The organism is Ruegeria sp. BG5 (assembly GCF_056538425.1).
This window is the reverse complement of sequence record NZ_JBQFTC010000009.1, coordinates 1-57671: the sequence shown is the minus strand read 5'-3', so window position 1 is coordinate 57671 and position 57671 is coordinate 1. Positions and strand designations below refer to the sequence as shown.

The following is a 57671-nucleotide window of genomic DNA, read 5'->3' as shown; positions in this document are numbered from 1 at the left end:
CTGTTCGCGGGCACGTTATTCAACGTTTTTGCCGCGACCGTTGGCGCATCTGCCATCTTCCTGGCTGCGCGGTGGGGATTGGGCGAGTCGCTGACGGCGCGGCTGGAATCCTCGGAAGGTACGGTCAAAAAGCTGAAAGACGGGCTACGTGAGAATGAGATCTCGGTCCTGTTCCTGTTGCGGCTGGTTCCGGTCGTTCCCTTCTTTGTCGCCAATCTGGTGCCCGCGCTGGTCGGCGTGAAGTTCCGCAACTTCCTGATCACAACCGCGCTGGGCATCATTCCGGGCGGCATTGTCTACACTTGGATCGGCGTCGGGCTGGGCGGGGTGTTCGACCGGGGTGAAACCCCAGACGTGTCCCTGTTGTGGGAGCCATTTGTGATCGGGCCTATCATTGGTCTGTGTGTGCTGGCTGCTCTGCCGATTGTAATCAAAGCCCTGCGTGGCAAAAAGGACGCCTGACTCATGACAGAACTGAAGACCGATATCCTGGTGATCGGTGCCGGGTCAGGTGGCCTGTCCGTGGCTGCGGGGGCTGCCCAGATGGGGGCCGATGTGATTCTGCTGGAAGGTCACAAGATGGGTGGCGATTGCCTGAATTTCGGCTGCGTCCCGTCCAAAGCGCTGATTGCCAGTGGCAAGGCCGCCTATGCGCAAGCCCACGCATCACCCTTTGGGGTGTCGGATGTCGTCCCACAGGTGGACTATGGTGCCGCCAAGGACCACGTGCACGACGTAATCGCACAGATCGAACCGATGGACAGTCAGGACCGGTTCGAAGGTTTCGGCGTGAAGGTCTTTCGCGAGTTTGGGACCTTCCTGTCGCCAACGCAGGTGCAGGCGGGGGACAATGTGATCACCGCCCGCCGCGTGGTGATCGCGACGGGCTCATCGCCGCTTGTGCCTTCGATACCGGGTCTGGAGACGGTACCGTTCTACACCAACGAGACCATCTTTGATCTGCGTGAAAAGCCCGATCACCTGCTTATCATCGGCGGCGGCCCCATCGGTATGGAAATGGCGCAGGCGCATATCCGGCTGGGCTGCAAAGTTACGGTGATCGAGGGCCTGAAGGCGCTGGGCAAGGATGATCCCGAAACCGCCGCAATCGTGCTGGATACCCTGAAGGCGGAAGGCGTCGATATCCGCGAACAGGCGATGGTCGCCGAGATCAGGGGCGCAGACGGCGCGGTCGAGGTTGTCACAGAAACCGGAGAGGTCTTTGCCGGTACCCACCTTCTTATGGCCGCCGGACGCAAGGCCAACGTTGAACGCCTGAACCTCGAGGCGGCGGGGATCGACCGCACCCGGACGGGTATCAGGGTCGATGACGCTCTGCGCACCAGCAACCGCAAGGTCTATGCCATCGGCGACGTCGCTGGCGGGCTGCAATTCACCCATGTCGCCGGGTATCATGCCGGTATCATCATCCGATCCGCTCTGTTTGGCCTGCCATCCAAGGCCAAGACCGCGCATATCCCATGGGCAACCTATACCGACCCGGAACTGGCCCAGGTTGGCCTGACCGAAGCGCAGGCGCGCGAACAGCATGGGGACAAGGTGGAAATCGCCCGGTTCGATTATCACCACAACGACCGCGCCATTTCCGAGCGCAAGACGAAAGGGTTTATCAAGGTTATGGTCGTAAAAGGCCGACCTGTCGGTGCAACGATCGTGGGGCATCAAGCCGGGGAACTGATCAACTTGTGGTCTCTTGCGCTTGCCAATAACCTTAAGATGGGTCAGATCGCCGCGATGGTTTCCCCCTATCCGACGATAGGAGAGCTTAACAAACGTGTGGCGGGTGCTTATTTCTCGCCGAGGCTGTTTGAGAATCAGACAGTTAAACGAGTGGTCAGGTTCGTCCAGCGCTGGATCCCCTGACCTAAAGAAGGAGCGCCAATTGAACTCGCTTTCGGGCCGTTTCCTGATCCTGACGACGGTCTTCGTGATGTTGGCCGAAATCCTGATCTTTGTCCCCTCGATTGCGCGCTTTCGCGAAGACTTTCTGCTGAACAGGCTTGAGCGTGCGCAGATCGCCTCGCTTGCGTTGCTGGCCGACGACATGCTGGCCGATGAGCTTGAGGCCGAACTGCTGGCCAATGCCGGTGTCTATAACGTGGTTTTGCGGCGTGACGAGGTGCGGCAGTTGATGCTGTCCTCGCCCATCCCCGAGCAGATCACCAATACCTATGATCTGCGCGATGCGGGCCCCTGGATTCTGATCCGCGACGCGGTGAACCGTATCTTCACGGTCGAAAACGAAGTCGTTCGCGTGATCGGAGAGCCGGTCAAAGGGGCCGGGCTGTTGATCGAGGTGACCATCGACAGCGCGCCTTTGCGCATGGCGATGGTGGATTACGGCCTTCGGATTCTCGGCCTGTCCTTTGTAATCTCGATCATCACGGCGTCGCTTTTGTTTCTGGCGGTTCGCGTCGTCCTTGTGCGTCCGATCAAAAGCGTTGTCGGCTACATGCAGCGCTACGCCAGCGCGCCTGAGGACGCGCGGGGTATCATTGCACCTGCCTCCAAAGTCACGGAACTGCGCGAGGCGGAAGAGGCACTGAAAACCTTGCAGACCGATCTGACCCAGGCCCTGAAGCAGCGCGAGCGTCTGGCGCAACTTGGCGGAGCCGTCGCCAAGGTCAGCCATGATCTGCGCAACATCCTGACCTCGGCGCAGCTGTTCACCGACAGGATCGAATCCAGCGATGACCCGCTGGTTGGTCGTCTGGCGCCGAAACTGGTCAACTCGATCACCCGGGCCGTCTCACTGTGCGAAAGCACCCTGGCCTTCGGCCGCGCTGAAGAGCCCGCGCCGACCCTGACAATGGTCCGGGTTCGAGACGTGGCGGCGGATGTGGCGGCCAGCGAACAACTGGCCGTTGCGGATGCCCACGTCGAAATCGTCAACGAAGTCCCCGAGGACCTGGTCGTACGCGCCGACCCCGAGCAGTTGTTCCGCGTCATCATGAACCTTGTGCGCAATGCCAGACAGGCCCTGGTCGCATCAGGCCAACCCGGCCGCGTGACCATCGCCGGATGCGAGTTCGAGACCAGCTGGTGCATCGAAGTCAGCGACACGGGCCCCGGTCTGCCGCCAAAGGCGCGCGAGAATCTGTTCACACCCTTTCAGGGCGGCGTCCGCAAAGGAGGCTCGGGTCTGGGCCTTGCGATTTCACAGGAACTGGTGCGCGGCCATGGCGGAGATCTGCTTCTGAAAGACACCAGCGCAAGCGGAACAACCTTTGAAATAAGGCTTCCCCGCGGCGACGTGACTTTTTGAAAGTTTTTTGAAGAATCGACTTGCACGTCCACCGCCCCGGGTCTAAATACCGCCTCACCAACGCGGACCGATAGCTCAGCTGGATAGAGTACTTGACTACGAATCAAGGGGTCGGGGGTTCGAATCCTCCTCGGTCCGCCACTTGGTGCTTGTCGAACGTCACACGAACCTGACCCAACCGTCACAGTTGGACCAAAATCAGGATGAACGTTCGACATCGGAAGGCACCCCCAACGTTGGACATCAGTTGATTTTGACCTTTGCGTCATCTGCTAACTCGCCGCCCCCATTTCATACTGCCGCAGACAGTTTGGTTTGATCTGACTTCCCTTTCGGAAATTCAGAGCTGATTTGCAGGTCAGACAGCGAAGCTGCCTGTTCCTGCTAATCTGCCACGTGGCGAACGCGGGAGGGGGCGAGGCAACGCTATTCGACAGGGGTGGTGCGGCCCGCAGGCACAGCCGAGGACACGGCCCTGCCTAAAAGGGTTGCCCGAGGGGGAGGGCCGTGTCCTCACCCTGACGGCCAGGGGCGTTTGGCTTGTCCAAATCCCGCTGGCCCACGAAAGGAAAGTGATGAGGTAGAGGGTCTGCCGCCATTTGCGATTGATCCCTTCTGTCAAACTTCAAAAAGTAGTAGTGCATGCGTCAGCCAGTGAGATTTGCCTGACCAGAATTGCTTACGTTTAAAATGACGTCGCAAGTTGAATTGAGCAAATTGACACCGTCTTCACCCGAAAGTAGCAAGCGCTGTGCGTAGACCGTTTTCATAACGATAAAAATTCGAGCAAATATGAAGAAGCTTACAACCTCCTACAAAAAGTGGCTATTAAACCGCGCCAGGCTTGAATCTAGGAAGCCAAAGAGAAAAAGAGAGCGTGAACGTCGCGCGCATGTCGTTAGTGCTTGGTTTGGCGAAGAAATCGAAGAAGTTATCTCCGAAAACTTACCTGAGGTACCACCTGCCACACTTTGCTTGAGTAGCAACACGGAGCAGACATTAGAGTTCATTGACAACTGGCGATCCAGGTTTCGAAGTCTGCTCCCGACAGAGGCAAATGTAGAATACAACTGGTTTAAAGAAGCTAAGTCCCGCGGTCATCGGCGTCGCATCGTCGGTTACACAGATTTGTCAAAGGTAGCTCATTACTCAACCGCGCCAGCATTAGTTTTAACCGCTGAATACGACAGGCTGCGAACCCTAATGAACGATGTTCCTCCGACGATCAATCTCGAGGAATGGGAGGAACCTGTTTTCCGGCGGCTGTACGAGATGGGCTTTTTCGAAGTTCTTGGCCTTACTGAGAATGTGGCTGACAGATATTTCACGTCGGGCGACTTGCGCACGATGAGAATAGTGACAGGGACGAATTCGTCAGAGCTAGCTGAGGCAAGTAAGAGTATTCTTGAGCTTTGTAGGTTTGTTGATGAGAAGGCATCCATCGCCGAAGATGTAGAGTTAGCGCTTAATAATGCACTATCGGAGGCTATGATAAACGTATCCAAGCATGCTTATCCAGAAGATCATACCTTCAAGATTAGGCATGTTAGTAAATGGTGGGTTACCGCATCGGTTGACAGAAGCAGTAGAGAATTAACTGTTGTGATTTATGACCAAGGTGCTTCGATACCAGTGACGTTCGCTAAAAAGGACTGGTCTCAGTCAGTTCGTGATTTCTTCGGTTCATTTATTGAACGCAGACCGCGCTTTGAGTTTGAGAATGACGGAACCTACATCGAGGGGGCAATGAAGCCGGGAAGTAGTCAAACCGGAAAAATCTATAGAGGTCTTGGACTTCCGGAGATGAAAGACTTAGTTGATGTTTGTGGGCAAGGATCATTGCGCATTTTCAGTAGAGGCGGAGAATGTTACTACGAATGTGGCAAACCATTGCAGCGAAGGTCACGGAGTCACTCCATAGGTGGCACACTTATTGAGTGGACCCTATATCTTCCCGGAGGGTGAAGGCTTGAGGAACGAACATATGCTTTCAATTGCTAAAGAATTTTGGGCTTTTCCGTCCGGTCGTGTTGATGATGATGGTCCATACAACGGCGAAAAATTCCGAAAAGAGAAACTCATACCCGCTTTGGAAAGTGCAGCGGCTGCCGGTGCTACTCTCGTGGTATCTCTCGACGGCCTGAAAAGTTGTGGGTCGTCTTTTTTGGAGTCAGCTTTTGGTGGTTTGATCCGGTATGACGGATACACAAAGAAAAGACTTAAGTCATTGATGCGTATTGATTTTACAAATGCATCTTTGGAACGATACAAGCTTTCGATTGAGCGCCATATAGACCGTGCAGTTGTAGAGTAAGAATATTGGAATTCGGAGTTGCAATATTTGCAGCATTGGCTGGTGCGCTGCTGACATATTTTGCTCAAATTTATTTTGCCCTTCAATCCGAAGATTCTTCGCACTTAAACGACCATATTTCAGAGATGAAACTTATTGAGTCTTATGCGGTTGAGTACTGGTTGGCGGATCCTGTGGCAGCCGAAAGCAAGCATCAGTTTTATCAAGCAAAATTAGAAGGTGCCATTTCTGCATCCGGCTGCTTCAATGAAGAAGCGAAGCGTATTCTTGGGTACAAATACAGCGAATATGTCGAATTGGATCAAGCCATTTTCGAAGCGGCCACTGGTGGAGATTTCGGCACGCATCTGCGACAAATTGAGTATAATCGAGTCGTTGAAATAATGACTTTGTGCAATCAGATGCGTTCATTGTTGCGGCAGGCGAGACGAAATTTGTATCGAGCAAGGTAGACTTTATAAATCATTCATACTCGCGCCTTCAGTTGCCTTTCGGGTTTGCGCAGAATGGCCGTGGCTCGCGGCATCTGAAGGGATATTCCGCAATGGGCTGCACCCAGTCACTGATGTCGCAAGCAGCCGAACGCAAGACTCAAGTGTTCAGCGTCACCAGGATTGAATAGGGCCGCGCAGCTTGTAGGATACTCAATTTGCGAAGCTGGTTTCACAATCGAAGTCGAGCATCATCTGGCGAGCATTTTTTGAAGCTTGGTAGTGCCATATTGAAGCATCGAATTGGCGACGAGATATGCTCAAGAGATCTGCGGCAAAGTTAAAGACGTCGCGTAGATAATCGTAACCTTCGTCCGTTACTCCGGCCAACTCAGCAAACCCTCGTATGTGTCGGTCAACGGCAATGCAATCGACGCCGACTAGACATGCCATATAGTCCACGGTCTTAGGGCCGATGCCCCTAATCTCAAGAATATCCGTACGAAAGGCGTCATCCAGTAGTGCTTCACACAAGTCCAAGGTGTCTTCGACGTGAGTGTTAGCTAAGAACTGCACCAACTCATCAAATCGCGATACCTTCTCTTCATGTTGCCATTGAAGAAATCTACTGCTTCCTTGCACTTCAATAATCTTGGTTAACGCATCCAGCGTTGTCGCATGGGGGAAAATTTCGAGTATCGCCTGCACGCGCGGTCGCACAATCGTAGAATAGTTTAGACCTGCTTGGAGGACAGAGTCCGCAAGAACAGCTCCCATATGGTGATATACTGGGCGAGTTGGGACACGGGCTTTCAGGATACCCTCGCCGACAGCGTGATCCGCAATGCACCTTGCGGCATGCAAGGCTCCGTAGTGCTCACTCCGTTCTTGCATGTGTGTCCCCTATTCACATTACGCCCGCCTCGTTGAGAGCTTTAAGCCTCTCTACGCAGTTCGGGCAAGCCCCACAAGGAAATGAGCTTGATGCCTGGCAAGAGAATGTACGCCCAATCGGCACGCCTAGCTCCACGGCTTTGCGCACGACGTCACTCTTGGAACTGGTTCCGAAAGGTGCGTGAAATCTGACTGCGCCAACGCCAGCGGACAGTTCGTCGAGGCCATTCATAAACTCTGTGCTGCAATCGATTTCTTTGGCGTGATTGCTGTTTATGAAACCAGAATAGACATCAAGTATTCCAAGGGTTTGTGCGCGAGCTGCAGCGGAAGCAAAAAACAACATCGTTCGGTATGGGATATATAGATCATCATCCGCTACCTCTTCGACCCAAAGGTCCGCCTCAACAATCATCCGCGACGTTGAACCCTTGAAAACATCCGAGAGATCGATTCTCTCGGGTTCCATTACTTCTGGCGGCAGAACTTCATTGACTTTTCCCCACTCCGTCTCTGCGCAATGCTGACCGTAGTCGAAGAAAATTGGATGAACTTCAGTGCCTTGTTTGACGAGCAGGTGGCAAACAGTGGTCGAGTCCAGCCCGCCTGACACCATAGCGATTGCGCGCTTCATTGGTCGGACGCTCTAAGGTTAGACATGGCATCGAAAAGCCCATTGAGGCAGATGTCGAGGTTGTCCGAGTACGCGATACTACCCGCTACCACCATCGTGTTCGTGTTCTCCTTCAACGGATCGTATGTAATGACGGGGATGCCTGCGGCCATCGCCCATCCCATTTCAACTAAGGTGCCTGGGTCACGCTTCTCTGGCAGCGCAAATACGAGACTACACTCCTTGAGCATCGTGACGTCAGAAGTGAACATTTGGTGCATTTGCTCAAAAGTGCTGCTCTTTTTGAGTTCGCCATTCTCAAATACGGGGCGCCTGACTTTAAAGTTATGATAGGCAAGCGCCTCAAGAGCCTGATCTATGAAAGTTCGATCAACGTAAGTGAAGTCGGGAGCTGCAAAATAGATTTGGAACTTTGGGCGATCATGCCAAGGCACAACAGTCCCACTGAGTCCACGCATTTGATCGACAGAAAGCCCGAGGCTACGCCCCGCATCCCGTCTCAGGTCATCTGGGTAAGTGGTTTGGGCATAGCATGTTGCAACGCGCGCAGCTTTCCATGCCGCATCTCGAATATCGGGACCGATTAGCGACACGAAAACTGCGGAGTATACGTCCCCAACGCCAACTGAGTTGACTGTCTCCCCGAGCAATGCAGGAATCTCATCTAAAGTATTGCTCTCAAGATCGAACAAACGGCTGCCACCTCGGTTTTCTTTCAACAAAATACAATTGGGAGAAAGTGGCCGGAGGTCATCAATTAGCCGTGTAACGTCGTTTGCGGCATTCTCCAAAAAAAGATCGGACGACGTGGAGGTTATTAGCGCAAGGATACGGCCTTTGAATGCAGTCAACGCTTTCGGGTTCGACAGGTCGTATGCGATATCAAAACTGATCTCCGCTTCGTCGGCGAGTAGCTCGGCCAAAAAAGGTAAGTCAAACTTTCCGGGAAAAACTAAGCACTTGTTGAATCTCGCCAAGCTTCCGTTTTGCGCCTGAAACTCAACAGATTTTTCGTCTCTAAGAATATCTTCATAGCCCTGATGCGCAATCTCAGTCGGATCACCGATTGCCATGACATTGGGCGAGCCTTTTACATCAGCCAACCAAATGAACTCAGCGCATCCTATATGTTCTAGATACTTTTTAGCGCTTTCCAGTAAGTACGCGGGACATACTGCCGCCACGGAGAAACTCTGCTCCGCCGCCCATAAGCCACGTGCAGCGTGAACTATACCTCCCAGCCGTAATTTGCTATCTGTGTTCGCCTTGGGGAGAGTGAAGTCGACGAAAATCTCCCCTATGAGGAGCAGATGATCCTGGCCAGTCATGGTTGACGCGGTAGGAAGTCCACGTTCACCGAAGCTACGGCACCTGTAGTTGAGGCAACGACCCGTCCGTCGTAGGCAAAACCAGAATTCATGCAATCAGCAAGAAAATTGAAACGTGTTGGAAGCGCACCAACGCTTAGACCATTTGCATCCACAGCCATTAACCGACCGCGAAGTTCCAATGCTAGTGGTGTATCGGCTGGCGGCACATCTTGGTTTGCACCAAAATATTCGCACTGCTCGACCTCTTCCAAAATGCAGGTGAACGCTCTGTTGCAGCGATCTTCGCCGCTTGATCCACCGCCGCCAGCCCCACCTTTTCTGCCGGTTCCCGAGTAGTCTGAAAAACTTCCTGATCCTGTGCTGCCCATGTTAAACCTCAAATCAATATCTTGTACCTAGGTACAATCAATTCACTAGGCGATCTCCTAATGCAAGGCGCAATTTAAGGTAGTACCAATCGAAGTGCCCGTTATGGTCGAGCGTAGTTTGTTCGAGCTGCGACCTGCGCAATGCATCCGCAGCACCTACATAGTATGGCAATGGCGGCTCAGGGCTCTCATCGCAGGTTCGCAATCGTTCTGTGGGGCTAAAGATCTAACGGCCAGTCTTGTGCACATCGCAATTCTCGAGCAATAAGCATCAAACGGATGCCTATCCTTCACAAGATTTCATCTGTTTTTTCGCTTTGTTCCAAGGAACCCCTAACCTTCTGCTCAATTCGTTGACTGAAGGACAGCCTTGAAGCGCTTTTTGAACTTCAACGCTATCGAGTTGAATGGGAGGCCGTCCTGAGCGAATTGGAACTTCGCGATGCTTCAGGCCGTTGGAAAGTGTCGTTTGTTTCAACCCATGACGCTTTGCTACCTGCGCCAAGGACATATGCGCTTCATAGTCTTCGATGACGCGCTCCCATGGATCCAAGCCCAGCTGATCAAGCAGCCTCCAAAGAGACTTGCGAGAACAATAGTACCTTGCACGTAAATCTTTGAGCATTTCTATGGCATGAAAGTCTGCAACGAGATGCTTCGACGAGAATTGAAAAGGCAGCCCTGGTTTGGCTTTCAACCAGAGCGTCGCGCAGAGATCACCATTTTTTTCCAAACGAACATGACAACGTGCAACTGCCGTCGGGTCCATGTTTCGGAAAGTATCGTAGTCGTTCTTAACCATCCACATATCGCGGGTAAACTGAATGCGGCTTTGTTTTCAATTCGCTATTGCTATGTTTTTGCTGTCAAGAAGGTGCTTTTGCAATTTGGGGCAGCGTTTAAAAGATTTGACTGCCGTGCGCGCGATCAAATCTATTTGGGATAGTTGAAAAATCGACTCCATTCGCGAGGTCAATTCATGAGACACAACGATATCCCTATCGACCGAGCAAGGCACGCGCGGATCAAGTGTGAACTAGAAATCAGAGGGTTGAAGCTCACGGACCTAGCTCAACGGATCGGTGTCGGAGCCAGCGCCGTCAGCTCTGTGTCGCTTGGGAAAAGCCGTTCAGAGAAAATCGAAAAACACCTGGCTTCTGTGTTAAATCAGCCTGTTGAGGAGCTGTTTCCTGAGCGCTACGCCCAATCGGAGGTGGCTGAGGGGCAAAGCCCGGGAAGGTCGTAAATCCGAGATTCTGGAAAGGTTGTGGCGTCGCGATGGGACCCATTTGTGAGCCAGAAAGGACCGAAATCCTGTGTTTCAGGCAGAGGCCAGACAACGGTCTGCTGGGTGTGGGCTCGCCAGTTTACGCAAACTACTGAATTCGCGCATCGAGCAATCCTTAGTTGATGTCATCAATGCACTTGTCTCAGTGCTGTTCTAGCCACTTCAAAGAAAGGAGGATGACAGATGAGCCCCTAGAAAAAGCAAAGCCCCCGAGAGCTGGCACTCTCAAAGGGCTTGGTGCAAATGAATAGAACCCGTTTGCACCTCATTCATGACCCAAAATTTGTGACCCGTCAACCGCGCTGATCGTTTCAGCAGGCGGGTCGCCTTTTGTCTCCACAAATGAAGAGGAGCCGAATGGCGCGGACAAGACCCGCTGCCACGGCAAGAGATATGTCTAAAGATGACGACGACGATTTCTATCGTCCCCCCGAGCCTACCACGGCTGGGCTGATGTTTCCTGCACGTTCAAAATTCACTGTGCGCGGTTTTACCTTGGCCATGACCCCTGCCGAAATGTACTGGCGGCAGATTATTTTTGCCAGCCAACATGAGCGGGCAACCTGCCTTCTTGCGCTGGCAGATCCCAATCTTTGGAACCTGCATGATCAGCCTCGTCCCGTCAGCTACATTGACGCTGTTGGTCGACAGCGTTCGCACCGTTTTGACTACCTGGCCGAGTATCGGGACGGATCCAAGATTGCGATGGCCGTCAAACCTGCGGAACGGGTCGAAAAGCTAAACTTCCGAAGCACGCTGGCAGCTATCCGTCGTGATCTGCCGAAGGGATTTGCCGACAAAGTCTGCCTCATCACCGAGCGCAACCATCACCCAAAAGAAGTCCAAAACGCAGAGCTTTTGAACTTCTTTCGGCGCTGCCCGGACGATGAAGCCGATCTTCTAGTTGCCGAGTTTGTTTCGGGTCTCACTGACGAACTCTCGATCAGTGATCTCATAAATCCTCTGGGCCTTGGTGCGCGCGGGTTCCGCGCGGCTTTCCGAGCCATCTACGCGGGGCTTCTTAAGGCCAACACGCGTGAACTCATCTCCATCAACACAATCGTTGCCCCCGGAAAGGACATGCCATGAAAGATATCCAGTTTCAGCTTAACATTAGCCATGAAGACGCGGTGCTCGGAAAGGGTGAGCTTCACTTTGTTCAAAAGGTAGCGGACAACACCGTGACACTGCTTGCAAAGCAAGCGGGTGCTGTACCTCTGACGTTTACCCATGCGGAGCTCGCGAGTTTGCTCGAAGATGGGCATTTCTCAGTCCAATATGGCTACTTCTCCGATCGTCAGGCTGCACGCCGTGCGCGGGCTGGGCGTGCGCTGCTGTCGCGGTTGTCTCTCAAAACCCAGTTCAAGGCGTTTCTTGGCGAAGCCTGGTGTGAATCGATGAGTGAGGGTGAAGCCGAAGAGTGGTTCAACAGATCATCAAAGCGGTGGTCTGAATTTCTGCCGAAGCTGCAGGAGCGCGTACAGCAGAAGCTCCGCGATGGGCTGCTCAAAGGCATGAATGGCGAGGGGGTCGATCCCGCATTGCTCTCCTATGTGCCCGGTCGCAGCAGCATCATGAAAAAATACCGTGAGTGGGAAAAGACCAGAGATCCGATGATCTTTGTCAAAAAGTCGATCTTTAACGGTCAAAACGGAAAGCGCGTCCAGCCGCAGGTTGAAGCGATCATTCAGCTTGAGCTGTCAAACTACCTTCACCCCAACGAGATCTACCCTTCGCAAGTGTTGGAAGCCGTAAATGCTGAAGTGCGGCGAAAGAACACCGCCCTTGGCTTTGCTGGCGAAGATCTTCTTCTGGAAGCCTCCCAGAGCACGATTGAACGGCGCATCAACGAGTTGGATCGGTTTGAAGTCGAGGCCGCGCGCAATGGCGTCGCGTATGCCAAGAACAAGCTGGGCGCCCATGCGGGGGGCATCAAACTTCACGCACCATTGCTGCGTGTCGAAATGGATGAGTGGGAAATTGATCTCATGTCGATCTTGCAAGCTGCAGGGGCCGATATCACCCATCCGAGCCTGCGCGATCTCGAACTTGGCCGCTACTGGGTATGCGCCGCCATTGATGTCGCCAGCCGCTCGATACTCGGTCTCAAACTTTCGACCAAGCCAAGTGCCGAAGATGCGAAAGCAGTTGTCTGGATGGCCATGCGAGACAAGACCATGCTCGCGTCCCAGTTGGGGTGCGAAACATCCTGGTCGCAGCATGGACATGTCTGTCACGTTGTCGTCGACAACGGACCGGCCTTTGTAAACGCAGACTTCAAGGCTGCGCTTTCCGATTTGGCGATCGACTATTCCGTTCTACCTGCTGGGGTTCCCAAATTGAGGGGAGTTATCGAGCGCTTGTTCCGCTCGATGGCGACTTTGTTGATGCCTTATCTGACCGGGCGCACCTTTTCCAATCCACGAGAAAGAGGGGATTATCCATCGGAGAAATATGCGGTGCATACCGCCGAGAGTATCTTGGAGTTGCTGGTGCGGTTCACGGTCGATGTCTACCACAATCGCAATCACCGGGGATTGGAGTACGCAACACCAAACAACATGTGGGGCAAGCTGGTCACCGAGTTCGGCTGGTCTCCACCGATGAGCAAGCACAAGCTTCGTCATATCCTGGGGCTGAAATTCAATCGTGAGACTGGCCCACATGGCGTTTTGATGAACGGCGTGAACTATCATTCCAAACGTCTGGCGGAACACTTTCAAAAATACGGCCAGCAGAGTGTCGAAGTCAGTATCGATCCCGAAGATATGGGGCACATTTCTGTCTGGTTGGAGCGCGGCAAAGACAGTGGGTGGTCCACGCTGGGTGCAAGGATTGAGGGGCTCGAAGGGGTATCTTTCGCCTCCTGGGAGCGGTCAGTCTTTGAATTGCGTCAGAACAATCGCGCAGCGGCAAGCTTGACGCAGGGTGTGGTGGACCGCGCTATTCGGCGGATCAAGGAGATCGACGCTGAGCAATGCGCAGCGCGGCAGCTTGGCCCGATCAAGCTCACCAGCGATCAGATCAGACGTGCGCAGAAAGAGACGTTCTGGGGTCTGTCTTTAGGATCTGCACCGGACATTGCGTCTGACAAAAAGGCAGCAATCTCTGATCCGGACGTTGGTTTCCTTTCAGATGAAATTCCCTACCTTCCCGGTCCGCTGCCCGAGGAGGAACCTGTGCTGCCGGAGGTGAATGAAGACGAGTGGTTCTTCAGCGATGAACTGGAGGATGAAGACGGCGACCACGGCATGGCCAGAGACGCAGATCAAGGCGAGGAGGAGGACGATGAGTAAGGACCCTCAAAACTTCCGGTCTGACAAAGACATCCGCAAAACCGTGCAAAACTTGAGAACTCTCCACATCCCGCGTCCGGAATTCAACAAGCTAGACGCGCGCTTTGGCAGTCTCCTTGAGCAGCGGCGTGCTGACGATGCCGACGGTGTCGTCTTCAAAGCCAGGAGCATTATGCTGGTGGGACAGTCGGGCAGTGGCAAGACCACAGCGGTAAGACATCTTGTTCACAAATATAGGCGTTTGATGGCCACAGACCCAGGTGAGGAAATCTGTGAGTATATCGGGCTTCAGGTGCCAAGCCCGGCTACGATGAAGTTCGTTGGTGCAGCTACGCTACGGGCGCTGGGATATCCCTATGCCGGCAACAAACAAGGACCGGCGATCTGGGATCAGGTCAAGGAACAACTCAAACGTCGCCATACGCTCTTTCTGGGCTTTGACGAAGCGCAGGATTTGGCTCGATACCAAACCGAGAAAGAGCGTCAGTCCGTCGTGAACACACTTAAGTCGATGATGGAAAACTCTGTCTGGCCTGTAAGTCTGCTGCTGTCTGGGATGCCGGGTCTCAAAGATATTGTAAACCAGGATGCTCAGTTGGCACGGCGGGTTGACCCGGTGGAAATCGGTCGATCGCATTCACTGCGCGATGTCGGTCCCGTCATCAAGATCGTTCAAAAATACGCTGATCGGGCGCAGATCAATGTAGCGGCCTCGGTTAAAAACGAAGCCTTTGCCATGCGGTTGATTCACGCAGCGGACTATCAGTTTGGGCTTTTGGCCGAGATTGTTGTCCTCGCGGTTTCACATGCGCTGTTTACAGAGGGGTTCGAAGCAAATCTGGGCATTCGGCATTTTGCAGCGATCTACAGCGAAAGGAATGGAGCAGAGACCTGGATGAATGTCTTCATCGCTGAGGACTACGGTCGCATCAATCCAAGAAAGCTCCTGGACGACGGAGACGGGCCTGAAGACGGAGAAGACGCATGAAGCCCCTGCTGAACCCAATTCTCCCCTTCACAGAAGGGGAGACCCCGTCAAGCTATGTTGCTCGTTTGGCCCGGCTGTACACGAGCACGCCACGTGATTTCTGCTCGGATCTTGGAATGCGATGGCCTCATATCTGCTCAGCGCATCTGGACCAGTTGGAGACGTTGTCACTGCTAACAAGAGTGCCTCTGACTAAGCTGGAACAAGGAGCGGCCAGATTGATTGGCCCTTGCCGGTATCTCGTCGGGCTGTCATCGGCCACCAATGGTACGCTACGGCGTGCAACAATCCGCATTTGTCCGAGATGTATTCTGGAGGGCATGGAGGCTTCTGGCCTCGAGAACGCGTTTCAACTTCTCGAGTGGTTGGTGCTGCCGATCGGGACCTGTGCCAAACATGGCGTACCGTTGCTTCAGCTTCCCAACGCGTCGCATGCGCATCTCACCTATGACGTGGTTGAGCAAGTGGCGCGTCACCAGGATCTGATCTTTGAAGCCGCTCAAGACGCAACAACGCTTGGGCGATCCTCGTTTGAAACCTACCTGAGCAGTCGAATTGAGTTCGGGGTCGCTGGTGACTGGTTAGACCCGCTGGACCTGACGCATCTTTATCAGGCCGCTCTGACATTAGGCATGATACTTGCCATGGATCGCGGCGTGAGCCGCTCGGACCTGGACTTCGACCAGGAGCGTGCCGCCATGTCGGCTGGGTTTGAGGTTTTGAAGAGTGGGCCGGAAACCCTGAAATCTGAGTTGGACCGTGCCAGGCGTCGGTCTTCCTCCAAGCGGTCTTATTTCACCACAGATATGGGCGAATTCTACACCTGGCTGAAAGACACTGAAGAGGACCCGGCGACAGCAGTGCTAAGGGCTTGCGTGCAGGATTTTGTACGGGAGAACTATCCGCTGCAGACCGGCGCGAAAGTTCTGGGTACGGAAATCTCAGCACCCAAACTCATCACGCTTGAACGCGTACGTGAGCTACATGGGGTTGGCGAGGTTCGGGTGCGAGGCATTCTTGCCCATCTTCGCGGTAAAAACGCGAGCGACCTGTCAGATATGAAGGATGTCAGCCATGAGGATCTGGCTGCCGTGCTCGATTTCTGGTCTGGGTTGCAGAATATCAAATCCACCGCGACGCAGCTCAACATCCATCCGGTTCAGGTGAAGTCGCTGATCCGGCAGAATGTTCTGGAAGCCCATCGTTTTGGAACGTCTCTGCGCTACGTGACATCGAACTCTGTGCAAGCCTTAATGACCCGTTTTGAGAATCTGCGGTTAGCACCATCGACACGTCGTAGGTTGCCACTCAAGGAATTCAGCCGAAAGAGCCGGGTTCCTTTGGCACGCGTTGTCGCCGATTGGATGGCAGGTCGATTGACCGGCGTGTCGCGTGATCCAGAAGTCGAAGGTTTGGCTGGGATGCTGATCGATCAAGCTGAAGGCTTAGAAAGGCAGGAGCGTGCATTTTCTGGCGACCTGCCGCTCTTGGATGCGGCGGCACGCTTGAAAATAAATGTGATATCGATCCGGCGGTTGCGGGATGGCGGCTTTCTTAACCAAGTCACGGTGCGAAACCCGGACACGCAGCACAACCGGTGCTATATCACTGCCCAAAGCCTGCAAGCGTTTGAGGCGTGTTATGTAACACTGGGTCAAATGGCAGAGCAGTTTGAATTTGCCGCGATCCATCTGGCTCGGGCGTTGGACCGAAGAGAAATCGAGACTATCCGCTGTGAGGCCGGGTTTGTTCGCGCGTATCCGAAAGAGATACGAAATATTGTTCGGGAATTGACGATGAGGGGTTACACGTCAGACCAACCCGAAAATACCAACGACTGTTTGAACCAAGAAAAGCAAGTGGCGGAGCCAAGCTGATGCTCCGCCGTGCATACTCACCAGTAGTAGTGATGGGGTTTGCGGCTATCCGGCCAAGCAATGTCATCAGGATCAGCGCCTTTCAGGATGCCAAGCGCAAGGGCCTTGGATTTGCGTCTTGTTGGACGTGTGTGAAAGATGATGTCGTGGCCGCGCGGCCAATTGCCGAGCCACCGGACATCATCCAGGTCTTTTCCGAGACGACGGCTCAGACCCAGGCGCGAGTACCCATTCCCAGACACGGTGCGGGGACGTTTGCGTTTGTAGTGGGCCATGTTTGTGGCCTTTCATGCAGTTTCAGAACTACATGGCACCCTCCATCGGTTGCTTCTTTGGTTTTGAGCTGGGCTCGGCTTTGACATTGAACACGCAGCCGGACTGGATATCGGATTGGGTCTTCAAAATCAATGGAAGGGAATAAGACGGCTTTACATAGGAATTTGTGCATCGGGTCAGGTTACCAGAGAGGCCCTTTAGCCAGGGCGGTCTACAGGCAACGGATCGTTACAAGTATTTTATGAGCGTAGGCCGCTGTCAGTTTTTCCTAAAGGCCAACTACAAGCAATTGTTAAACTGCGAGGTGAAGAGACATGACTGATGATCGAAATGATCTTTTTGAACGGCTCAAACCAATTTGGGAGGCCGTGGTTAAGTTGGGCGAGAACGCACCCGAACTCAGTAAGAGGGCCTATCTCAATGAGTTGAGGGGCGAAGTGGACAATGCACGGACCGCTTCGTTGGGGGTCGAAAATGGTCCGGATCGGCGTGACGAAAAAGTAGCGGAGGATCCTGAGGCTCAGTTCAAGATGATTGCAGTCGCCTATGCCACCGGAGACATGGATGAGGTCGACCAGATGATAAACTACCTTGCTTTTATACGTCGTATGAAAAAACAGGGTATTTATGAATTGGGGCACTGGAGTGATGAGGACTCAGATGGGCGATGACACAATCAGAGATCGCTTCACATAGCACCCGTTCAACGATGTTCGCGGTTTGTTTTGGAGTTGCCAATCATCCGGTGGTTGCAGAAAACTGCAATTCGAGACGCGGGTCGAAGACGACCGCAGTGCGGGACAAAGTGAGCTTTCGCTGCGGCTGCGCCAGTGACCGCTATGGAGACAATGCCCGCATATCCGCGAGCCTTGCCCTCATATCGCCATGACTGTCTCTACCTCTTTCTTCGCATTTTCACTGGCGGAGTTTAGGTTTTATCCGGTGACCAGTCCGACCATCGACAACAGTGTGTCCGGCGAGCGCGACTAAGGTTTTACTATATTTGAAGCCGTGGTTCGTTAGGCGTTGCTCAATGTTGTAAGGAACCGGACGCATCGTGCGCGCAATGCCAAGCGTCCTATGACACTCCAAAAGCCCGATGTCGAACACTCCATATCTCCATAACCCAAAACGTCAGGGCCGTGCGCACGCATGGGACAATCCTTAGTGACAATTTATTGGGCTACCGGGTCAATTCCCATGGGCAATCAACCGACCAGACTATCATATTGCGCCAAAATACCATCTGAACGTGCCAATTATCTTTAGGCCTATGGTCCACTTGAAGTGACGCGTACACTAAGGGGCGACCCAAAACCTTGTTATAGGAGGCTAAAACGCCAAACCGCCTTTACCCCATGGCCAAATACATCGCGCAGGTGGCCAAATTACTAAATATTTCACCCGAGCGGATCGCGCGCCGAGCCCGGCTCACAGCAGATTTCACACGCGCCGAGCGTGTCGAGTTGACGCCTTCGCAAGTGTTCGATCTTTGGCGAGCTGTTGAAGCTGAAGCCGGTCGCCCCGATTTATCGCTCGCTTTGGGCAAACTCTTTGCACACGCGCATTTTACACCTGCGATGTTTGCGTTTTCTTGTTCGCCTGATGTTCGGACCGGCCTTCACCGCTTGTCAGTGTTCAAACCACTGATGGCACCAGTAACCCTGCAAGTCTCCGAGGAAGGTGATTACCTGCATGTCGCAATCGGATCAATAGACCCAAAAATTCAAATCCCGCCGCAAATGGTCTGGTTTGAAGCAATCTTTCTGCTGGAATGCATTCGTTGCCACACCATCAAGCATATCGTTCCGGCGCGCATAGAATTACCACTCATTGAACATCCAGGGGATGAAGTGATTTCATACTTAGGATGCGAACCTGAGAGAGGCGCACAGATTTCACTGCATCGGCAAGATGCTGATTTACTCTTGGTCACCGAGAACGAGGAAACCTGGCCAGAATTCGAGAAGCAACTTCGAGACCGAATGGCAGCACAGGAGCCGGAAGTGGTCTTCGTATCTAGGGTTAAGAACGCCTTACGCGAAATGCTGCCATCAGGAGAAGCAAGTATTGAAGCGATCTGCGAAAAGATGGCCATATCCAAACGCACCCTGCAGCGCCAATTGAGTGAAGAAGGCGAAACTTTCAAAAAGGTTCTCGCATCGACGCGCTTGGAACTGTCAATGCACTATCTGAACGAAGAAGATCTAAGCATCGAAGAAATCTCGTTTTTGTTGGCATACCGAGAGCCAAACTCATTCTATCGCGCTTTCCAACGCTGGACGGGCAAGACCCCAGCGGAAGCGAGAGGTGTGTCAAAGGTTGAACTGAATTTTCTAAATAAATGAAGTGGCGGGGTTACAACGAGGACAGCACTGTCATCAGGCTGCGCGCGACACATATCAACCTTTTCTGGGAGTTTGAGTTTGTCGGCTGATTTCATGCTCATCACATTTTCATTGTTCTTTGCCGGTGCGATCGCGGTCCCGCTGGCGACGCGGTTTGGCCTGGGGTCCGTCCTTGGTTATTTGATCGCGGGCATTGCGCTCAGCCCCATACTTGGCGCGATCGGAGCAGACCTCATCGCTCTCCAGCATTTCGCCGAGTTCGGCGTTGTAATGATGCTGTTTTTGATTGGCCTGGAAATGAACCCACGCGAGCTTTGGGCGCTTCGCAATCGAATTTTTGTACTTGGAGGCCTGCAGATCGGTCTGACGACCATGGCCTTTGCCTTGATCGCTCTCGTGCTCGGCCAGCCCTGGACCGTCTCGCTCGCTATTGGCTTGGTGCTCGCTCTCTCTTCAACGGCGATTGTCAATCAAACCCTGAAGGAGAAAGGCCTGTCACGCTCCGATGGCGGGCAGTCCAGTTTCTCTGTGCTACTCGCGCAAGACATCGCTGTGATCCCAATGCTGGCATTGGTCCCGCTTCTCGCCCTGCCGGAACTTACCGAAGCGCTTAGCCACGGTTCGGGCCACGCAGACGATCACGGCGGCTCCGGGTTCAAGATCTCTCTGGTTGAACATCTCAGCGGTTGGCAGACCGCCATCGTTACGGTCATGGCCATTGGCGGGGTGATTGTGATCGGACAATATCTCGTCACTCCCCTCTTCCGCTTTGTTGCCAGAGCGCGGCTGCGCGAGCTCTTTGTGAGCACAGCCCTCATGGTGGTGCTTGGTATCGCGCTTCTGATGACAATGGTCGGCCTCTCGCCAGCGCTTGGCACGTTCCTCGCCGGTGTTGTCCTCGCAAGCAGCGAATATCGCCACGAGATTGAAAGCGATATTGATCCGTTTCGCGGGCTGTTCCTGGGTGTGTTCTTCATGACCGTTGGCGCCGGTATGGATTTCGACCTGCTCTTTGGCAGTTTCGGATCCATTATGGGGATGACCTTTGGCCTCATCGCAGTCAAAGCCATTATCTTGCTTGTTCTGGCGCAGGTTTTCAAAATCAAGGGGAGCGACCAATGGCTCTTTGGATTGGGTCTCGCGCAAGCAGGTGAGTTTGGATTTGTTTTGCTGTCCTTCACTGTCGCAAACGCCGTCATTCCCGCCGGTGTCGCTGACACTTTGTTGTTGGTGGTTGCGCTCTCGATGCTCACGACGCCCCTCATGTTTATCGTCCATGAGCGTTTGATCGTACCGCGCTACATTTCCGGTGAGGACACCGCCTCTGATGAGATCGAAGACCACTCTGGCATTATCATTGCCGGGCATGGGCGCGTCGGTGGGATCGTCAATACGGCATTGCGTGCATCCGGCTATGAAACGACTGTTGTTGATTACAGCAGCCAGCAGTTGGAGATGCTGCGCCTTATCGACCTCAAGGTGTACTATGGAGACGCCACGCGCCACGATCTCTTGAAAGCAGCGGGAATTGACGAGGCCAAGCTTTTGATTGTTGCCATTGATGGCAAGGATCAAACCACTGAGCTCGTCCGTTATGTCTGCGAAACGCATCCGAATGTGCATGTGATTGCCCGGGCCTATGACCGCATTCATGTCTTCGATCTGTGGGACGCAGGGTGCCGCGACATCATCCGTGAAACATATGACGGCTCGATACGTACAGCGCGCTCCGCTTTGGAGGCTCTGGGGCATACCAAAGAGGCGGCAGAGCGAATGATGGCCGAGTATGACGCGTTCGAGAGAACGCGCATGTTGGAGACGGCCGAGCTCCACAAGCCAGGCGTCGCCATACATGAAAACGAGGAGATGGTCGCCAAGTATCAAGAGACGCAAAGTGAGTGGGAGGCAGAGCTTCGGGACCGCGTCCACAAGGCGAAGACAAATCAAGCGGAGTGATCCGTCCTAGTGGGCGAATCTGATGGCACCAAATGATATTGTTGGCTTTTTGGGCGCCTGCTAAAAATCGTTACGAATTCAAGCAAGTACCGAAGGAATTACCCGTGAAAGCGCTGGAAGCATTCGATAGTCTTAGTCCCACATCATGGGCCGAAACCTCAGTCGTAGATCGGCTCGCTCTTATTGTAGAGATTCAGGAGAACATTCTGAAACACTGCGACGAGCTGGGGGCTGCCGATGCAGCGATGAAGAATGAGCAAGTTGGCGCAGAAGGCACATCGCTGGCTGAGGGAATAGTCACAACCGTCAACGCGATGGGCAATACGCTCATGGGTATCCGGCATCTCTACGAGGCGCTTGTGCATGGCGAATTGCCAACGCCAATCGCGATCAAGCAATTGCCTGATGATCGCTCTGAGATTGAGGTGTTTCCGCTATACAAAAAAGACAAATTGATTGCGGGCAAAGTGAGAGGCTTCCTTCACGTGGCCGGAGAGCCAAGGCAGGTCAATCCGCTCGACAAACCCGCCGGTATCATCGCTGTATCAGGGGCAGGCAACTATAGCTCCTCTATCGAGATGGCGATGGCGCTGTTTCTGGAAAACAAAGCGGTGATCCACAAACCGCACCAGCTCAATGAAGAGTCAGACAAGGTGTGGGCGAAGATTTTTACCCCGCTCATCGAACGTGGAGCTCTTGCCTTCATCGACGGCGACCAAGGACGTGAAATGTCGGCGCTCGAGGGGCTCCACTCGATTTACTTTACCGGATCGACAGGGGTTGCTCATGCGATCCAGAACGCAGCGAGCGCTCCGCTCGTCTCAGAGTGTGGTGGCAACAACCCGTGCCTCATCGTGCCAGGGAAGTGGACCGACAAGGAAATCGAGCATTGGGCGATCCAATTGGCATCGGTCGGCAAGCTCAATGGCGGTGCGGTTTGTGGGCGACCGCAAACAATCATCACATCGAAGAACTGGCCGCAGCGCGATCAGTTCATCACGGCGCTGCGCAACGCGATCTCTGAGACAACTTTCGGAACCTCTACCTATTATCCGGGCGTTGCAAAGACCAAGGAAGCGTTCCTCGAAAACCAGCCAACCGCAGAGGTGTTAAAACCCGAAGGCGGCAATCACCCGAACAGTGACTTCGTGTTCATTCCGGGCATCGGTGAAGATGATTTTGCGGTCAGCAATGAAGCCTTCTGCCAAATCTTCAGCGAACTTCCATTGGATACGGCGAACGACGCGGGCGATTTCCTCACCAAAGCCGTGGACTTTTGCAACAATCGTCTGCTCGGCACGCTTGGCTGCATGATGCTGGTGGACAACGACACGTTCAAAGCGAACGAAGCCGCCGTTCACTCGGCCGTTCACGAACTCGACTATGGCGGTATCGCAGTCAACAATGTGCCACCCAATATCTGGCTCAATGCCTATCTGACTTGGGGCGGTTGCGGCGAGACGACAGAGGACTTCGTTTCCGGGGTTGGCAATTTCGGCAACGGTCTGAACTTTGAGAACGTCGTGAAATCAGTGATTATCGATGATTTTGGGGCGTCTGCCTTCGCATTCACGAACCGAAGGCAAGTGGACCACATGTTGGTGAACGCGTCCAAATACTCGGTCGATCAAAGCTGGGGCCGGTTCGCCAAGCTCGCAGGACAAATGGCCTTGGACAGCCTGCACGGCAAAGACTTTTGATGACAGCCCATTGATTTAGTCCGGTGGGTATTGCGCCCACCGGGATGACTAAAAATGGCGCGGTCTTTTGTTTGGCACCGCGCCCCATTTCGCCAATCCGGCGAGGCACACATAGACCATGACAGGAGATGAATATGACACAAACAATTCTAATCACAGGGTGCTCCAGCGGCATCGGGCGCATAACCGCCAAGTTCTTTCAGGAGAAGGGCTGGAACGTTGTCGCAACCGTGCGCTCCAACCCAGAAGATGATGACGAGCTGAACGCGTTAGACAATGTGTTGGTGACCGCTCTCGATGTGACCAACGAAGAGACCATCAAAAGCGCGATGGCTGAAGCGGTTGAGCGCTTCGGTAAGATCGATGTGCTTTTGAACAATGCTGGCTATGGCGCGTATGGCATATTGGAATCCACGCCCGAAAAAGCGATCCGTATGCAATTCGACGTGAACGTCATCGGTGCGCTGCTGGTCACGAAAAACGTGCTTCCCTACATGCGGGCAGCAGGTGAAGGAACCATCATCACCATCTCTTCCATGGGCGGCAAAATCACCTTCCCGCTTGGCACGCTCTATCACGGTTCAAAATTTGCCGTAGAGGGCATGATGGAATCGCTCTCCTACGAGCTTGAGTCTATAGGAATCAAAGTGAAGCTGATCGAGCCAGGAATGATCAATACCAACTTTGCTGAAACAACTGGATCAATGATTAACTATGACCGGGAGCAGGCTGAGTATGGTCCCTTCATGGACAAGGCGCTCGCCGCTATGCAAGCCGCTGGCTCACAAGGATCTGACCCCATTCTGGTGGCAGAAACGATCATGCAGGCCGCCACAGATGGCAGCGATCAATTGCGCTACATCGCAGGCCCGGATGCCGAGCAGGTAATCGCAGCCCGTAAGGCAATGGATGACGCTGAATACCTTGCTATGATGAAAGGACAACTGGGGCTTTAACTTAATCGTGAGCGGCCGCCCCAAACCGCTTTTCCCACCTACTTACAGCGCGCGCCCACAGAGTCCACTATCGATGCTGGACACTTAGATCATTCCCCCAGACGACTTTAGCGGACGTTTGGTGACTTTGCAGCATCGGTTAAAGTGGGCTCGCAGCAGTCATTCGCTGCGTCCTAAACGAACAACGGATTACGGGGTCCAAGTGTCTGGTTCAATGGAAACTTCGACAGCTAAACGGAAATTGCGCTGCAAACAAAATCAGCAGCGAGGTTCGCTTTTTCCAATTAACCGAACTTGCCAGTTAGACTTCCCATCCAGGAGCGCAGACAACAGCCGCTGTAAATTTCCAGTTGTCACCGGAACGTCTTGCAACGTAATGCGCATCTATCATCTCGATTAACGATCCGTCTTTTCTAAGACGAGCCAATGATTTAACATCGACTATCGCCATTTTTTCAGCGCACGTTCTGGCAGTTACTTCATCTACTTCCGTGTGGCTAAATCCATCCGCCTCCAGACCAGCAAAAACCTTTTGAAGCAGAGCCACAAAGGCATCATGGTCTGAAATGGCTATATCCAGATCCGGTAGCGCATAGAACGCAGGTTCGGAGAAGCACTGAGCGACACCTTGGAAATCACGCCCATTCCAAGCGATCAGATATTTGCCAAAAAGCTCTTCAATTTCTTTTTGAGGCTGGTGCAATTGCGACATGTCTCAGCGCTCCTTACCTGAAGCGGACGATAAAGAGGAACGCAGCATCCGTCAAAATGGGCTCTCCTGACATCTTCGCCGCAGCTTCAATGAATGGCGGCTACCGGTATTGGGTCAGAAATGCTTGATGTTTGGGTCAGATTTGAATGACGCGATTCACTGATTTGTTTAGGTTTTGGCCGTCGATTGAGTCAGGAATCAGTGACGTTCCACAGTGCTTGTTGAACGTCACACGAACCTGACCCAACCGTCACAGTTGGACCAGAAATTCAGTTAACGTTCGACATCGGAAGGCGCCCCCATCGTTGGATATCAGTTGAATTTGATCTTTGAGTCATCAACTAACACGCCGCCCCGATTTCATACTCCCGCAGACATTATGGTTTGATCTGACATCCATATCGGAAAATCAGAGCTGATTTGTAGGTCAGACAGCGAAGCTGCCTGTTCCTGCTAATCTGCCACGTGGCGAACGCGGGAGGGGGCGAGGCAACGCTATTCGATAGGGGTGGTGCGGCCCGCAGGCACAGCCGAGGACACGGCCTGTCTAATAGGGTTACCCTAGGGGGAGGGCAGCGCCCTCACCCTGACGGCCAGGGGCGTTTGGCTTGTCCAAATCCCGCTGGCCCACGAAAGGAATGAGGCGTGAAGGATGATAGCCACCATTGACGATCATTAAATTCCCTTAATAGCGAAAAGTGACATTCGGCCCATTGCGGCCGTTCGCCCGTGTCTCAGTTCGTTGCGGCGCGGCCCCTCAAACCGGCCATTCGCTGCGCTCGCAAAATCAGATGATGGAAGAAATCACAGCGCGGAAAAAGCTCCCGTTCCAATTTATTTTCAGCTGCTTTCTAGGCCCCAAAACACAAACGCCTGAACGATCAAAGTTTCTTTCATCCGATAGGTTGCTGCCATTTTTATCTTGGCTATCTGCCCGGCTTCGAGAGGACCAGTAACTAAATTTGGGATGTCTTGCGTTGCCTCAGCCGTAAAATCCAACTCCGTCGCCGTGACACCGGGTTTGACCCATATCTCGGTAGGGGAAAGTGTCAGCTTTGCAAACTCTCCAGCACCTTGAAAGTAATTTATTAACTCATCGCGTCCACGAAACTGCTTTCGGGGGTTAGCAAATGACGCGTTCGTATCGTAAAAGGTGTCCACCAATTCGACAAATCGCGCTTGGTTAGGAATGTCGTAGTATCTGTGCCAAAAAGATTCATCGACTGCCATCATTGTCTCATTCCGTTTCCAATCACTATGAGAAACTATGTCATTCAGAGTGTGGGACGTCGAGAACGTCCCGCAGTGCGTCAATAAAGCCCTGTGAAACACGGGCTTCCTGCTGCCATCGGAGCAACCGCGGCATTTTGGAGATCAGACCAGCTTGCACGGATTAGGGCGGCCCAGAGCTGACTTATTATACGGCGTTTGAATGCTGCGGCCGCATCCCACTTGCCCGCAGCTATCAGTTGCCACGACCTCGGTTTATTGCCGCATTTGGTGATGCACATGAGGCCTTCGTAGCGTTTTGGGGCTTTATGTTTTTTGCGGAGATCCCAAGCGACTTCACGATCTGCGGCATAGCTCTGATTTTGGGGTAGGACTGCTTGTTTTGAATTAGGGCAGTTGAAGTGTGCGTTCCGTCTGAGAATAATTTCATACCATATGCGAATGCAGGTGATCTTACAGCGTGTCATTGTATTCCATCAACAACAGGTGGAAATCCTTGAACGCGTGGATGATCCGGGTCAGCGCGGAACCAACAGGTCCTTTGTTTGTCAGACTCTGCGGTCGCCCCTTAAGCTGAAGTTCCACAAAACAAATTTCTTCTTGTGACTGGCTGACGAAAATCGCACCGTCGTAACGCGTTTGGATTCTAAAACAATAAGGTGGCTTACATGGCAGGAAAATTTGAAATTTACGAAGACAAAGCCGGAGAATACCGTTTCCGGCTAAAGGCGGGAAATGGAGAGATCATTCTGGCCAGTGAAGGGTATGTCCAAAAGGCCAGCGCCGAAAACGGCGTCGCATCGGTAAAAACAAACGCTCCGAACGACGATAGGTATGAGCGGAAGGAAACCAAATCCGGTGGCCATATGTTCAACCTGAAAGCCAGCAATGGCCAGGTTATCGGGACCAGCGAAAGCTATACAAGTGCATCCGGACGCGACAACGGCATCGAATCCGTCAAGCGCAACGCCCCTGATGCGCGGATCGAAGACCTGACCTGACTTAGACTCGTCCTTGATCGCGCTAACGACCGAGGCTAGCCAAGTTTCACGGTGGCGCGAAGTCGCGACGCCGATGCCTTATTAACAGGTTTTCCAACCGACATTGCATCAATGCGTTTTCTGAAATTCCTCTCGCACGTTCATTTTCTGTTCATTTTTTGAATATGCGCGCTTCATTTGCACGCGCCATATTGCCCTACTGGAGTTAAGAAAACACTGGTTCCCGCGAAGGGCCGATGGGCAAAGGAACATTTGTGTCGGGGAATGGATGTAGGACCAAGCGCTGGCCGGGGGCAATCTGTCACGCGGTCTGCGTCATACTTCTGACTTGTATTCTATGCGTCGGGTTGGGGCACGTCGGCACGGCCGAGGCGCAAACTGCAAGCTTTCGCTCGGTGGATACGAACGCGGATGGTGTTCTGAGTTTTGATGAGCTTGTCGCCGCCTTTGGGACGGCGGGGGCAAGAAAATTGCTTCAGGATATAGATCGCAACGCAGACAATCGCATCACGATCATGGAACTGCGTGGTGGACGGGACAACGGGAAGGACAGTCAAGACAACCGAGGCACGCGTGAGACCGACGCGGGTAATCGGGGCGAGCGGGAAAACGAAGACGGAGACAACGGTGAGCGCGATAGAGATGACGGTGGCCATGATGACCGCGATGACGGCGACGATGATGATAAGGATGACGATTGATCTAGGCCCGTCGCGTTCATCTGTCATTCATCTGATCACACGCCGTAGTTTCATCCGGTTTTGCGATTTTTCTCACATGGCGCTGGCAAAACGAAAGCATCGAACAGCCAGTCACGGAGTTAAGCATGACACAGTTTCCCCAAACCTCTCCTTTTGCCTGCGACATTGCAAAATGGGCCTTTACCACCCGCAGGGTCGATCGATCCGACGTGCGCGGACTTTCCACGCGGATGGACGCCGCAAAGGCGGGTGATCTGATCCTGTGCGAGATTGCTGAGATCGGGCACCACAAGAAAATCCAATTGGCCGAGCGCCGCGCTTCGGCCAGTTATCCGGGCGATTTCGTCGTCCTTTGCCTGGGGGATCGCTATGCGCCAGATCAGTTTCTGGCCACTGCAATCATTGATGACGATCTGATTGATCTGGTGGCAGGCGGCGGCGTCGCCGGGCGGGTGGACGCGGCCCATGTCCGTATGGAAGACCCCACCCGGCTGAAACCTCTCGGCCTTCTGACGACTGCGGAGGGGCGGGTGATCAACGTGGCAGATTATGCTCTGCCCAGCCTGCCATCCAATGAAAAGGTCACTGTCATCGGTGTTTTTGGCGCATCAATGAACTCTGGCAAAACAACCGCCGCGTCGAGCCTTGGGCACGGCCTGATGCGGTCGGGCTTTACCGTGGCCGGGATCAAAGCCACCGGAACCGGCGCCTTTGGCGACTTCAACAGTTTTGAGGACGGCGGCGCTCCGGCTCTGGATTTCACGGATGTTGGGATGGCCACTACTTACCGTATGCCCCTGGCGCAGATCGAAGCCGGCTTTGACACGCTGGTTGCCACCGCCGCCGCGCGCGGGGCCGAGGTTGTGGTGGTTGAAATTGCCGATGGTGTGTTCCAACAGGAAACCCGGGCCATCCTGCAATCCTCGCGCATTCGCGACCGTCTGGATGGCATCTTATTCGCTGCCCCAGATGCGCTGAGCGCTCTTGGCGGTGTGACCGTTTTGGATCAGGCGGGTCTCAGCCCCTTTGCGATTTCGGGGATGGTCAGTTGCTCGCCTCTGGCCGCTGCCGAAGCCATCGAGGTCACGGGCCGCCCGATCCTGTCGCGCGAAGACCTGTGGTCGCCCGAGATCATCACCCGGCATGTCGTGCCGCTGATGCGCCGTGCACCTGAAGATGTGGCCGCATGAAACTCCTCCCCGGATTGGCCACAAGGGACCGCATCATCGATGCGGTCCTGGTGGTGTCCAGCAGCATCCTGCAGGCGGGCGCATTGGCCGTTGCCGCCTTTGCCACCCGGGATGCGTTCGCAACACTGCACGGTGGCAATGTCCTGGCCGTGGAAACCGTCGCGCAACTGGCAATGGCAGGCGTCGTCGCGGCGCTGTGTCTGCTAATATCGCAATACCGCGCCGAGGCGTTGGGCCAGAGCTACGCGATCTCGCTGCGTCAGGTTCTGTATCGGAAGATCGCCCGCCTACCGAAATCCCGCCACGAAGAACGTCGGCTGGGGGCTTTGTCTCTGCGTTTCGTTGGAGATCTTTCGGCCGCCCGCCTCTGGTTTGGTCGCGGTCTGCCTGATGTGTGGTCTGCTACCATAGTGATCCCAGGCGCTGCCGCCATTCTTTATGTGCTGAGCCCGGCGCTTGCGATCAGCGGCGTATCTGCGCTGGGGTTCTCTGTTGCGGTGATGGCGGCCTTGGCGTGGCATCTGGGACGTCGGCATCGAAATCTGCGCAGTCGCCGGGCAAATATCGCAATTTCAATGATCGAACGGATCGCGATTGCGCCGGAACTGGACCTAATGGGCCGCACCGGTCGAGAGCTGCGCAGGTTGAACGCTCAAGGCGCATCGCTTCGCAGCGATGCTCTGGCGCGCAGGGGGCGAACCGCCAGTCTTCAGGCAACGCTGCAGATGGGTGTAGCCTTTGCCGGTCTTCTGATGCTCTGGCAAGCCAGCCAAACCGGCATAGCGCCAGCCACGGTTGCTGCCTGTCTTTCGGTCATTGCGCTGGTCGCCCATCCGCTGCAGAGGCTCGCCGGGGCATGGGACCAGTATTGCGCGTGGCGTGTGGCGCGCGAAAAGGCCGAGAGGCTGCTGTCGGAACCCGAGGTGCTGCGGAAAGCGACGCCCTGCACCGGCCCCATTGCAATCGAAATCACCGGAGAAGTTGATCAGACGCCCATCGCGTTCATGGCTGGACATAGCGCCGTCTCGACTCTGACAGGTAAACACGCGTTGACCATCGCGCGGTGTATCGCGGGGCTCGACCGGCGCGCGGGGATCAACGTGCGCTTCAGCAGGCAGGACAAGGCCCCCAAAGTGGCCTTTGTCGGAAATGATCATATCGGCCTTCAGGGCAGTTTGCGCCGGTCGGCAAGCCTAATGTGCCGGAAGCGGCCTGGCGACAGGAGGATATCAGAGGTCATGCGGCGCTTTGGCTTGTCTGATCTGCTGTCTGCGCCGCGCGGTCTTGATCAGCGCCTGGCAGAAAACGGCAATGGGTTGTTGCCGCATCAGACATTGCGGCTGGACTTGACCCGCGCCGTTCTTGGCAAGGCAGATGTCATTGTCATCGCCTCGGTGCGGTGGGAATTGTGCAAATCCCATCAGGCTGACTTGCTTGCGACGCTGCGGGCTCTGTCCGGTGCTACGATCATATTGGTCGAAGAAACCATCCCTCTTAATCTGGAAGAGAACTCAAAGGTCGTCTGACATGCGCTCATCTACCCTGTTTGGTATCTATGCAATGGTTCTTGTCGGTTTTCTTGGGGGGCTGGCGGGCCTGACCTTATACAGCCTCGAAAAAACCCGGTGGTGGGATGCGCGGATACAGTTGGCGCAGGAATCCTATGGGCTGCATCTGCGGCTGGAAGCGGACCTCTACCGCCTGTTCAAGCAGCACGGCGATGCGCTGCTTATCGGGGATCGGGACGACGGGGTGAGTGAAGTCGAACTGCGGGCAAAGATCGCCCAGACTCTGGAAGCGATCCGTAAGACCATCGCGCGTGAGATTCAGATGGTGGGCGACGAAGAGATTGAGGAACTGGAACTGCTTGATGAGATTGAGGATGATATCGAATCCGTCAACGCGGCCATCGCAAGCCTCTCAGCCGAAGGCAACCCGATTGAGACCTTTGTTCAGATAGAACGCCTGGCGGGTCTGCTTGATGGAGATATCGATGACGCGCTTGATCAGAAGATTCAGGCCGCGCTGGATGAAGAGATTGAGGAGGTCGAGGATGTTCTGGCCGAGGCAATCGCCTTTCGGCAATGGAACGAGCGGTTGGTCTACATGATTGTTCTGGCCGCAATCGCGGTCCTGCTGGTGGGGCTTGTATCGTTCAACCGGCAGATCAGAAAGCCGCTGACACGGTTGGCAGATGGCATCGGTCGCCTGCGCAAGGCCGACTATTCCGAGCCGGTCCATCTTGGTGGCAGTCTGGAGTTTCGCGAACTGGGCACCGTGCTGAACGGCATGGCCGAGGGCCTCGCCGCGCGTGAGGCCAGCCGCGCCGAGCAGAAGCGGCGGCTTGAAGATACCGTTGCCACCAGAACGGCCGAGCTGCAGCAGCTTATCGATAAGCTGGAAACCGGCGAGGAAAACCGCAAGCGGTTGATGGCGGACATAAGCCATGAGCTGCGCACCCCCCTGGCCATTATTCTGGGCGAGGCCGATGTTACCCTGCGGACGTCGAATTCCCTGCCCGACGAGGCCTCGGATTCGCTGGCGCGTATTCGGGATTCAGCAAAGCATACCAATCAGATCGTAGATGACATGCTGACCGTTGCACGATTTGAGGCCGGCCAGTTGAGGCTGGATCGCAGGCAAACCGACCTGCGCAAGATCGTTCATGATGCTGTCGCAATGTTCCCCGACCCGGTTCGGTTCGATAGCCTCGACATCAAAGTGATGGCATCGGTCGATGAGGTGCGTCTCCGCCAATCCGTGCTGGCCCTGCTACAGAATGCGCGGCGCTATGGAGGGCCGACGATCGGGGTCAAGCTGGACGAGGGGCTTGCTTCGTGCACGATAGCCATCGAGGATGACGGGCCGGGGCTAAGCGCGGCAGAGAAATCCCAGGCCTTTGATCGGTTCTTTCGGGGCTCGAACGCGTCGGGGCAAGGTATCGAAGGCAGCGGCCTGGGGCTGCCGGTGGTAAAATCCATCGTCGAAGCGCATGGTGGAGCTGTCGATCTTCAGGATCGGCCAGAGGGCGGGCTGCGGGTCGTCATAAGCCTGCCAAAGGCTGCGCGGATGTAAGTTGTTCAAACCGGCACGATGCAAAAAAGGGGTTGATGCGCGGACATCAGGGCTAACCTGATTTTGTCGGCGCAGTTTCGAACAGCGAAAGAGTTGAGGCACGTCATGAATATCTTGCTTGTCGAAGATGAGGCCCGCGTTGCCGATTTCATACGGCGCGGTTTGTCCGCCGAGGGCTGGGCGGTGGATCACGCTCCGGATGGTGAAGATGCCTTGGAGCTTGCCGCGACAAATACCTATGACGTTATTCTTCTGGACCTGATGCTGCCGGGCATTCAAGGTCAAGATGTGTGCCGCAAGCTTCGCGCCCGCAAATCGAAGACACCGATCCTGATGTTGACTGCTCTGGATAGCCCGGAAGAAAGGGTCGAAGGGCTGAAGATCGGCGCTGACGATTACCTGCCCAAGCCGTTCGACTTCGACGAGCTGATCGCGCGGGTCGAGGCACTACATCGCCGCGCCAACGGCTATGCTCGCGATCTCAGCGAGACCGAGATCATCTGCGGAGATCTGAAGTTTGATCGGACTTCGCTTCAGGTTTCGGTAGCAGGGCAAGAAATCAAGCTGTCAAAGAAAGAGCGTGATCTGCTGCTGCTCTTTCTTACCAACACAGGCCGTGTGCTGTCGCGTGAACGCATCCTGAATTCTGTCTGGGGGGTGCACGAGGACCCGTTGACAAATGTAGTCGACGTCTATGTTGGCCGGTTGCGTCGCAAGATCGGGGCCGAAGGCCAGCGGATCGTCACGCTCAGAAACGTTGGATACCGGATGGGCTGAGTGCGGTATTGGCGCAGCGCAAGAAGTAGACGCGTAGAACCAGAACCTGCAAATCTGTCATGATTTTGATCTTGGTGAAAAGTAACTGCAAGAAAGCACACGCATGATGCCTGGGTGGATTGATTAGCAGAACTTCGAGGGTTGGTGGGTTCACAGCCCGCCCAAACCGGGGCACACCGGCATCTGACGATGCCACTCACTCCAAGAACCCGGCCAATCCTCGTGGCGGCCTTCTCCGGGTGTTTCGGCGCAGTGGAGGAGGTCGCCTATTTTGTGACCTGGCGGGCTGCTGAAGGCAGTGCATGCTAGCCTTGGGGTTGTCAAATCTTATATTTTGCAGAACCAAATGTATTGCGGGAAAGTGCGCTGCATTCTGTAGGATACAGTTCTGGACATCATTACGTTGCGTCAGGGATTCGCGCTGAAAGATGTAGAGAGAATCTCTTTAATAATTGATACTAAATGATAATTTAGGAACCTTGAAAGCTACCTGACTGATAAGCGGACCTGCACAGGCCAATCTTACATATTTTTAAAGATTCTGAATAATTCAGTTAAACTGAATATCGCCTCTACACTCATCTGTCGGTTTGTATGAGTCGTAGGCAAGCATGTTAAGCATCATCATCTGTGCGATCGCATATGTCAGCTTTGAGTGCACCAACCTGTGGTGCGTCCTTGCAGGTGGCAAAGGCGATGCGATCTCTCTGCTACTCGCGTGTCAGACACCGTTTGGGTATTGGCCGGTGCTGAGCGCTGCACGGCTGTTATGGCAGACTGCGGATATTGTGCCGATACAACCTGCGCCGACGTTTCGGTTGCAGGCCACCACGCTCGCTTTGCCGCGTCGGCGTGCCGCCGCGCAAAGAGCGCTTCCGCAGATCGACGAGCAACTCATAGACACGTTGCTGCACCATACAAACAGCGTGATGACTCCGGGCGCAAGGCCGCGGACCACGTCAGAGATGTTCTAAACGATGCTGCTTTCATACCCCGGAAACAACTTTCCACCCAGAACCGGTGAGTGAAGACGATGGAAAAAAACAAGCAAAGCTCTCTGTCGGTCGCCACGCGGTTTGGCGAACGGTTTGGGCTGGTCCGGACATACAAGATCAAGATCCCAGGCACCGGCCCTGCGAATGAAGAATCTGAGCCGCTAAATGGCACCTCTGACAGAAAAAGAGTTGCTGGTATTAACTTAACGAAGGAGAAGATGATGTCTTTGGACATATCAAAACTCAGTGAAATCAAAGGTTTGATCGGCGCCTGTTTGGTCGACAGTGACACCGGTCTAACACTTGCTACCGAAGGTGGCGCCAAGTTCGACCTTGAAACCGCTGGGGCGGCGAATGTGGAAGTCGTGCGCGCCAAACTGCAGGCAATCGATGCGCTGAAGCTGAATGACGTGATCGAGGATATCCTCATCACGCTGGGCAAGCAGTTCCATCTGATCAGGCCCCTGGAAAAGAACCCGAATATCTTCGTCTATGTGGCGCTGGACAAGAAGACCGCCAATCTGGGTTTGGCCCGTCTTCAGGTAAAAGCCGTCGAAGAGACGTTGAGTTTATAAATGACCCCCTCGCGCCGACGGTTCAGGCGCAGTAATGTGCCTGAACCACCCGTACGAGGGCTTGTTGCGTCAGCGTTGCTTTCTGCAATGTGATTGAAAGCCGGAACCATGAAAATTCTAGTCGCCGAAGACGATGTCAAAACCGCAGAGTTCGTGATCTCGGGGCTCCGCTCCAGCGGGTTTACGGTTGAGTGGTTCGAGGATGGACGCGATGCTCTGTCATACTGCCTGTACAACCAATGCGATGCGGTGATCCTTGACCGGGTGCTGCCCGGCATGGACGGCATGTCGATATTGAAAGCGCTGCGCGCGGCGCAAAATCAAACGCCGGTGTTGTTTCTGACCTCAATTAGCGACGTGAGTGATCGCGTCGAAGGTCTGACCGAAGGTGCGGATGATTATCTGGTCAAGCCCTTTCACTTCTCAGAGCTTCTGGCCCGTCTGCAGAGCGTGCTGAAACGGCGCACCGACAAGGTCGAGGCGACGGAATTGCGCGTTCTGGATTTGTCGATGGATCTGCTGAAACGTCTGGTTCGCCGACAGGATCAAACCATCGATCTGAAACCACGAGAGTTCGCGCTGTTGGAACTTCTCATGCGCAACTCGGGCAGGATCGTGACCAGAAACATGATCCTCGAACAAGTTTGGGATTACAACTTCGATCCGAACTCGACGGTGATCGAGACCTATATCAGCCGTCTCAGAACCAAAATCGACAAACCGTTCGAGGTCGCGCTTTTGCATACCATTCGAAATGTCGGGTACAGCCTCCATGGACCGCGCTAGTATTTTCTCGGGGGCGCCGTTTAGAACCGCGTGCTATGCGGCGCTTGTTGTCTGGGTCATCACGGCGGTGTTTGGATACGCTGCCTATGTTGCGCTGAAAGACACGCTGCGGGCCAATCTCGAGCAGCAAATTCTGGAAGAGGAACTGCTGCTGCATGAAATCCTGCTGGATGGCGGCACAGACGCGCTCCAGCGCGCGGTCGACCACCTGAACAGCCCGAACCGAACCACGCTGCATATAATTGCGCTGTTCGACAAGCATAACTCTGCTCTTGCAGGCACTGTGGCCAAGATACCCGAAACAAATGGCTGGCACGAAGTTGACCCTGATTTTGTTGAGATCGGGGGCGGTAGCCCTGTTTATCTGCTCAGAGCATCCGACTACCTCGGGTATCGCACTGTCGTCGCACGCAGCATGGCATCGATGAACCAGGCATTAACCACTCTATGGGAAAGCCTGGTGCTCCTCACCATTGCAACCACCATCGTCGTTCTCGGGCTTGGCTATTGGGTAAGTTATTACAGCTACGGCAAGCTCAGGCGCATTGAAAAAACACTCGACATGGTTTCCAAAGGGAATACTGAGGCCCGCCTTCCGGTTTCAAGCCTTAACGATCAGATTGATCGGGTGTCACGTCTTATGAACCGCCATCTGGACCGGTTGTCCAGTTTGATGATCAGCACGCAGACCACTGCCGTCACCATCGCCCACGATCTAAAGACTCCTCTATCCCACGGATTTCTGGCACTGCAGCAGGTTTTTGCGGAGCTGGACTATGGCGGCGACCCACGGCCAAAATTATTTGAACTGGAACAAGAGCTCAAACGGCTCAGCGCCGTGTTCGACACCATTCTCAGGATATCGCGGATCGAGGCCGGTACTTATAGACGGCCGTTCTCGACCGTTAATTTGAGTGCCCTGGTCGCTGATGCGGTTGAGACCTTCCTGCCCGTGGCCGAAGACCAGCAGATGAACATCACAGCGGATTTTAACGCCGATACCATACTGGTCCGGGGTGATGAGCAGATGCTGAAGCAACTTCTGGTCAACCTGATCAACAATGCGATTAAATACTGCCCACCCGAGGCCTGGATACGTGTCTCGCTTGTGGCCAGCAACGACTCGGTGGTGCTGGAGGTCTCAGACAATGGCTTTGGCGTACCCGGCCCGCTTCTTGATAAGATATTTGACGCGTTTTACCGCGTCGATGGGATTCGTAAGGAAAGCGGAAACGGCCTGGGTCTGGCGCTTGTCAAAGCCGTCGCCCTACGGCATGGCGCTAAGATTTCAGCCAATAACAACGATCCCGGGCTGAGGATTAGCGTCAGCTTCGGCAAACCCGACGTGAACACTATAGAAAACGACGTGTTCGATGGTCGTAAGAAGAAAACGTGAAACGAGGTGTATTATGCTGGGAAAACTGGTTCTGATGAGCGGCGTAGCCTGTGCTTCGAGTGCCGTTGCAAGCGGAATGGAGTTTCACTGCTTATCAGATGTAACAAGCGACGAGATCAGAATTTCACAACCCGAAGAAGGCGCAGACGCGCAACTAGTGTTTCACGACATCAAAGGGTCTGCGACGATCGCGCATGGCCTTGATGGTGTAACCTTTATCCATATCAAAGAAAACGAAGTCTGGACGCTCGCTCTACATTTCCCCACGATGAAGTATGAACTGTCCGCACATGGATCAGAAAACCTCGAAGATCATGGTCAGTGTACGCAAAACAGCGAATGAGTTGAGACCATTGCAAGAATACGCTCGCGATCTGAGCAATCCGCACCGCACCGGGTTGGTGTAAGACGACTTTTGTGCGCCCTCATTGAAGGTCGGCTTTACGTCGTTCCAATTCCCGATCGTAACCGTTTGCTAAGGCTCAAACGGATGGTCGTGCAGTTCGTGGTGTAAGCAAAGTGCCCTTGTAGTTTAGTTGCACCAATTATTAGGCACTGACGTTCGGTCATAGGTTGTGTAGAAATGTCATCCTCACGACCTGCCTTCTTTGAGAAAGCTCTCCATCTCGAAGCGGCCATCCATAACCTGCGTGCCGTTCGCCGAAATCTCGGAGGCCGGCCATGTTCTTACTGCAAAGCCCACGATGAAGGACATGATCGACACCCAGGGGAAACCCTCGCCCCGAAGGGTCGGCGTTAACAATGCGTCTTTGTTCCCCGGCTTCTGCAATAAGCATGATACGGCGCTGTTCAAGCCAATTGAGGGGGAGACTGTGTCGCTGAACAAGGACACAGCTTTTCTCTTTAGCTACCGGGCGATCGCCTATGAGCGGTTTGCGAAGGAGGCGCAACTCAAGGGTATTTCGGTGCAGCGAGATTTGGACCGCGGGCTCCCGTTCCTTCAACAAAGACTGATCCAAACCCACCTAAAGAACTTTCAGAATGGCGTGAAGATCGGTATGCGCGACGTGGATCGATGGAAGAAACAGTTCGACGAACGACTTCTTTCGGGCGCCCGAGACGATTTTCACTTTCTTGCGGTCCGGTTCGATCGCGTCCTTCCTATCGTGGCTTGCGGCGCCTTCCATCCCGAATACGACGTTCAGGGCAAACCGTTACAGCGGCTTGGCCGAACCGGCGAAGATTACGATCACGTTACGGTCAATGTGACGTCGCTCAATGGCCAGACAATTTCTGTTTTGGCTGGATTGGTAGCGAAGTTGGACCGGCTGGCGCGTTTGCGAGTTCGTTTGCGGGAGTTGCTGACGGTCGAAAGGCTGATGTGCTACTCAGGCTGTTGTTCCTCCATACCGACAACATGTTCCTGCGTCCAAGTTGGTGGGACGCTCTGCAAACGTCTCGCCGCGCTGCATTCACCGAACTGATGATGAGCGGCACCCAATCGTTCCTTAGCTGCTTTTGCGAAGGTCCGCTTTTTCGCACGCTGCCGATCCCTGCGGCATTCGCAGCGAATGACCGCTTTCCGCCCCATTCCGGACGTTCAACTTCTAGTGTCATGTGGCAAGTGGGCGGGACAAAGTTCGAATTCGCTGCGGTTGCTCGAACGACAGCTGCTGGTGGGTTGCGACGACAACGCCCTGCTGGTCGGGCGGGAAAGGTACTTGTACGCGATTACAAAATTCTTTGCTGCCCGTCGCGAATGGGGACCAACGTACATCGATCATCGTTGGGTGATAATTCCGGTTCTCAAAATGTGGTTCTGGGTGCAACTTTCCTTAGCCAAATAGATTATTTTAGTCGTGTAATAAAACTTTCAAACTCCGCGTCCGAGATTGTTGCGCACTCGTATGGGTTTGGAAATTGCTCCTCTTCAACAGATTCCCTGAACGCCGTAAGTGCAACTCGGCGTTGGTGTTTTATCTGTTCATATAGTGATTTGAGATCACCAAAGGCGCGTGCGTGGCGCGGGCTTTCAGGTTGCTCTCCGCATATGTCATTTTGAAAAAGGTAGATGATGTCTGCGCCGGGACCCGAACCGAGCGACGATGTTATCAGCGACGTACGCGAGGAAATCTCAGCCATTACTCGGTCACAGATTACTTCAGCCTCTACCGAAAAGGCTCCGGCATCTTCCATTGTGCGAAACGCATTCCAAAGCGCGATAGCCTCTTCCGCAGTCTTACCAACGGCGCGCAGGCCGCCCCGCCAAGTGGATTTGCGAGGAACCAGGCCAAGATGACACATCACGGGGATGTCTTCGCGCGCTAAAAGTTCAACGATGTGCGGTCCTCTTGCCGTGTAGATGCTGTCGGCACCATCCTTCATGGCCTCAAACGCGGCGGTCAGCACGTCACTTTCGGTTGCAAAGTCCGGGAGACCGAGTGCAGCGGTGAAGAACAATTCAGGCGCGCCTTGACGCACGGTGGACGTGTTGTGGGCATTGCCCATGATCAAGTCAATTCCGGCATCTTTCGCGGCTGCTGCCTCTTCGGTTGTATTCGCCGTCGTCTGAACCAGCTTGCGGATACCCTTTAGCGCACGAAGGTCGGAAGCGGTGTAGTTTCTAAGTGAGAACTTCGCGTCCCAGTCGTAGATACGTTTCATGACGTCACCCGATATCGATAAAGACATCTCCGTCTTCGACCTTAACTGGGTAGGTTTTCAGGTTCACACAGACTGGTGAGCGCTTTGCCTCGCCGGTGCGATAATCGAATTGGCCGTTGTGCATGGGGCATTCGATCAGATGATCGATCACCAGACCGTCTTCCAGATGCACTTCTTCATGGGTGCACAGGCCGTCTGTGCAGTAAAATTCGTCCTCGGGGCTTCGGTAGATGGCAAAGGTACGATCGCCATTGTCGTAACGGATTAGATCTTCGGTTTCGATGTCATCGCAAGCGCAGGCGCGGGTCCAGTTCGTCATAGGCTTTCCTGTATTCCGGGGAGTGGGTCACTCGGCCGCTATGGCTGTTGGTCGAGTGTATTCTGGGCTGGGGTTAGCGTCCTTGGGCAGCAACGGCTTGCGGTCGACAAAGTAGAACGGATCGCGCCGCTGGATCAGAATGGCTGGGAGCATTTCGCGAAATGCGGTCAGTGTTCCCTTGTAAGCTGGTGGGCAATCGCCTTTGATTTCTTCGTGCAGGGCCGGGAGATTGTAGAACGGCACCATTGGATACATGTGATGTTCCACATGGTAGTTCATGTTCGAATACACGAAGCGGAAGAACCGGTTCATGTAGACGGTTCGCGAGTTCAATCGGTGATCCGGGACGTCTTCTGCCAGCCCGGCATGCTGTAGTGACGCCAACAGGTGATGCAACCACGAACCATAGAAAGTGGGACCGCCGATCAGTACAATGGGCAGCCATGATTGCAGCACCATTGCCAAAGCAAATGTCATTGCGAGGATTGCGAGGTGAACACGCGACGCCAAGAACGCCTTAGAACGGTCGGCTTCGATGAGGAAGGTTTTCTGATCTTTGGTCAAACGACCAGCCGACAACCGAAACATCTTCTTCAATTCACTCCAGCCAGATTGCAGATGCAGCATGTTCCATAAGATGTTGAGTGGATGCGGAGGCCGTGGAAACGCAATCTCGGGGTCTTTTCCGACGATCACCGTGTCCGTGTGATGGCGTGTATGGCTCCACCGCCAAAGATAGGGGTTTTTCAGCGACATAAATGAGGCCAGCTGATAGGCTGCAGTGTTCAGCCAAGGCGTTTTGAATACAGTCCCATGGCAGCATTCATGCCAACGGCTGTCGGCACAGGATCCATAAAACACCCCGTAGAGGATGACAGACGGCACTGCCCACCACGTACCCCAGGTCAGAATGACCAGAGCACCGGTTGCCAACACAAATCCCAGCCAGATCCCGTAGTCGATCAGGGCCGGAGCATCGCGGCGCTTCATCAGTTCCTTCATCCGTTTCCGGGGGACTGGAGTAGAATACCACTGTTTAGGTGCAAAGCTTGGACCGCTGTCCCGGCCCGTCAGCGAATAATCCCGCCAAGGAATGGTATTGTCCTGCAGCACATCAGGTTCCTTTTCTACATTGCTGTTGCCGAGCAGAACCGAGGAGCGCCTGAATCGTCAAACCTGTCGTGATATTTTCTATCATTTCTCTCAGAATATTCTGTAAAATAGATGATACGTTTTATCATGGAGCGTGCTATGGCCCGTGTCACACTCAAAGACGTCGCAGAAAAGGCGGGGGTAGGCGTCGCAACAGTAGACCGCGTTCTGAATGCGCGTGCGCCGGTTTCTGCGGCGACAACTGCGCGGGTTCTTTCAGCGGCAGAAGCGTTGGGGTATCGCTCGGCAGGATTGTTGCGGCGCCGAGTTGAGGAGATGGCTCCAGCTAAACGGTTGGGCTTTATTCTTCAAAAGGAAAGCAAGTGGTTTTATCGCGAATTGGCAATCGAGTTGCAGCAAAAAGCAGAGCAGTTGCGCAGTATCCGGGCAAATGTTGTGGTCCGGTATGTAGAAAGTCTGTCGCCGTCCGAGCTTGCAACTGCGATTGACGAAATGCACGGCAAGGTAGACGCCATAGGCTTGGTTGCGATTGATCACCCGGAGATCAATCGTGCGATCGCCAGCGCTGATGTCCCTGTCATTGCATTGCTGTCGCCGCTGTCTTCGCCTCACATTACTGCCTATGTCGGGATCGACAGTCGAAAAGCGGGGCGGACGGCAGGTTGGGCGATGGCGCGTCTTGATCGAACCGAAGGCGCGGTTGGCATCCTTATCGGGTCGCACAGGTATCTGGGGCACGAAGCGCTTGAGAGTGGGTTCAGAAGCTACATGCGCGAATTTGCACCGCAGAAACCTCTTCGAGACTCTGTGGTCTATCTGGATGACGCGGCAGTCGCATATGAAGCGACAGCAGAATTGCTGCGGGCCAACAAAGACCTCTCCGGCGTCTATCATTGCGGAGGCGGAGTGACCGGAGCATTGAAAGCGCTGCGCGAGGCAGGGCAATCGCGAGAGATTGTCTACATCTGCCATGAACGGACACCGGTTACCGAAGCCGCGCTTGCCGATGGCAGTATCGATTTGGTGATTAACAACCCGCTGGATCAGGTTGCTGATCGCGTGACTCAGATGATGTCTCGGTGTCTGACCGGAAAACCAATCCAGGAACAGGTTGGAGTTATTCCGTTTGATCTCTGCACATCTGAAAACCTGTGAACATCAGCCGAAGGTGGCGCCGTTGATGTTTTCACGGGTGATGACTTCAACTGGAACGACCTCAGCCTGATGGGGCCGGTTTTCCAGTGTCGCGATCAGGGTCTGAACGGCTTGTTCAGCGATCCGTTGCATATTCTGATGGATGACAAGATCCATTGATCTGTCCAGCAGGTAGTTTCTCGTCTTCGGCGTAAGGTTGTGGCCGATCAGCATGATTTCCCCTGTCAAATCGCGATCAGCCAGAGCCGCAACAATGCCTTCGTTGCCACCGCCAACGTTATAAATGCCCAGCAGCCCAGGATGCTCGTCCAGCATCTGGCCCACCACTACGCGATTTTCCTGCACATCATCGTGGCCGATATAGGTGCCCACAACGCGGAGGTGGTTGTAATCCCTTCGCAAGGCTGACCGAAACCCCATCTCGCGATCCGAATGGTTGCGATACAGTTGCTCGCCGGAAATCACGCCGACGGTTCCGGATTGCCGTAGCATCCGACCCATAAAATAGGCCGCTGTTCGTCCTGCGGCCATATTGTCCGTCCCGACAAATTGACCCAGAACTGGGCTGATCAGATCGGAGACGACAGGTATGCAGGGAATATTCAAACCGTGCAGCTCTTCAACTGCGTCGCGAACCCGCGGATCATCCAAAGCCTGAAAGCCAACTGCATCAATTCCCTGCCCGGCGCAGGCTCTCAGTTTTCGCGCCAACACAGATGGTTCCAGTTTCGTTGAAAACACACACTCGACGGTGGCGCGGCCATTGGTAAAAACACTTTGGAAACAGTCGCCCAGAAATTCGGTCGAGGGCCCGGCTTCCTCTGGCAGAAATATCTTCAGCCGCCAGGGCCGCGCAGGCTGGTCCAATTGAGCGCCGGATTCGATCGCATGCTTGGCCTGCAAAACACGCTGGCGGGTCTCAGGCTTTACGTTAGATCTGTTGTTCAAAACCCGGTCAACCGTAGCGGTACCGACCCCCGCAATCCTCGCAATCTCGGAGACACGTGCCTTCTTTGGGATTATTACAGCTTCATCGCTCATAAGCCTCTGCTAACATCATTCCCGATCAAAATCATCCTCAAATAAACTTCTAAGAACATCAAAAACCATCATTACCGTCATTTGATGCAATTTTTCTTGCCACCGAATTGTAAGGGGGCTTATCCCAACGTCATGCAACGGGATCGAGTCCCGTTCAGGGAGGATAATATGACCTACACAGCTAAATTACTGGCCGGGGTAACCGGCCTAATAATGACGGCCAATACTACACTGGCGGCGGATTTCACCTTTAAATATGGCAATGAGCAGCCAGAAACCTCGATCCGTTCGCAATCCATGGACTGGTTCAAGACCGAACTTGAAAAACGTACGGACGGTCGTATCGAAGTCGAGAATTTCTTTGGTGCCGCGCTTGGTAATGAGCGTGAAATGATGGATCAGGTGACGGCCGGTTTGCTGCAGGGCACGCGTGGCGGTTTCTTTGCCGACGCGTCCGGGGCATTCAACCTGTACCAGTTGCCGTTCCTCGTCGCGAATTGGGATGAGATGGAATGTCTGGTGGGTTCGGATTTCACCAAGGGCGTTCAGGCCCGTGCCGAGGCGAACGGATATCACATCCCTGCCACCGGTATCAGCCAAGGGTTCCGGGCCTACACCAACAACGTTCAGCCAATAACATCGGTTGATGATCTGCAAGGTCTGCGCATTCGCGAACCGCAATCTGATCTGATGATCGCCACGGGCACGGCCATCGGGTCTGTTCCGGTCGCCATGCCGTTTTCTGAAGCATATCAGGCGTTCAAACAAGGTGTGATCGACGGGCAGCACAACCCGCCGCAAAATATCTGGGACTTCAATATTCACGAAGTGCAGAAGTATCTGACGCTGTCGAACCACATGACCGGCCCCGATCCTTTGATCGTCAACAAGGCATGGTATGACGGTTTGCCCGAAGACCTACAGGCCACCTTTGACGAGGTTGCGGTCGAAGCGATGGCGATGTCAGACAAGCTGTATCGCGATGCTGAAACGAACATCGTCGGCGAACTCGGCAAGCACATGGAGATCAACGAACTGACGCCCGAAGCCCTGGCGGGTTTCCAGGAAGCCGTTGCGCCAGTCTATCAACAGATGATCGACGCAGGTCATTTCACGATGGATGATATTGACGCTGCCCGTGCTGCAGCGGCGTCCTGCGGCTAATCTGAAACGGCAATTCCGGGCGCCTTAACTCTGCGCCCGGAGTCCCTTTTTAACGGAACCGGTTTATGGATACGCTCTCTGCAATTGACCGTGTACTGACGCGCGTTATCGAAGCGCTGATGGTCGTGCTGTTTGGGGTGTTTTTGGTGATTGTCGTCACCAAAGTCCTGATGCGCCCCTTTGACATGGCGATCTACGGCGTCGACGAACAGGTCAAGATCGCGTTTCTTTGCACCTCGGCCTTGGGCGGTGCCGTGGCGATTACGAAGCGTGAGCATATCGCGATCACATTCTTCATCGACATGATGCCCTACTACGTCAAAATGGCCTTCTACGTGGCAGGGCTTGTCCTTGTGGGAGTGATGAACGCGGCTTTGGTCTGGCTGTCCATCGATTGGATCGCGGGGCCTGGCAAAAACATGTGGCAACCCTTCGGGATGCCTCAGGCTTATGTGTTCATCATTGTTCCGATCTCCTGCTCGATTGCCGTGTTCTACTGCTTCGTTCGTGTGGTTCTGACACTGGGCGGTCGGGATTCCATCGATGTTCTCTGGATGCCGGAGGACTGACATGCTGATCCTGTTCGCCACACTTGGAATATTGTTGGTCTGCGGCGTTCCGATTGCGTATTCGCTGGGGTTGGCATCGCTGGCGTATTTCTTGATCGAGGCTCCTGCGGCGACTGGGTTCGTTGTGCAGCGCTTCTTTTCTGGCATCAACAACTACCCGCTGGTTTCACTGCCCTTCTTCATCCTGATGGGCTTGGTGATGAATTCCGGGGGCATCACGCGGCGGCTACTGGATCTGTCCATGTTCTTCGTCGGTCGCCTAAAGGGCGGTTTGGGTCTGGTCAACGTGGTTGGCTCGATGATCTTTGGCGGTATCTCTGGCTCCTCCGCTTCCGACACCGCATCCATCGGGTCCGTTCTGATCCCCGAGATGGAAAAACGCGGATACCCCAAGAGTTTCGCAGCGGGGATCACGGTGGCCTCATCCACCATGGGCATGATCATCCCGCCGTCTGTGCCGATGATTATCTACGCTGTCGCCGCGGAAGAAAGCATCGGTCGCCTGTTTCTGGGCGGGATCATTCCCGGCATCATGGTTGGTTTACTTCAGCTGATCGTCGTGTGGGTGCTGGCCAAGAGGAACGATTACCCGACCGAAGACGTACCGTTCACATTGGCTGAAGCCGGTCGGCAGGCCAGACGTTCTGCCGCCGTGGCGCTGATGCCGATCCTGATCGTGGGTTCGGTGGTCTTCGGCTTTGTGACCCCGACCGAGACTGCCGGAGCTGCGGTAGTATATGGCCTGATCATCGGCTTATTCATCGTCGGCTTCGGCGTTCTCAAAGAACTGCCTGAAGCCATGCGCCACGCCATCATCATGTCGGCCAAGATCATGATGATCATCGCGTTCAGTCAGGTGTTCATCACTGTACTGGCGCTGGAACGTGTGCCCAATCAACTGGCCGATTTCGTTTCGGGCCTCGGACTTGGCCCGGTCGCCTTCATGGTTCTGACAGCCATTTTGATCCTGATGGCGGGCACATTTATCGACGTCAGCCCCGCCATTCTTTTACTGACACCGGTTCTGTTGCCGGTCGCTGAAAAACTTGGCGTTTCCGGCGTGCATTTTGGTGTGGTGATGGTCTCGGGTCTCGCGGTTGGTGCATGCACTCCGCCAGTAGGAAATTGCCTGAATGTCTGCGCTGCGATCTGCCGTATGCCGATCGGAAAGATTTTCGTTGGGGCCGCGCCGTTCCTGCTGGCAAACGTGGTGGTGCTGATTTTTATTGCGATCTTCCCGCAACTGGTCATGTGGATACCGGATGCGGTCATGGGGCCGTAACAACACGGAATTGGGCAGCGGGGTGTCTTCCGGACCTGCCCGGCCTTGGTCAGCCAAAGCCTGAAATCCCCGCACACATCGACGCCTCGAAAATTGGGGCGCCAAACCTCAACTCCGGCCGGGCCGGACGCCACATTAGGAAGACAATTATGCAACGTGCAGGTGTCATTGGATTAGGGGATATGGGCAGCGGCCTGGCCAAGAACCTCATCAAAAACGGTTTCGAAACCACGGGGTTTGATCTGAGTGAGGCGCGACTGAAGACGCTGGGTGAAATGGGCGGAGCGCCCGCTGCCAGCGTGGCAGATGTGGGGGCCAATGCGGATGCAGTCTATGTCATGGTCATGAATGGTGATCAGGCCAAAGCCGTCATCCTTGGTGAAGACGGTCTGGTCAGTCACATGGCACAAGGCGGAACGGTCATTCTGACCGCCACGATCAAACCGCGTGAGGCCCGCGAGATTGGTGAGGCCATGGCCGGTTCGGGTATTCACCTGATCGATAGCCCTGTCTCTGGCGGCTTTCCGGGTGCGCAAGGCGGTACACTAACCATGATGGCCGCAGCCCCTGATGCCGTACTGGATGAATTCCAACCGGTAATGGAGGCGGTTTCGGCCACCATTCACCGTGTAGGGGAAGAGCCCGGCCAAGGTCAGACCGTAAAGGCATGTTTACAGACCCTAATTGGCTCGATCTTCGCTGCAACATTTGAAGCCTCAGTCCTTGCTGCCAAGGCGGGCGTGAAGGGAGAAAACCTGTTCAAGGTCTTTTCAACCTCTGGCGCGGGATGCGGATGCACCAATACTGCGCTGGAGAACATAATCGACCGTAAATTTGAAAACACCGGCTCGGGCATCGGCACCATGCACAAGGACCTGACCATCTCTCTGGACCTGGCCGAAGAGCTGGGCGTTCCAATGCATACTGCTTCATCTGCTATGCAGATTTTCCATGCAGGCAAGACCAAATTCCCCGATGGCGACAACTGGGCCTGCACCCGCGTGATCGAAGACATTGTCGGCGCTGAGTTGCATCGCTGAGAAAGGACAAGAACATGAAACTTGGCGTTATCTGTGACGGCATCAGTCGTGACCTGAAACACGCGGTCGATGTGATGGATGAGTTTGATCTCGAATATGCGGAATTGCAATTTGTCGGCGATACCGAGGTTGGCGATCACTCGGCAGATGAGATCCGGGAAATTGATACGCTGCTGCGTGACCGCGGCAAGCCTGTATCCTGTCTGTCGCGCCACATCTTCGCGGGATTGACCGGGGCGAACAAACCAGGGGACGACCCGCACAGCAAGCACATGGATGCTCTGAAGCGCGTGATCGACATGGCACATGTGGTCAGCAGCCCATTGGTGCGCATTATGACTCCGAAGAAAGAGCAGATTCTGTGGGGGTCCGGAGGTGCAGAAAAATGGAACGTCGCCAAGGGTGCATGGGACGCGATGCTGCCCCTGATTGCTCCGGCGATTGACGTTGCCAAGGACGGCGGAGTAACTTTGGTCGTTGAAACGGGCAACGGGACCATGGTGAACTCGAACTACACCGCCCGTAAGCTGATCGATGATCTGGATGCCAAGGGCACGTTGATGGTACTTTGGGACCCGGCCAACAACTGCTGGTGTCACGAACAAGCGTTTCCTGCTGGGTACGACGAAGTAAAAGATGGTTATCTCGGGCACATCCACATCAAGGACGTTCAAGTCGACACGCCCCGCGCAACATTGACGGTCAAACAAATGGGCGAAGGCCAACTGGCCGATCAGTTTCAGCCGATGGCGGATGCTCTGAAAACCGACGCCTATGATGGGGTGATATCATTCGAAAGTGTCTACCATCCCGGTAACGGAAATTTCGAAGACGGTTTCCGCCGCTGTATCGATCGCTTCAAAGAGCATTTTGGTTGAACCTCTGGCGAGACCAAAACGGCCAATCGATGTTCCTCCCAAAACATCGTTCGGCCGAAATACAGACCCGTCCTCAGGCGGGTCTGTTTTGGTTTTTCGGTGAAAACCGAATAACTGTCAAAAGATCTAGTTCTGCGTGACGATTGAGGAGAGTTCGCATTAATTTCCACAAAAAATTTCTCTTTCGGCGATTGTGTCGCAGTACTTCAATGGCAGCTTAGGCGGACCGCACCGTAGCGTGGAGATAGTCTGGTTGGCTTCTACAAGGTGTGATCCTTGCGCAGACCCAAGGCAGCAATCAGAGCTTCGAAGTCGCTCGTGCGCGCGCAGCATTTGTCAAAATGGGCTCTCCACACACCTTGGCCGCAGTGTCAATAAATAGGGGCTACCGGTATTGGGTCAGAATTGAATGACGTGATTTGCCCATTTATTGAGGTTTTGTGCGCCGATTGAGTCAGGAATCAGTGACGTTCCACAGTGCTTGTGTAAGGCGACACATAGTTCTGCCACCAGCGACAGAACCTTTCCATTTTCGCCTCACTTCCTTCATCTAACACCTGGACCGATCTCATTGATCCTGACTTCTTTTTGGGAAAATCAGGGCTGATTTGCAGATCAGACGCCGAAAGCGCCTGTTCCTGCTGATCTGCCACGTGGCGAACGCGGATGGGGGCGAGGCAATGCTATTCGACAATAGTGGTGCGGCCCGCAGGCGTAGCCGAGGACACGGTGTTGTCTAATAGGGTTGCCCGAGTGGGAAGGCAGCGTCTTACCCTTTACAGCCAGAGGCGTTTGGATTGTCCATATGCCGATGACCCAAAGCAGGTGCAGCGGAGCAGGCTGCGCCCTTACTGTTTGCGCAAGAACGCATTGTTATTCTAATGAAACTGGCGGAAACCGGTCATTCGCTGTAATCGCAATAATTCTCTTTGATTATGAAAGGTTTCGGGTTCCGGGCAGAAATAGAAACAAACTATAGGGCTATGGGAAGCTCGAGCGTAACGCTTGCTCCTTGCTCGACTTGGTTGATTGCGACCACTCCTCCGTGACGCTTCGCGACAGCTGAGACAATCGACAACCCTAAACCGCTACCTTCGGAATATTCCAGCTGCGAAAATCGACTGAAAACGGCTTCGCTTTGGTCGGGTGAAAGGCCGGTTCCGTCATCAGATACGGTTAGTTTGACGTTCCCCGCGTCACAACGCAGTACAACTGATATTCGACTCAGTTCAGCGCCGCCGTGCTTAAGCGCATTGTCCAGCAGGTTTTTGATAGCCTCTGCCAAAAAGATCCGATCTCCCGAGACCAAGACTGTTGGTTCTGGCAATGTGACTTCAAAATCGATCCCTTGTGTGAGGATATGAACGCCCATGTCAGCGCAGGCCTCTTCCACAACCGCACGGAAATCAATCTTGTCCATCTGATCCTGATGCGTAGGTTGCCGCAGTCGTTCCAGTGACAATAGTTGTTCCGCCACTGTAGCCGAATTCTTTGCCGCTGCCACCAGCTCGATTATCCGTTTGTCTTTGTCCTCATCTGTTTTTGCATCGCGCAATGCCTCAGCCATGGACTGGACCGCAGCCGCCGGATTTCGCAATTGATGCGCGGCTTCTGAGATAAACACCTGATGGGCGTTGATGCTGTGCTCGACCTGTCCAAACAGCCGGTTCAACGTCTGAACAATTCCATGAACCTCGACCGGGACCGGGCGTCTGATTTCGCTCAGGTCGTCAGGTGAGCGTAGGTCGATCGCATCCTGCAAATCCAGCAAGGGGCGCAACCCGCGTGCGACCCCGAACCACACGACAACGGCAAGGGTGGCCAGCAGAATACCCATCAGGATCGCGGCGCGGATCGACAGTTCGTTGGCAAAAGCGTTGCGGTCCGCAACGCGTTGCCACGCTGTGACTGTCGCATCGCCCACCAGGTTATCCAACGTGACCCGCTCAGTCATTTTCAGCACGCGCACCGACTCATCCCGATAAACTGCTTCGAAAAATTGCGGCTGGTATGCGTCTTGCTCTGACGGGTTTGCAGCGGCCGGAGGATATGCATACCCTGTGACGTAGATGCCACCGGGTCCGGTCACGTGATAAAAAATCTCCCCGCCTGACGCATCGCGGATCAAGCTGCGCGTGGTGGGCGACAAGGCATCGCCTTCTGACACAGCCACGTCGCGCGAAATGGCCAGACCGGCGGATAGCAGGCTGTCGTCAAATAACTCCTGCGCCGTTTTCTGGGCCACGGTGTAGCGCCAGTATCCAAGCAGGATTGCGAGCAGCACCAATGGCGTCAGGATCAGAATGAAAAGCCTGAGCCTGAGTGAGCCGTGCCGGATCACTTCTGCACCTCTAGCAGATATCCAAGGCCACGGGCGGTCTTGATCCGGATGCCAAGGTTCTGAAGGCGTTTGCGCAGTCGTGACACATGCGGCTCGACGGCTGAATCGTCGACATCGGCGCCCACGCCGTAGACGTAATCGGTCAACTGACTTTTGGGGACGATCCTGCCCCGCCGTTCCAGCAGGCATTCAAGCACAGCCATTTCCCGACGCGGCACATCGAGAATTTGGCCCTTTGCGCTCACCTGCCGGGCGGTGCGGTCGAACTCAAGATCTCCGATGGTCTCGCGCGCGCCATAATCCAGTTGTTTGCGACGGGACAGCGCGCGGATGCGGGCTTCGAGTTCGTCCATTTCGAAGGGTTTCACGAGGTAATCGTCAGCGCCCATATCCAGACCGGAAACACGGTCGCTGGTCTCGGTACGTGCGGTTAGCAGGATGACAGGCGCGCTGTCGCCCCGGTTGCGCAGGGACCGCAAGATCTCAAGCCCTGACCGACCCGGCAGGTTGATGTCCAGAACGATCAGGTCTGCGCCTTCCTGTTCCAGATACAAATCGGCCGCGACACCATCTGTCAGCACGTCAGCGGCATGGCCCCTGTCCCGCAGGCGATAGGCAATGGCGTTGGCGAGGGTCTCGTTATCCTCGACGATGACGATCCGCATTCGGGCTCCTGCAAGTTTCGCGCAAGGTTGGCGCTCCATGATTGCCAGATGGGAGGGGGAATCAACCCCACAGTTCTATTTGCAATCACGGTGGTGCGGAGGGCGCTGACGTGGTTGTCTGGTCAACAGGGAGGAACCAATGGCCATTTCCAACTTCACCCGTCGCGCCGTCGTGGGGCTGATTGCCGCCGCCGGACTCGCCGCACCTGCCGCTGCCGAGGTCGATTTCTCGGGCAAGACCATCGAATGGGTCATTCCGTTCTCGGAAACGGGCGGGTCGGCCAAATGGGCCAACTTCTTTGCCCCGCTTCTGTCCGAGGCGCTGCCGGGTCAGCCGACTGTGGTAGTTAAGTTCATGCCCGGTGCAGGATCGACCAAAGGTGCGAACTGGTTTCAGGAGCAGGAGCACGACGATGGCACCCTGCTGTTTGGCACGTCGGGTTCAACACAGTTCCCGTATCTGCTGAGCGACCCGCGTGTGCGCTACGAATACAACGATTGGATTCCGGTTATGGCGTCGGGTACCGGTGGCGTTGCCTATCTGAACGCCGAGGATGGAGCCAAGTTTGATGGTTCTGCCAATGCGCTGAAAGACACCAACTTCATCTACGGCTCGCAGGGCGCGACTCGTTTAGACCTTGTGCCGCTGCTGGCCTGGCAGATGCTGGGCATGAATGTTGAGCCTGTCTTTGGCATCAAGGGCCGCGGTGATGGCCGCCTGATGTTCGAACGTGGTGAAGCCAATATCGATTACCAAACGTCCTCGGGCTATCTGGGCGGCTCGGCCCCGCTGGTCGAGGCTGGTCAGGCCGTTCCGATGATGACGTGGGGCGCGTTGGATGCGGATGGCAATATCGTGCGCGACCCGACATTCCCGGATATTCCGACCTTTAAAGAGGTTTGCGAGGCCACAGATGGTTGCGAAACCAGCGGTGAGGCTTGGGATGCGTGGAAAGCCTTCTTCGTGGCAGGCTTCCCGGTTCAGAAGCTGGCCTTCCTGCCCGGTGACACGCCGCAAGAGGTCGTCGATGCCTATACAGCAGCGTTCCAAGCTGTGACCGAGCGGGGCGATTTTGCTGATATCTCCTCGAAACGCGTTGGTAAGTATCCTGTTTTTGTCGGCGAAGGCTCAAAATCTGCTCTGCAGACGGCGACCAATGTGGACGACAATGCCAAGCAATACGTCCTGAACTGGCTGAAAGAGGCCTACGGCGTCGAGCTGAACTAAGCTGACACGTCGTCGCGCGCCCAACGAAGGGCGCGCGTTTCTCTACATACAAAACAGTTAATGAAAGGCGGCCGCTATGGAGGTTTTCGCCACCGCTCTACCTGCGCTTGGTGACGCGTGGGGTCTTATCCTGCAACCTATCGTATTGGGTTATCTTGTGCTCGGCGTCGTTATGGGGCTGGCTGTGGGCGTCTTTCCGGGGCTTGGTGGCATTGCCGGTCTGTCCCTGCTGTTGCCTTTCATGTTCGGAATGGACCCGATCCTTGGTCTGGCGCTGATGATCGGGATGGTCGCGGTAGTGCCGACGTCGGACACTTTTGCGTCCGTCCTGATGGGCATCCCCGGCAGCTCGGCCTCGCAGGCGACCGTGCTGGACGGCTTCCCCATGGCGAAAAAGGGCGAAGCGGCAAGGGCGCTGTCGGCGGCTTTTTCCTCGTCCCTCTTCGGCGGGCTGGTCGGCGCGACCTTCCTGACCATGTTCATTCTGATCGCGCGGCCCATCGTTCTGGCCTTCGGCCTGCCCGAGATGTTGATGATCACAATTCTCGGCCTGTCGATGGTCGCCATTTTGGCCGGGCGGATCCCGCTGAAAGGAGTCGCCGCCGCCGGTCTGGGCCTGATGGTCGGCACGATTGGTGAGGCGGATGCAGGCGGTTCGCTGCGCATGGCGACTTATGACATTCCTTATCTGACGGACGGCCTGAAGCTGGTTATCGTTGGCCTGGGAATCTTTGCGGTGCCCGAGATCGTATCGCTGCTGCGTCAAGATCGGTCGATTGCCAAAGGGGCCTCACTGGGCGCCGGTTGGCTGGACGGTGTCAAAGACTGGTTCGCAAATATATGGCTGTCGGTGCGTTGTTCGATCATTGGCGTGATTGTTGGCGTCATACCCGGCCTCGGCGGCTCGGTTGTCGACTGGATTGCCTACGGCCATTCGGTTCAATCCACCAAGGACAAGAGCAATTTCGGCAAAGGCGAAGTGCGCGGAGTCATCGGCCCGGAAAGCTCGAACAACGCCAAGGAGGGCGGCGGGCTGGTGCCAACTTTGCTGTTTGGCATTCCCGGTTCCGGCTCAATGGCGATCTTTATCGGCGCGGTGGCCCTGCTGGGGTCTGGCGATATCGAGGTCGGTCCAAGCATGCTGAAAGACAATCTCGACATCACCTATTCAATCGTTTGGCTGCTGGCGCTGGCCAACGTCGTGGGCACGATCTTGTGCATCGCGGCATCGGGCGGGATCGCCAAGCTGACCACGATCCGCTTCACCTATCTGGCCCCGTTCCTGTTCATGCTGATCAGCTTTGCGGCGTTCCAGTCCGGTCAGAACTTCGAAGACCTGCTGGCCTTGTTCGTGATCGGCCTGATCGGCATCTTCCTGCGCCGCTTCGACTGGTCGCGCCCCGCCTTCCTGATCGGTTTCGTTCTGTCGAACCCGGTTGAGAAGTTCACCAATCAGGCGTTCCAGATCGCCTCATTCCGGTTCCGCAAAAGCTTTGGCGAGGGGATGGAGTATGTCTTCAGCCCCATCGTGATCGTCCTGATCGTGGTCACAGTCGTCTCGGTCATTCTGGGTTTCCGGCAGGCCAAGATGATCATGGCCGAGGGTGATGTTCAGGCCGGTACCAAACGCGCGCCGCTTATCTTTCTGCTGGTGATCATGGCCTATCTGATCGTCGCTTTGGTCAACGCCAACATGATCCCCGACTACAATATGACCGACAAGATCATCCCGCTGGTGATCGGCAGCGTCTCGCTGTTCTGTTGCGTGATCCTTCTGATCCAGATGATGCGGCGGCCCGAGGGTGACGCGATCTTTGCCGACAAGGAAATCGCCGGTGAAGACGCCAGCGCACCCCACGGTCTGTGGTCCACTCTGGCATGGTTCGCCAGTTTGATCGCGGCCACGTGGGTGGTGGGCTTCATCCTCGCCCTGATAGGGTTCCTGATCGCCTTTCTCCGTATCCGCGCCGGGTCCAGCTGGCAGATGACTCTGATCCTGACCGCCTGCGGCATCGGGTTCATGTGCCTGATGGCGGGCGCTCTGAACCGCGATTTCCCGCCGGGTCTGTTGCAGGACATGGTCAGCCTGCCCTGGCCGTTGAAGTGAGGGGTTCAAAATGACTCAAACCGCAATCCCTTATATGCTGATGCGTGGCGGCACGTCGAAAGGCCCGTATTTCCGTCGCTCGGATTTGCCCGAGGATCTGGACGCGCTAGCCGAGGTGCTGATAGCCGCCCTTGGTTCCGGGCAGTCGCTGAACATCGACGGCATCGGCGGCGGCGCGGCGGTGACCACAAAAGTCGCGATGCTGTCGGTCAGTGAGGATGAGTGGGCCGATATCGACTATTTCTTCGCTCAGGTCTCGGTCGAGGACAAGCTGGTCGATTTCAAACCGACTTGCGGCAACATCCTGTCCGGGGTTGCCCCTGCGGCTATCGAGATGGGCCTGTTCAAACCGCAGGGCGATGAAACTGAAGTTCGCATTCGGGCCGTCAACACTGGGGCTCGGGTCGTGGCCAAGGTGAATACACCCGGGGGCGAATTGACCTATGAGGGTGATGCGGAGATCGCCGGCGTTCCCGGTCATTCAGCGCCGGTGCAGTTGAGTTTCATGGGCGTGGTGGGCTCGGCCACCGGAGCGTTCCTGCCTACGGGCAACCTGCGCGATGCAGTTCAGGGCGTCGAACTGACCTGCATGGATGTCGCTATGCCGATGGCTATCGCCCGCGCCACAGATTTCGGATTGACGGGCTATGAGAGCGCCAAGGAGCTGGACGCAAACCGCGCGTTCTTTGACCGGATGGAGGCCGTTAGGATCGAAGCAGGCCAGCGGATGGGTATGGGGGATGTGTCCAAATCGGTCACCCCTAAGTTCGGCCTTGTTGCTCCGGCCAGAGAGGGCGGAACGCTCGCAGTGCGGTATTTCATGCCGTGGAAAACCCACCCGACCATGGCGGTCACCGGCGCGCAGTGCATGGCGTCTTGTGCTTTGACGCCCGGGACTGTTGCGGACGGTTTGCTGGATCGCCCCACGAAAAGCCCAGCCGAAGTTGTTCTGGAACACGCCTCGGGCAAAATAGACGTGCTGGTCGATTTCTCTACCGACGACGGTTTCACCGTGAACGCGGCGGGCTTAGTTCGAACTGCGCGCAAGTTGGCGGACGGGCATGTTTATGTGCCGCAATCTGTTTGGGACGGGAGTTGATCGGGTAATCCATTGATAGTATACTATAGTATACATTTATGGAGGTCACGATGGACACCTACTCGGAATGCCTCGATATCGCACGTCAGGAGCTTAAGCTGGCGCAAGCGGCCCTGCGGAGGGACATGGCAGAGTACCCGACGCCGATCGCCGGGTGCGATGAGCAGTTCAACCACCTGCTGGACCAAATCGAACGCGTCCGAAACGCGCTTGCCGCCCTCGACGCGCCGCATTTTGTGCCAACCCCAAGAAAGCTGACCACCGGGCAGGGTATTGAAAGCCGATGAAAATACACATTCTTGATGATTGGTTTGACACGCTGCGTGGCCTGCCTTGCTTTGAGAAACTCACCGGTCATGAGGTGACGGTATGGACGGATCATGTCGAAGACACTGACACTCTGGCCGAACGACTGCAGGACGCAGAGGTGCTTGTCCTGTTCCGCGAACGTACCAAAGTCACCCGCGCCTTGCTGGAGAAATTACCAAACCTGAAACTGATCAGCCAGCGCAGCGTTTATCCTCATGTCGATGTTGAGGCCTGCACAGATCACGACGTGCTGCTGTGCTCAAACATGCATGGCGGGACGCCGTCTTATGCTGCAGCCGAACTTACTTGGGCGTTAATCATGGCCGGGATGCGGGATTTGCCCGCACAAATGGCCTCCGTCAAAGCAGGGCACTGGCAGGCGGGCGTGGGCAAGACGCTGAGGGGGCGTCAGTTGGGGCTCTATGGCTATGGCCGCATTGCTCGCGCCATTGCAAGTTATGCCGAGGCCTTTGGGATGAATGTGGTTTGGTGGTCATCCGTAGAAGGCCGGGCGCGTGCGCAGGCGGATGGCGCGCAGGTCGCGCCCAGCCGTGAAGCGTTCTTTGGCAGCAGCGATGTTGTCTCGGTCCATGTGCGCTTGAAACCGGATACGCGCGGGATCATCACCGCATCGGATTTCGCAAAGATGCAGCCGGAGGCGCTGTTTGTGAACACCTCGCGAGCCGGGCTGATCGCACCTGGTGCTTTGCTTGAGGCGCTGAACGTCGGTCGCCCCGGCAAAGCGGCAATTGATGTGTTCGATTCCGAGCCACTGATTGATCCGACCGACCCGCTTTTGTCACATCCCAACCTGATCGCGACCCCACATATCGGCTTTGTCACTGAAGACGAGTTCGACCTGCAATTCGCGGATATTTTCGATCAGGTGAACGCCTATGCCGAAGGCGATCCGATCCACATGATCAACCCCGAGGTTTGGACCAACGCAGAATAAGGTTTGCGGCGATGGGCGCACCAATGATCACCAACACGATTCTTGTCAGATGGTGGGTGATCACAAAGCCCAAATCCGCGCCCGAGACGATGGCCAGCACCGTCATCTCTGCCTGCCCACCGGGCGCGAAGGCCAGAAACGCCTCGACAGGTTGGCCCAGTCCCAAGGTGGTGACAACGGCGGTGAAAGCGGCTGCCAGGACGGCAAGGACAATGACATAGGCGAAGCCCGCTGCCACTACCCGGCGTAGTTCGACCCATGTGACACCTACGAATTTCGCACCAATTCCGCAGCCAATGAAAAACTGCGCTGCAAGGATGGCCTCGCGAGGCGGTCGGGTATGAATGAAGTCGCCCAGTGACAAGGCTGCCGTCAGGATCATTGGCCCCAGGATTGACGCCCCGAACAGGCCGATCCGCTCTCCGCCTTTCCAGCCGACAATGGCGGCCAGAACCATCAGCGCCAATTCATGTATTGGCAGGTTGTGCGCGGGCTCGCCAATCGGATTGGTGAGTTGGGCATCATAGAACACGGTGAGGAACAAGGGGGCCAACGTCACGATGATCAGCACGCGCGTACCGTGGATCAAGGACAAGGTACGCGGATTGGCCCCGGCCTCAGTGCCAAAGATGATCATGTCTTGCAAACCGCCCGGCATGGCTGCGTAGAAAGCCGTTGTGGAGTCAAAGCCCCAGACTTTGCGAAAGAATGGCACGCCTGCCAAAGCGATCAGCAAGATGAAGAACGGGACCAGCGCAATCGACGCGGCCATTTTCGGCAATTCAGCGAACAGAGCTGGCGTAATCGATGCCCCTACCGCTACGCCCAATATAGTGCGGGCGGCAACCGATACCTGTCCAAAGCCTTCCATCGGTGCGTGCGCAAGAGCTGCAATCAAACATGCGCTCATTGGCCCGAACAGAAAGGGTAGCGGCAGGTTTAGCGCCCAAAATACCCCAGTGCCCAACACCGCCAGGCCGAGCGTGACGGCCCGTTTCGTCAGAAGAGAGGGGGTATCGGTTTGGCTGTGCAAGGTAAGCGTTCCAGCTTCGTTGACTTATATTGCATCCATATGTATACAACTGGATGTAAAATGACAAGAGAGCCTGCGATGACCCTTCATGACGACCCATTACAACCTGGTCCACAAGGCAATTCTGCGTATCAGCGCCTGCTGGACGAGATTCGCGAGGGCACTCTTCTGCCCGGCGACCGGCTGCGTGAGATTGAGCTCTCGGAACGGTTGGGCGTCAGCCGTACCCCGGTACGCGAGGCGATAAGGCAGTTGGAGGCCGACGGGCTGGTCACACATGTGCCACGGCAAGGTGCCACCGTGCGCAGTCTGGATTACGCCGAGGTCATGGAACTCTATGAGATGCGCGCGGTGCTTGAAGGGACAG

56 protein-coding genes, 1 tRNA gene and 1 pseudogene (1 of these 58 running past the window's edge) are annotated in these 57671 nt (G+C 54.9%); 42 read left to right on the top strand and 16 right to left on the bottom strand.

The features are described 5' to 3' along the window. The 7 genes from ACR0KX_RS19635 to ACR0KX_RS19605 form a co-directional block, all read left to right on the top strand. A protein-coding gene (locus ACR0KX_RS19635) for a TVP38/TMEM64 family protein (protein ID WP_170456167.1) crosses the window boundary here: on the top strand, positions 1–462 show its 3' portion. The gene continues 270 nt to the left of window position 1, outside the view; only the last 462 of its 732 coding nucleotides appear in the window; its start codon lies off the left edge, out of view; it ends in the stop codon at positions 460–462. Between the two features lie 3 nt (positions 463–465). Continuing rightward, complete coding sequence (locus ACR0KX_RS19630; RefSeq protein ID WP_170624820.1) at positions 466–1884, top strand: FAD-dependent oxidoreductase; 1419 nt, start codon at positions 466–468, stop codon at positions 1882–1884. A gap of 19 nt (positions 1885–1903) precedes the next feature. After that, positions 1904–3286 carry an ATP-binding protein gene (locus ACR0KX_RS19625; RefSeq protein ID WP_480583054.1) on the top strand — a complete coding sequence of 461 codons (1383 nt, stop codon included), beginning with the start codon at positions 1904–1906 and terminating at the stop codon, positions 3284–3286. 64 nt (positions 3287–3350) lie between these two features. After that, positions 3351–3427: transfer RNA gene (locus ACR0KX_RS19620), tRNA-Arg, on the top strand. A gap of 651 nt (positions 3428–4078) precedes the next feature. Beyond that, on the top strand, positions 4079–5251 hold the full coding sequence (locus ACR0KX_RS19615; RefSeq protein ID WP_480708721.1) for an ATP-binding protein: 1173 nt from the start codon (positions 4079–4081) through the stop codon (positions 5249–5251). Between the two features lie 19 nt (positions 5252–5270). Beyond that, positions 5271–5600, top strand: a complete 330-nt coding sequence (locus tag ACR0KX_RS19610) for an STAS-like domain-containing protein (RefSeq protein ID WP_480708720.1) — start codon at positions 5271–5273, stop codon at positions 5598–5600. Positions 5601–5635: 35 nt separating this feature from the next. Continuing rightward, positions 5636–6052, top strand: a complete 417-nt coding sequence (locus tag ACR0KX_RS19605) for a hypothetical protein (RefSeq protein WP_480708719.1) — start codon at positions 5636–5638, stop codon at positions 6050–6052. A 192-nt stretch (positions 6053–6244) separates the two neighbouring features. Here the strand turns inward: ACR0KX_RS19605 and ACR0KX_RS19600 are convergent, their stop codons facing one another. The 5 genes from ACR0KX_RS19600 to ACR0KX_RS19580 form a co-directional block, all read right to left on the bottom strand. Further along, on the bottom strand, positions 6245–6925 hold the full coding sequence (locus tag ACR0KX_RS19600) for an HhH-GDP family DNA glycosylase (RefSeq protein ID WP_480708718.1): 681 nt from the start codon (positions 6923–6925) through the stop codon (positions 6245–6247). A gap of 13 nt (positions 6926–6938) precedes the next feature. Next, positions 6939–7559 (bottom strand): 7-cyano-7-deazaguanine synthase, encoded by a 621-nt coding sequence (locus ACR0KX_RS19595; RefSeq protein ID WP_480708717.1) that lies wholly within the window; start codon positions 7557–7559, stop codon positions 6939–6941. Next, complete coding sequence (locus ACR0KX_RS19590) at positions 7556–8887, bottom strand: nucleoside 2-deoxyribosyltransferase (RefSeq protein WP_480708716.1); 1332 nt, start codon at positions 8885–8887, stop codon at positions 7556–7558. Before ACR0KX_RS19590 ends, ACR0KX_RS19595 begins: the two co-directional genes overlap by 4 nt. Next, positions 8884–9258: a hypothetical protein gene (locus ACR0KX_RS19585; RefSeq protein WP_480708715.1), complete on the bottom strand. Its 375-nt coding sequence runs from the start codon at positions 9256–9258 to the stop codon at positions 8884–8886. The genes ACR0KX_RS19590 and ACR0KX_RS19585 overlap by 4 nt, the downstream gene beginning before the upstream one ends. 283 nt (positions 9259–9541) lie before the next feature. Next, on the bottom strand, positions 9542–10060 hold the full coding sequence (locus ACR0KX_RS19580; protein WP_480708714.1) for a hypothetical protein: 519 nt from the start codon (positions 10058–10060) through the stop codon (positions 9542–9544). A gap of 177 nt (positions 10061–10237) precedes the next feature. Between ACR0KX_RS19580 and ACR0KX_RS19575 the strand changes: the two genes are divergently transcribed. From ACR0KX_RS19575 to ACR0KX_RS19555, 5 genes are all read left to right on the top strand, one after another. After that, entirely contained in the window at positions 10238–10504 is a 267-nt protein-coding gene (locus ACR0KX_RS19575) for a helix-turn-helix domain-containing protein (RefSeq protein WP_480497426.1), read from the top strand. Between the two features lie 435 nt (positions 10505–10939). Further along, positions 10940–11635 (top strand): hypothetical protein, encoded by a 696-nt coding sequence (locus tag ACR0KX_RS19570; RefSeq protein WP_480708713.1) that lies wholly within the window; start codon positions 10940–10942, stop codon positions 11633–11635. Then, on the top strand, positions 11632–13842 hold the full coding sequence (locus ACR0KX_RS19565; RefSeq protein WP_480708712.1) for a Mu transposase C-terminal domain-containing protein: 2211 nt from the start codon (positions 11632–11634) through the stop codon (positions 13840–13842). The genes ACR0KX_RS19570 and ACR0KX_RS19565 overlap by 4 nt, the downstream gene beginning before the upstream one ends. Beyond that, positions 13835–14830 carry a TniB family NTP-binding protein gene (locus ACR0KX_RS19560; protein WP_480708711.1) on the top strand — a complete coding sequence of 332 codons (996 nt, stop codon included), beginning with the start codon at positions 13835–13837 and terminating at the stop codon, positions 14828–14830. The genes ACR0KX_RS19565 and ACR0KX_RS19560 overlap by 8 nt, the downstream gene beginning before the upstream one ends. Further along, positions 14827–16707 carry a TniQ family protein gene (locus ACR0KX_RS19555; protein ID WP_480708710.1) on the top strand — a complete coding sequence of 627 codons (1881 nt, stop codon included), beginning with the start codon at positions 14827–14829 and terminating at the stop codon, positions 16705–16707. The genes ACR0KX_RS19560 and ACR0KX_RS19555 overlap by 4 nt, the downstream gene beginning before the upstream one ends. Positions 16708–16724: 17 nt before the next feature. On the opposite strand, the gene ACR0KX_RS19550 is transcribed toward ACR0KX_RS19555, so the two are convergent. After that, complete coding sequence (locus ACR0KX_RS19550; RefSeq protein ID WP_480547279.1) at positions 16725–16982, bottom strand: hypothetical protein; 258 nt, start codon at positions 16980–16982, stop codon at positions 16725–16727. A gap of 315 nt (positions 16983–17297) precedes the next feature. On the opposite strand from ACR0KX_RS19550, the gene ACR0KX_RS19545 reads away from it, so the two are divergent. The 5 genes from ACR0KX_RS19545 (at position 17298) to ACR0KX_RS19525 (ending at position 23943) form a co-directional block, all read left to right on the top strand. Then, positions 17298–17654 carry a hypothetical protein gene (locus ACR0KX_RS19545; RefSeq protein ID WP_480708709.1) on the top strand — a complete coding sequence of 119 codons (357 nt, stop codon included), beginning with the start codon at positions 17298–17300 and terminating at the stop codon, positions 17652–17654. 687 nt (positions 17655–18341) lie between these two features. Beyond that, entirely contained in the window at positions 18342–19331 is a 990-nt protein-coding gene (locus tag ACR0KX_RS19540; protein ID WP_170400869.1) for a helix-turn-helix domain-containing protein, read from the top strand. 78 nt (positions 19332–19409) lie between these two features. After that, positions 19410–21287, top strand: a complete 1878-nt coding sequence (locus ACR0KX_RS19535; RefSeq protein ID WP_480708708.1) for a cation:proton antiporter domain-containing protein — start codon at positions 19410–19412, stop codon at positions 21285–21287. Between the two features lie 104 nt (positions 21288–21391). Then, the gene (locus ACR0KX_RS19530) at positions 21392–22987 is read left to right on the top strand and encodes an aldehyde dehydrogenase family protein (protein ID WP_480708707.1); all 1596 of its coding nucleotides are present in this window, start codon (positions 21392–21394) and stop codon (positions 22985–22987) included. A gap of 134 nt (positions 22988–23121) precedes the next feature. Beyond that, positions 23122–23943 (top strand): SDR family oxidoreductase, encoded by an 822-nt coding sequence (locus ACR0KX_RS19525; RefSeq protein ID WP_480708706.1) that lies wholly within the window; start codon positions 23122–23124, stop codon positions 23941–23943. A gap of 301 nt (positions 23944–24244) precedes the next feature. Here ACR0KX_RS19525 and ACR0KX_RS19520 read toward each other — a convergent pair whose 3' ends face one another. The 3 genes from ACR0KX_RS19520 to ACR0KX_RS19510 form a co-directional block, all read right to left on the bottom strand. Next, positions 24245–24655, bottom strand: coding sequence for a DUF6841 family protein (locus tag ACR0KX_RS19520; protein ID WP_480708705.1), 411 nt, complete (start codon positions 24653–24655; stop codon positions 24245–24247). A gap of 840 nt (positions 24656–25495) precedes the next feature. After that, complete coding sequence (locus ACR0KX_RS19515; protein ID WP_480627439.1) at positions 25496–25885, bottom strand: nuclear transport factor 2 family protein; 390 nt, start codon at positions 25883–25885, stop codon at positions 25496–25498. Between the two features lie 453 nt (positions 25886–26338). Continuing rightward, complete coding sequence (locus tag ACR0KX_RS19510; protein WP_480708704.1) at positions 26339–26470, bottom strand: hypothetical protein; 132 nt, start codon at positions 26468–26470, stop codon at positions 26339–26341. 83 nt (positions 26471–26553) lie between these two features. Between ACR0KX_RS19510 and ACR0KX_RS19505 the strand changes: the two genes are divergently transcribed. The 12 genes from ACR0KX_RS19505 (at position 26554) to ACR0KX_RS19450 (ending at position 37826) form a co-directional block, all read left to right on the top strand. Then, positions 26554–26886: a YegP family protein gene (locus ACR0KX_RS19505; protein WP_480516711.1), complete on the top strand. Its 333-nt coding sequence runs from the start codon at positions 26554–26556 to the stop codon at positions 26884–26886. A gap of 236 nt (positions 26887–27122) precedes the next feature. Continuing rightward, a complete protein-coding gene (locus ACR0KX_RS19500; protein ID WP_480708703.1) occupies positions 27123–27587 on the top strand; it encodes an EF-hand domain-containing protein in 465 nt (154 codons plus the stop codon). Positions 27588–27712: 125 nt separating this feature from the next. Further along, on the top strand, positions 27713–28777 hold the full coding sequence (locus ACR0KX_RS19495; protein ID WP_170623121.1) for a DUF1611 domain-containing protein: 1065 nt from the start codon (positions 27713–27715) through the stop codon (positions 28775–28777). Then, positions 28774–30303 (top strand): ABC transporter ATP-binding protein, encoded by a 1530-nt coding sequence (locus ACR0KX_RS19490; RefSeq protein ID WP_170623123.1) that lies wholly within the window; start codon positions 28774–28776, stop codon positions 30301–30303. The genes ACR0KX_RS19495 and ACR0KX_RS19490 overlap by 4 nt, the downstream gene beginning before the upstream one ends. Position 30304: 1 nt before the next feature. Further along, positions 30305–31852 (top strand): sensor histidine kinase, encoded by a 1548-nt coding sequence (locus ACR0KX_RS19485; RefSeq protein WP_170623124.1) that lies wholly within the window; start codon positions 30305–30307, stop codon positions 31850–31852. A gap of 105 nt (positions 31853–31957) precedes the next feature. Continuing rightward, positions 31958–32629 carry a response regulator transcription factor gene (locus tag ACR0KX_RS19480; protein ID WP_170623126.1) on the top strand — a complete coding sequence of 224 codons (672 nt, stop codon included), beginning with the start codon at positions 31958–31960 and terminating at the stop codon, positions 32627–32629. 611 nt (positions 32630–33240) lie between these two features. Continuing rightward, entirely contained in the window at positions 33241–33603 is a 363-nt protein-coding gene (locus ACR0KX_RS19475) for a hypothetical protein (RefSeq protein WP_170623128.1), read from the top strand. Positions 33604–33662: 59 nt separating this feature from the next. Further along, a complete protein-coding gene (locus ACR0KX_RS19470; RefSeq protein WP_480627440.1) occupies positions 33663–34199 on the top strand; it encodes a roadblock/LC7 domain-containing protein in 537 nt (178 codons plus the stop codon). 108 nt (positions 34200–34307) lie between these two features. Then, positions 34308–34985 (top strand): response regulator transcription factor, encoded by a 678-nt coding sequence (locus ACR0KX_RS19465; protein WP_170623130.1) that lies wholly within the window; start codon positions 34308–34310, stop codon positions 34983–34985. After that, positions 34972–36381, top strand: coding sequence for a sensor histidine kinase (locus tag ACR0KX_RS19460; protein WP_170623133.1), 1410 nt, complete (start codon positions 34972–34974; stop codon positions 36379–36381). Before ACR0KX_RS19465 ends, ACR0KX_RS19460 begins: the two co-directional genes overlap by 14 nt. A 13-nt stretch (positions 36382–36394) precedes the next feature. Continuing rightward, positions 36395–36724 carry a hypothetical protein gene (locus ACR0KX_RS19455; protein ID WP_170623135.1) on the top strand — a complete coding sequence of 110 codons (330 nt, stop codon included), beginning with the start codon at positions 36395–36397 and terminating at the stop codon, positions 36722–36724. A gap of 361 nt (positions 36725–37085) precedes the next feature. Beyond that, positions 37086–37826 carry a hypothetical protein gene (locus ACR0KX_RS19450; protein WP_480708702.1) on the top strand — a complete coding sequence of 247 codons (741 nt, stop codon included), beginning with the start codon at positions 37086–37088 and terminating at the stop codon, positions 37824–37826. 364 nt (positions 37827–38190) lie between these two features. Here ACR0KX_RS19450 and ACR0KX_RS19445 read toward each other — a convergent pair whose 3' ends face one another. From ACR0KX_RS19445 to ACR0KX_RS19435, 3 genes are read right to left on the bottom strand one after another with little or no spacing between them, the layout of a single operon-like run. Then, complete coding sequence (locus ACR0KX_RS19445) at positions 38191–39006, bottom strand: 3-methyl-2-oxobutanoate hydroxymethyltransferase (protein ID WP_170456766.1); 816 nt, start codon at positions 39004–39006, stop codon at positions 38191–38193. Positions 39007–39010: 4 nt separating this feature from the next. Then, positions 39011–39325: a MocE family 2Fe-2S type ferredoxin gene (locus tag ACR0KX_RS19440; RefSeq protein ID WP_170410362.1), complete on the bottom strand. Its 315-nt coding sequence runs from the start codon at positions 39323–39325 to the stop codon at positions 39011–39013. A gap of 27 nt (positions 39326–39352) precedes the next feature. Next, positions 39353–40438 (bottom strand): fatty acid desaturase, encoded by a 1086-nt coding sequence (locus ACR0KX_RS19435; protein WP_170456764.1) that lies wholly within the window; start codon positions 40436–40438, stop codon positions 39353–39355. 111 nt (positions 40439–40549) lie between these two features. On the opposite strand from ACR0KX_RS19435, the pseudogene ACR0KX_RS19430 reads away from it, so the two are divergent. Together ACR0KX_RS19430 and ACR0KX_RS19425 are read left to right on the top strand one after the other, a co-directional pair. Then, a pseudogene (locus ACR0KX_RS19430) lies at positions 40550–40708 on the top strand (LacI family DNA-binding transcriptional regulator); the annotation flags it as partial. Next, positions 40709–41593 carry a substrate-binding domain-containing protein gene (locus ACR0KX_RS19425; protein ID WP_480708735.1) on the top strand — a complete coding sequence of 295 codons (885 nt, stop codon included), beginning with the start codon at positions 40709–40711 and terminating at the stop codon, positions 41591–41593. It abuts the pseudogene before it with no gap. Positions 41594–41596: 3 nt separating this feature from the next. Here the strand turns inward: ACR0KX_RS19425 and ACR0KX_RS19420 are convergent, their stop codons facing one another. Next, entirely contained in the window at positions 41597–42634 is a 1038-nt protein-coding gene (locus tag ACR0KX_RS19420; RefSeq protein WP_170624813.1) for a LacI family DNA-binding transcriptional regulator, read from the bottom strand. Between the two features lie 168 nt (positions 42635–42802). On the opposite strand from ACR0KX_RS19420, the gene ACR0KX_RS19415 reads away from it, so the two are divergent. The 5 genes from ACR0KX_RS19415 (at position 42803) to ACR0KX_RS19395 (ending at position 47567) form a co-directional block, all read left to right on the top strand. Continuing rightward, positions 42803–43798, top strand: coding sequence for a TRAP transporter substrate-binding protein (locus ACR0KX_RS19415; protein ID WP_170456758.1), 996 nt, complete (start codon positions 42803–42805; stop codon positions 43796–43798). 65 nt (positions 43799–43863) lie between these two features. Further along, positions 43864–44367: a TRAP transporter small permease gene (locus tag ACR0KX_RS19410; RefSeq protein WP_170410378.1), complete on the top strand. Its 504-nt coding sequence runs from the start codon at positions 43864–43866 to the stop codon at positions 44365–44367. A gap of 1 nt (position 44368) precedes the next feature. Then, positions 44369–45649 carry a TRAP transporter large permease gene (locus tag ACR0KX_RS19405; RefSeq protein ID WP_170525053.1) on the top strand — a complete coding sequence of 427 codons (1281 nt, stop codon included), beginning with the start codon at positions 44369–44371 and terminating at the stop codon, positions 45647–45649. Between the two features lie 149 nt (positions 45650–45798). Then, positions 45799–46689 (top strand): NAD(P)-dependent oxidoreductase, encoded by an 891-nt coding sequence (locus ACR0KX_RS19400; protein ID WP_480708701.1) that lies wholly within the window; start codon positions 45799–45801, stop codon positions 46687–46689. 14 nt (positions 46690–46703) lie between these two features. Beyond that, positions 46704–47567 carry a sugar phosphate isomerase/epimerase family protein gene (locus ACR0KX_RS19395; protein WP_170624811.1) on the top strand — a complete coding sequence of 288 codons (864 nt, stop codon included), beginning with the start codon at positions 46704–46706 and terminating at the stop codon, positions 47565–47567. Positions 47568–48540: 973 nt separating this feature from the next. Here ACR0KX_RS19395 and ACR0KX_RS19390 read toward each other — a convergent pair. Beyond that, positions 48541–49908 (bottom strand): sensor histidine kinase, encoded by a 1368-nt coding sequence (locus tag ACR0KX_RS19390; RefSeq protein ID WP_480708700.1) that lies wholly within the window; start codon positions 49906–49908, stop codon positions 48541–48543. After that, positions 49905–50573, bottom strand: coding sequence for a response regulator transcription factor (locus ACR0KX_RS19385; RefSeq protein ID WP_170456751.1), 669 nt, complete (start codon positions 50571–50573; stop codon positions 49905–49907). The genes ACR0KX_RS19390 and ACR0KX_RS19385 overlap by 4 nt, the downstream gene beginning before the upstream one ends. Before the next feature lie 139 nt (positions 50574–50712). Here ACR0KX_RS19385 and ACR0KX_RS19380 point away from each other — a divergent pair, with 139 nt between their 5' ends. The 5 genes from ACR0KX_RS19380 (at position 50713) to ACR0KX_RS19360 (ending at position 56271) form a co-directional block, all read left to right on the top strand. Further along, positions 50713–51801, top strand: a complete 1089-nt coding sequence (locus tag ACR0KX_RS19380; RefSeq protein ID WP_170624810.1) for a type 2 periplasmic-binding domain-containing protein — start codon at positions 50713–50715, stop codon at positions 51799–51801. Between the two features lie 76 nt (positions 51802–51877). Beyond that, positions 51878–53908 carry a tripartite tricarboxylate transporter permease gene (locus ACR0KX_RS19375; protein WP_170624809.1) on the top strand — a complete coding sequence of 677 codons (2031 nt, stop codon included), beginning with the start codon at positions 51878–51880 and terminating at the stop codon, positions 53906–53908. 10 nt (positions 53909–53918) lie between these two features. Continuing rightward, entirely contained in the window at positions 53919–55007 is a 1089-nt protein-coding gene (locus tag ACR0KX_RS19370) for a 4-oxalomesaconate tautomerase (RefSeq protein ID WP_170624808.1), read from the top strand. A 50-nt stretch (positions 55008–55057) separates the two neighbouring features. Further along, complete coding sequence (locus ACR0KX_RS19365) at positions 55058–55294, top strand: hypothetical protein (RefSeq protein WP_170524895.1); 237 nt, start codon at positions 55058–55060, stop codon at positions 55292–55294. Further along, positions 55291–56271, top strand: a complete 981-nt coding sequence (locus tag ACR0KX_RS19360) for a D-2-hydroxyacid dehydrogenase family protein (protein WP_170624807.1) — start codon at positions 55291–55293, stop codon at positions 56269–56271. Before ACR0KX_RS19365 ends, ACR0KX_RS19360 begins: the two co-directional genes overlap by 4 nt. Here the strand turns inward: ACR0KX_RS19360 and ACR0KX_RS19355 are convergent. Next, positions 56240–57304, bottom strand: a complete 1065-nt coding sequence (locus tag ACR0KX_RS19355; protein ID WP_170624806.1) for an AbrB family transcriptional regulator — start codon at positions 57302–57304, stop codon at positions 56240–56242. The genes ACR0KX_RS19360 and ACR0KX_RS19355 overlap by 32 nt on opposite strands. A gap of 78 nt (positions 57305–57382) precedes the next feature. Here ACR0KX_RS19355 and ACR0KX_RS19350 point away from each other — a divergent pair. Continuing rightward, the coding region (locus ACR0KX_RS19350; RefSeq protein WP_480708699.1) for a GntR family transcriptional regulator at positions 57383–57671 on the top strand (289 nt) is incomplete at its 3' end.

Bases quoted from the DNA above. Each gene is read 5' to 3' on its own strand.
- ACR0KX_RS19555 (WP_480708710.1), top strand. From the start codon at position 14,827: ATGAAGCCCCTGCTGAACCCAATTCTCCCCTTCACAGAAGGGGAGACC.
- ACR0KX_RS19610 (WP_480708720.1), top strand. From the start codon at position 5,271: ATGCTTTCAATTGCTAAAGAATTTTGGGCTTTTCCGTCCGGTCGTGTT.
- ACR0KX_RS19375 (WP_170624809.1), top strand. From the start codon at position 51,878: ATGGAGGTTTTCGCCACCGCTCTACCTGCGCTTGGTGACGCGTGGGGT.
- ACR0KX_RS19515 (WP_480627439.1), bottom strand. From the start codon at position 25,885: ATGGCAGTCGATGAATCTTTTTGGCACAGATACTACGACATTCCTAAC.
- ACR0KX_RS19475 (WP_170623128.1), top strand. From the start codon at position 33,241: ATGTTAAGCATCATCATCTGTGCGATCGCATATGTCAGCTTTGAGTGC.
- ACR0KX_RS19445 (WP_170456766.1), bottom strand. From the start codon at position 39,006: ATGAAACGTATCTACGACTGGGACGCGAAGTTCTCACTTAGAAACTAC.
- ACR0KX_RS19405 (WP_170525053.1), top strand. From the start codon at position 44,369: ATGCTGATCCTGTTCGCCACACTTGGAATATTGTTGGTCTGCGGCGTT.
- ACR0KX_RS19410 (WP_170410378.1), top strand. From the start codon at position 43,864: ATGGATACGCTCTCTGCAATTGACCGTGTACTGACGCGCGTTATCGAA.
- ACR0KX_RS19630 (WP_170624820.1), top strand. From the start codon at position 466: ATGACAGAACTGAAGACCGATATCCTGGTGATCGGTGCCGGGTCAGGT.
- ACR0KX_RS19490 (WP_170623123.1), top strand. From the start codon at position 28,774: ATGAAACTCCTCCCCGGATTGGCCACAAGGGACCGCATCATCGATGCG.
- ACR0KX_RS19585 (WP_480708715.1), bottom strand. From the start codon at position 9,258: ATGGGCAGCACAGGATCAGGAAGTTTTTCAGACTACTCGGGAACCGGC.
- ACR0KX_RS19480 (WP_170623126.1), top strand. From the start codon at position 31,958: ATGAATATCTTGCTTGTCGAAGATGAGGCCCGCGTTGCCGATTTCATA.
- ACR0KX_RS19505 (WP_480516711.1), top strand. From the start codon at position 26,554: ATGGCAGGAAAATTTGAAATTTACGAAGACAAAGCCGGAGAATACCGT.
- ACR0KX_RS19500 (WP_480708703.1), top strand. From the start codon at position 27,123: ATGGGCAAAGGAACATTTGTGTCGGGGAATGGATGTAGGACCAAGCGC.
- ACR0KX_RS19385 (WP_170456751.1), bottom strand. From the start codon at position 50,573: ATGCGGATCGTCATCGTCGAGGATAACGAGACCCTCGCCAACGCCATT.
- ACR0KX_RS19470 (WP_480627440.1), top strand. From the start codon at position 33,663: ATGGAAAAAAACAAGCAAAGCTCTCTGTCGGTCGCCACGCGGTTTGGC.
- ACR0KX_RS19590 (WP_480708716.1), bottom strand. From the start codon at position 8,887: ATGACTGGCCAGGATCATCTGCTCCTCATAGGGGAGATTTTCGTCGAC.
- ACR0KX_RS19420 (WP_170624813.1), bottom strand. From the start codon at position 42,634: ATGAGCGATGAAGCTGTAATAATCCCAAAGAAGGCACGTGTCTCCGAG.
- ACR0KX_RS19540 (WP_170400869.1), top strand. From the start codon at position 18,342: ATGGCCAAATACATCGCGCAGGTGGCCAAATTACTAAATATTTCACCC.
- ACR0KX_RS19570 (WP_480708713.1), top strand. From the start codon at position 10,940: ATGTCTAAAGATGACGACGACGATTTCTATCGTCCCCCCGAGCCTACC.
- ACR0KX_RS19455 (WP_170623135.1), top strand. From the start codon at position 36,395: ATGCTGGGAAAACTGGTTCTGATGAGCGGCGTAGCCTGTGCTTCGAGT.
- ACR0KX_RS19545 (WP_480708709.1), top strand. From the start codon at position 17,298: ATGACTGATGATCGAAATGATCTTTTTGAACGGCTCAAACCAATTTGG.
- ACR0KX_RS19495 (WP_170623121.1), top strand. From the start codon at position 27,713: ATGACACAGTTTCCCCAAACCTCTCCTTTTGCCTGCGACATTGCAAAA.
- ACR0KX_RS19360 (WP_170624807.1), top strand. From the start codon at position 55,291: ATGAAAATACACATTCTTGATGATTGGTTTGACACGCTGCGTGGCCTG.
- ACR0KX_RS19520 (WP_480708705.1), bottom strand. From the start codon at position 24,655: ATGTCGCAATTGCACCAGCCTCAAAAAGAAATTGAAGAGCTTTTTGGC.
- ACR0KX_RS19550 (WP_480547279.1), bottom strand. From the start codon at position 16,982: ATGGCCCACTACAAACGCAAACGTCCCCGCACCGTGTCTGGGAATGGG.
- ACR0KX_RS19365 (WP_170524895.1), top strand. From the start codon at position 55,058: ATGGACACCTACTCGGAATGCCTCGATATCGCACGTCAGGAGCTTAAG.
- ACR0KX_RS19485 (WP_170623124.1), top strand. From the start codon at position 30,305: ATGCGCTCATCTACCCTGTTTGGTATCTATGCAATGGTTCTTGTCGGT.
- ACR0KX_RS19565 (WP_480708712.1), top strand. From the start codon at position 11,632: ATGAAAGATATCCAGTTTCAGCTTAACATTAGCCATGAAGACGCGGTG.
- ACR0KX_RS19615 (WP_480708721.1), top strand. From the start codon at position 4,079: ATGAAGAAGCTTACAACCTCCTACAAAAAGTGGCTATTAAACCGCGCC.
- ACR0KX_RS19560 (WP_480708711.1), top strand. From the start codon at position 13,835: ATGAGTAAGGACCCTCAAAACTTCCGGTCTGACAAAGACATCCGCAAA.
- ACR0KX_RS19370 (WP_170624808.1), top strand. From the start codon at position 53,919: ATGACTCAAACCGCAATCCCTTATATGCTGATGCGTGGCGGCACGTCG.
- ACR0KX_RS19465 (WP_170623130.1), top strand. From the start codon at position 34,308: ATGAAAATTCTAGTCGCCGAAGACGATGTCAAAACCGCAGAGTTCGTG.
- ACR0KX_RS19600 (WP_480708718.1), bottom strand. From the start codon at position 6,925: ATGCAAGAACGGAGTGAGCACTACGGAGCCTTGCATGCCGCAAGGTGC.
- ACR0KX_RS19440 (WP_170410362.1), bottom strand. From the start codon at position 39,325: ATGACGAACTGGACCCGCGCCTGCGCTTGCGATGACATCGAAACCGAA.
- ACR0KX_RS19525 (WP_480708706.1), top strand. From the start codon at position 23,122: ATGACACAAACAATTCTAATCACAGGGTGCTCCAGCGGCATCGGGCGC.
- ACR0KX_RS19395 (WP_170624811.1), top strand. From the start codon at position 46,704: ATGAAACTTGGCGTTATCTGTGACGGCATCAGTCGTGACCTGAAACAC.
- ACR0KX_RS19450 (WP_480708702.1), top strand. From the start codon at position 37,086: ATGAAGGACATGATCGACACCCAGGGGAAACCCTCGCCCCGAAGGGTC.
- ACR0KX_RS19400 (WP_480708701.1), top strand. From the start codon at position 45,799: ATGCAACGTGCAGGTGTCATTGGATTAGGGGATATGGGCAGCGGCCTG.
- ACR0KX_RS19595 (WP_480708717.1), bottom strand. From the start codon at position 7,559: ATGAAGCGCGCAATCGCTATGGTGTCAGGCGGGCTGGACTCGACCACT.
- ACR0KX_RS19580 (WP_480708714.1), bottom strand. From the start codon at position 10,060: ATGGTTAAGAACGACTACGATACTTTCCGAAACATGGACCCGACGGCA.
- ACR0KX_RS19380 (WP_170624810.1), top strand. From the start codon at position 50,713: ATGGCCATTTCCAACTTCACCCGTCGCGCCGTCGTGGGGCTGATTGCC.
- ACR0KX_RS19460 (WP_170623133.1), top strand. From the start codon at position 34,972: ATGGACCGCGCTAGTATTTTCTCGGGGGCGCCGTTTAGAACCGCGTGC.
- ACR0KX_RS19575 (WP_480497426.1), top strand. From the start codon at position 10,238: ATGAGACACAACGATATCCCTATCGACCGAGCAAGGCACGCGCGGATC.
- ACR0KX_RS19415 (WP_170456758.1), top strand. From the start codon at position 42,803: ATGACCTACACAGCTAAATTACTGGCCGGGGTAACCGGCCTAATAATG.